This is a genomic window from Streptomyces sp. NPDC054765, assembly GCF_053612065.1.
In genome coordinates this window covers 1-56,374 of sequence record NZ_JBSHBP010000047.1, presented here as the reverse complement: position 1 = coordinate 56,374, position 56,374 = coordinate 1, and the positions used below count along the sequence as shown (strand labels likewise).

Below are 56,374 nucleotides of genomic sequence, written 5' to 3'. Positions count from 1 at the left end.
ACCCAGTTGCTCAAATCATCGATTACTTACGGTCCGTGCCGGGTTGGTGGCAGATCAAGTATCGAATACTGAGCAACTTTTGATCGGAAGGAAACGCAATCTGCCTGGTTGGAGGGCGTGTTGTGCTTAACCGGCAGCAAGGGGACTGAGGGGGTGGCGGAGGGGGTAGGCAGAGGGGATGGCCCACCGTCCCGTATGGCGATCAGGCCTGGTCAGCGGCGTCGGCGCTGGAGTGCGGCGGCGGCCGCGGCGCCGCCTGCGAGGGCGCCCACGCCCGCCGCCGCGGGGATGCCGATCCTGGCGGCCTTGCGTCCGGTCCGGTAGTCGCGCAGCCGCCATCCCTGCTCCCGGGCGTGCTTGCGCAGCCGGCTGTCAGGGTTGATCGCATAGGGGTGCCCGACGAGCGAGAGCATCGGGATGTCGTTGGCGGAGTCGCTGTAGGCGGCGCAGTGCGACAGGTCCAGGCCCTCGGCGGACGCCAGGGCGCGGACCGCCTCGGCCTTGGCCGGGCCGTGCAGCGGTTCGCCGACCAGCTTTCCCGTGTAGATGCCGCCGACGGACTCGGCGACGGTGCCCAGCGCGCCGGTCAGCCCGAGCCGGCGGGCGATGATCGTCGCGGTCTCGACGGGGGCCGCGGTCACCAGCCAGACCTTCTGACCTGCGTCGAGATGGGCCTGAGCGAGTGCGCGGGTACCCGGCCAGACCCGCTCGGCCATGTACTCGTCGTAGATCTCCTCGCCGATGGACATCAATTCGGCGACGCGGTGGCCCTGGACGATGGACAACGCGCTGTTGCGGACGTCCGCCATGTGCTCGGGGTTCTCCGAGCCGGCCAGCCGGAAGTAGATCTGCTGCCAGGCGAAGCGGGCCAGGTCGCGCTTGTGGAAGAAGTGCCGCTTGTACAGGCCGCGGCCGAAGTGGAACAGCGCGGCGCCCTGCATGACGGTGTTGTCCAGGTCGAAGAAGGCGGCGGCGGCCTTGTCCCCGACGACCGGGAAATCGGGCTCCGCCGGGGTCTCGGTCTCCTCGGCGGGCGGCGTTTCCCTGGAGGACTTCCGGGCGGCCTCGGCCGCGGCCTCGCCGGCCAGCACGCTGCGGGCCGTGGCGGGTCGTCTGCGGCGGGGGAGCCAGCCCAGGGAGAAGAGTGCCCCGGAGGGACTCCGGCGGGGGCGGTGTGCGGGCGACGGGCGGGCCATGGCGCTAGCGTAGCCAGTTTGTTCGGTGCAGCCGGTTACGGGCGCGTGTCAGGAAGGCCTGGCGAGGCGGACGGTTGCGTTACGGCCATCCGTGGAGCCGTCCGCGAGGGGTGCCCGCACGGCCTCGCGGAACGGGTGGGGCTCAGGCGCCCAGGGCCGTACGCAGCCGCTTCGGGTCGACACGCCAGAAGTCGTGCTGGGCGCCGTCGACGAGGATGACCGGAATCTGCTCCCAGTACTTGCGGTGCAGTTCGGCGTCCTCGGTGATGTCTTTCCGCTCCCAGGACGCGCCGGTCTCCGTGCAGACTTTCTCGATCACGGCCTGGGCATCGTCGCAGAGGTGGCAGCCCGGCTTGCCGACGAGGGTGACCATCCGGTCGGCGGGGTTCTTGCGGGGGCTGCGGCTGAACGAGCTGAACAAGGGGGCCATGGAGTCATTGTGCCGGGTCGGGGTGGTGGGGGGAGGGCGTGCCGTGGCGGCCCCGGCCCCGGCACCGGCCCCTGGCTCCCGGCCTCTGGGGGCTCCCGGCCTCTGGCTCCCGGCCCCCTGGCTCCCCGCCCCGGCCATCACGGGCCGGTGGCCCCCCGGCCCGTGATGCCGGGCCTGGAACTGATGTGCGCCCTCCGGTGGCCGGGTCGATTACCATCGGTGGGCGATTTGTAGGTTTCCGGGGGTATAGCGGTGAGGAGTGAGGGCCCGTGCTCCCGTCGATGCTGCCGCGTTTCACAGGTGGCGCGAGTGAACGGCGTGACGTGGGAGTTGGTTCCGCGAAGGCCCGTAAAAGCCGCGTGACCCCCATCACTTTGGCCGGACAAACCGGACACCATCTTTGTGCACGCGTTCACAAAGACATAGCCTGCAGAAGACAGGGCGGTCGGGTTCCATACGGTCGCCCGCAGCCCCGCTCTACCCGCAGGAGCACCGTGGCAACTGGCCGAACTCACCGACCGGCGACCCGAAGCCGAGGCATTCCCGAGGCCACCGTCGCCCGTCTCCCGCTGTATCTGCGTGCCCTGACCGCGCTCTCCGAGCGCTCGGTCCCCACGGTCTCCTCCGAGGAGCTCGCGGCCGCGGCGGGGGTCAATTCCGCGAAGCTGCGCAAGGACTTCTCCTACCTCGGCTCCTACGGGACCCGTGGCGTCGGCTACGACGTGGAGTATCTCGTCTACCAGATCTCGCGTGAGCTGGGGCTGACCCAGGACTGGCCGGTTGTGATCGTCGGTATCGGTAACCTCGGCGCCGCGCTCGCCAACTACGGGGGCTTCGCCTCGCGCGGTTTCCGTGTTGCCGCGCTGATCGACGCCGACCCGGCCATGGCCGGCAAGCCCGTCGCGGGCATCGGGGTCCAGCACACGGACGAGCTGGAGCACATCATCGAGAGCAACGGCGTCTCGATCGGCGTCATCGCCACGCCGGCCGGGGCCGCCCAGCAGGTCTGCGACCGTCTGGTCGCGGCCGGTGTCACCTCGATCCTCAACTTCGCGCCGACCGTGCTGACCGTCCCCGACGGGGTGGACGTGCGGAAGGTCGACCTGTCGATAGAACTGCAGATCCTCGCCTTCCACGAGCAGCGCAAGGCGGGCGAGGAGGGCGGGCCCGACGGCGACGCGCCGGCTCCGGCCGCCCGTGCCGCCGCTGCCGTGGCGGGCGACCGTAAGGGACCTGACGGGGACATGCCCGCCGTGATGCCGGCATGACCCTCCTGGTCGTCGGACTGAGCCACCGCAGCGCGCCGGTGAGCGTGCTGGAGCGGGCCGCGCTCGCCCCCGAGGCACGCGGCAAGCTGCTGCAGGACGCGGTGTCGGCCGAACCGGTCACCGAGTCCGCGGTGCTGTCCACCTGCAACCGCATCGAGCTGTACGCCGACGTGGACAAGTTCCACGCCGGTGTCGCCGAGCTCTCCACCCTCCTGGCCCGCCACAGCGGCGCCGGCCTGGAGGAGCTGACCCCTTATCTCTATGTCCACTACGAGGACCGCGCCGTCCACCACCTCTTCTCGGTGGCCTGCGGCCTGGACTCGATGGTCGTCGGCGAGGGCCAGATCCTCGGGCAGATCAAGGACGCGCTGGCCGTCGCCCAGGAGCTGCACACCGCGGGACGGCTGCTGAACGACCTGTTCCAGCAGGCGCTGCGGGTCGGCAAGCGGGCCCACAGCGAGACCGGCATCGACAAGGCCGGCCAGTCGCTGGTCACCTTCGGACTGGAGCAGCTCGCGGCCGGGCAGGACGTCGCGGCCTGGGCACACGGCAAGCGGGCGCTGGTCATCGGCGCCGGATCGATGTCGTCGCTGGCCGCCACCACCCTCGTACGGGCCGGTGTCGGCGAACTGGCCGTCGCCAACCGCACCGTCGAGCGCGCCGAGCGGCTGGTGCAGATCCTCACCGAGCCGGGCGGGCCCGGTGCCGCGAACGGGCTCACCGCCCGCGCAGCCGCCATGACCTCCGTCCCGGACGAGCTGGCGCTCGCCGACATCGTGGTGTCCTGTACCGGCGCGACCGGTCTGGTCCTGGCCGGCGAGATGGTCGCGGCCGCGCGCGAGGGGAACGCGGCGCCGCTGGCGCTGCTCGACCTCGCGATGCCGCGGGACATAGATGCCGCGGCCCACCGGGTCGAGGGCGCGCATCTCGTCGACATCGAGTCGCTGGCCGACGCGTCCGCCGACGCGCCGATGGCGGCCGACGTGGACAAGGTGCGCGGCATCGTCTCCGACGAGGTGGCCGCGTTCGGCGCGGCCCAGCGGGCCGCGCACATCACCCCCACCGTGGTCGCGCTGCGCACCATGGCCGCGGATGTCGTCGCCGGCGAGATCACCCGGCTCGACGGCCGTCTTCCCGACCTGGACGACAAGCAGCGCGCCGAGATCACCCAGACCGTGCGCCGTGTCGTCGACAAGCTCCTGCACGCGCCCACCGTCCGGGTCAAGCAGCTCGCCAGCGAGCCGGGCGGCGCCGGGTACGCGGACGCCCTGCGGGAACTTTTCGACCTCGACCCCCAGACGGTTGCCGCCGTCAGCCGGGCCGACACGCGCGCCGACAGGCACGATGCACGGGAGCGGGCATGACCGACAGCACTACGAGAGCACTGCGGCTGGGCACGCGGCGCAGCAAGCTCGCCATGGCCCAGTCCGGACAGATCGCCGAGGCGGTCCGCGAGCTGACGGGCCGCCCCGTCGAGCTGGTGGAGATCACCACCTACGGCGACACCTCCCGTGAGCACCTCGCGCAGATCGGCGGCACCGGCGTCTTCGTCTCCGCGCTGCGCGACGCGCTGCTCACCGGGGAGATCGACTTCGCCGTCCACTCCCTCAAGGACCTGCCCACCACGCAGCCCGAGACCCTCACCCTGGCCGCGATCCCCGTACGGGAAGACCCCCGTGACGCGCTGATCGCCCGGGACGGGCTCACCTTTGAACAGCTGCCGGACGGCGCCCGGGTGGGGACCGGATCCCCCAGGAGGATGGCGCAGCTCAACGCCTGGGCCAGGGCGCTGGGCCGGCGTGTGGAGACCGTGCCGATACGCGGGAACATCGATACCCGCATCGGTTTCGTCGAGAAGGGTGAACTGGATGCGGTCGTACTGGCCGCCGCCGGGCTCACCCGTATCGGCCGGATCGACGAGGCGACGCAGCTGCTGTCGCCCGACGTGATTTTGCCCGCCCCCGGCCAGGGGGCACTGGCGATCGAGTGCGCTGCGGTCAACGTGGACCTCATCGCCCGGCTCGCCGAGCTCGACGACCCGGACACCCGGGCCGCCGTGACCGCCGAGCGTTCCCTGCTCGCCGCCCTGGAGGCCGGCTGTTCCGCACCCGTCGGAGCACTGGCCGACCTTTCCCCAAACTCTCGACTTCGTGCGAGCAGGGGAGGCCCCAAGGCTGACGAGCAGGCTGTCACCGAATTGCATCTGCGTGGTGTCGTCGGCACGACCGACGGCAGCACGCTGGTGCAACTGTCCACCACCGGGCACGTACCCGCCTCTCCCGACGACGTGTCGACCCCGCTGAACCTGGGTCGTGAACTCGCCGCCGAGATGCTCGCAAAGGGTGCGGCCGGTCTTATGGGGGAGCGAGCACTTTGAACCCCACCGCCCCAAACCACTCCGCCTCCGGTCAGGTCACCTTCCTGGGTGCCGGGCCGGGAGACCCGGGTCTGCTGACGCTGCGTGCCGTGGAGGCGCTGGCCTCCGCGGACGTACTGATCGCCGACCCGCAGGTGCTCGACGTCGTGCGCGTGCATGCCCGCGCACAGGTGGACACACCACTGCAGGCATCAGCTGACGAGGCGTCAATCCCCGCCGACATCCCCACCCTTAGGGACACCGCCAATCTTGTCATGGCGGCCGCCCGTGCGGGCAAGCGGGTCGTACGTGCCGTCACCGGTGACCCCGGGCTCGACGGCTATGTCGCCGAGGAGATGCTGGCGTGCGCCGCCGAGGGCATCGTCTTCGAGGTGGTGCCCGGTATCGCCGCGGCCGTCGGCGTGCCCGCGTACGCCGGTGTCCCGCTGCGGGACGCCCAGGGCACCGACGTGCGCTTCATCGACGCCCGCAGCGCCGACGCGCGCTGCTGGTCCGAGGTAGGTGCCAGTGACGCCACCGCCGTCGTCTCCACCACCCTCGACTCGGTGGCCGCGGCCGCCGGTGAGCTGGTGTCCGGGGGCCGCAAGCCGGACACCCCGATGACCGTCACCGTCGCCGGTACCACCACGCGCCAGCGCACCTGGACCGCCACCCTCGGGTCGGTCGCCCAGGTGCTCAAGGCCGCCAAGGTGCTGCCGTCGGCGGACGGCGGCCAGCCGGTCATAGCCGTGGTCGGTGAGCACAGCGCCGCGGCCCGGCGCGACCGCCTGTCGTGGTTCGAGTCCAAGCCGCTCTTCGGGTGGCGGGTGCTCGTGCCGCGTACCAAGGAGCAGGCCGCCTCGCTCTCCGACCAGCTCGTCTCGTACGGCGCGGTGTCGCACGAGGTCCCGACGATCGCCGTCGAGCCGCCGCGCACCCCGCAGCAGATGGAGCGCGCGGTCAAGGGCCTGGTCACCGGCCGCTACGAATGGATCGCCTTCACCTCGGTCAATGCCGTCAAGGCCGTCCGGGAGAAGTTCGAGGAGTACGGCCTCGATGCCCGCGCGTTCGCCGGGATCAAGGTCGCCGCGGTCGGCGAACAGACCGCCAAGGCGCTGGTCGCCTTCGGTGTGAAGCCCGACCTGGTGCCGAGCGGGGAGCAGTCGGCCGCCGGTCTGCTGGAGGACTGGCCGCCCTACGACGCGGTCTTCGACCCGATCGACCGCGTCTTCCTGCCGCGCGCCGACATCGCCACCGAGACCCTGGTCGCCGGGCTGATCGAGCTGGGCTGGGAGGTCGACGACGTCACCGCCTACCGGACGGTGCGCGCCTCGCCGCCGCCGGCCGAGACGCGGGAAGCGATCAAGGGCGGTGGCTTCGACGCGGTGCTGTTCACGTCGTCGAGCACCGTGCGGAACCTGGTCGGTATCGCCGGCAAGCCGCACAACGTGACGGTGATCGCCTGTATCGGTCCGGCCACCGCCAAGACCGCCGAGGAGCACGGGCTGCGGGTGGACGTCATGTCGCCCGAGCCGTCGGTGCACAAGCTGGCCGAAGCGCTCGCGGACTTCGGGGCGGCGCGGCGCGATGCCGCGCTGGAGGCCGGGGACCCGGTCACCCGGCCCAGCGAGCGGCGGCCCGGGTCGCGGAGGCGGGCTCGTAGCTGAGCGAGTTCGGTAGCTCGTACGGAATATAGGAAGGGCGCCCCTGTGCGGGCGCCCTTTCGCTTGCCCGCTGTCTTGCTTTGCCTGGTCCCCCGCTGGTCGACCAGCGGCCTGTACGCGACCGAATTCATCAAGCCCCGGCGGCCTTGGGGGTCTTGGGGGCCTGGGTGTCTTGGAGGTCTGGGTGTCTTGGAGGTCTGGGAAGACCCCGGATTCCGGGAGGGTGCGGCGGTGTGCCCCCACGCGGGCTGCCCTGGATATGACGGATAGCGACCCCAGTTGACGCAGCGTCAGGTGCGTCCGGGGGTGGTGCGACCGGCTTCGTAACGGCTCCGTGACCGTTCCGATTTTCTGCCTGCATCCCTGACTGCCCCGGCATAGCATGCCTCTGCCGACGCAGGGGCCACTTTGCTCCATCTCGGCCCAACTCCCCCTCGAAACACGTAAGGAAACGCTTGTCTCCCCACATATCAACCCGTTCTCGCGGCCTGCGGCGTACCTCGGCGGTGTCCGTCCTCGTCGGCACCGTCGCCGCGATCATGGCCAGCGTCTCCCCGGCGAGTGCGAAGCCCGTCACGGATGCCGAGCCGACCACGCCTCAGGTCTCCTGCACGTCCGACAAGGCCGGCCTTGCGACCCAGCTCAGCAAGGACCTCAAGGCCGTGGTGGAAGACCCCGCACTCAAGGGGCGGGTCTCCGTTGCCTTGTATGACCGCACCACGGGAACCCGGTGCGCATTCCAAGCGGACCAGCAGTACGACTCGGCGAGCGCCATCAAGGTCACCGTTTTGGGCACGCTCCTGCGCCAGGCCCAGGACGAGAACCGGGACCTGACCGCGACCGAGCGCACGCTCGCCAGCGACATGATCACGAAGTCGGACAACAACGCGACCACCACCTTGTGGAAGCAGCTCGGTGTTGACCGCGTCTCGGCCTTCCTGCGCCTCGCAGGTATGGACCACACCACCCCCGACCCGGACGGCTACTGGGGGCTGTCGCAGATCAACGCCGCCGACCAGATCAAGCTGATGGAGCTGCTCACCTCGGCAAACTCCGTTCTCAGCGACGATCACCGTGCCTACGCGCTGGACCTGATGAACCAGGTGATCCCCGCTCAGCGCTGGGGCGTCCCCGCCGGCGCACCGAGCGGAGCGACCGTGCATGTCAAGAACGGCTGGCTGCAGCGGACCGGCGGCGGATGGCGGGTGCACAGTATCGGCGCGTTCACCGGACAGGGGCATGACTACGGCCTCGCCGTCCTGAGCGCCGACAACACCGACATGCCTGCCAGCGTCGGGGTGATAGAGAACATCGCCCGGAAGGTCCACGCGGACCTCAACGGAACCACCCTCGACGCGCCTCAGCCCCAGCTCCAGCGCCAGAGCCGCCTGGCCCTGACCAACACCTCCGACGGTTCCCTGGTTCCCGACGGCAACCGGTAGCCCACCTTGCCGCCCGGCTCAGGCCGGGCGTCGGAACCTGTCAATCCCCATGTACCGGACGGCCGTTGGGCCTTGGTGCGAAGCACCTGCCCCTCACCCGAACCGTCGGGTGAGGGGCACGTCCGATGGGCGCGTCAGCGTCCGGAGGCGTACGGCAGGAAGCCGGCCCAGGTGGTGGGGGTGAAGGTGAGGCGGGGGCCGTCGGGGTTCTTGGAGTCGCGGATGAGGATGGTGTCGGGGGTGGCGGCGACCTCAATGCACTGGGCTCCTTCGTCGGTGCTGTAGCTGCTCTTCGTCCAGTTCGGTTCGCGCTCGGTCCCGGAGGAAGGCTTGAGGGTCATGTCTCTTCCCGCGCTTTCTCGATAAAGGCCAGTGACTCACGTGGTGTGAGAGCTTGCGCCCGGATGTTGCCATAACGCATGTCGAGCATCTGTACCTGTGGGGGTTCGGAGATCACTCGGCTGAGGTGCTGGACCTCGGCGAGTCCCACCGCATCGCCCCCCTTCAGCCGGAGCAGGCTGAACGAACCGCTGAGGCCCGGGTTCACTTCCCGTCCCAGCGGGAGCACTTGGAGGTCCACGTTCCGGAACTGGCCGACCTCCAGCAACCGTTCGAGCTGCCTGCGCATCACCAGTCTGCCTCCGATGGGGCGGCGCAGCGTCGACTCGCACTGAACAAAGCTGAAGATGGGCGGAGTCGCTGAGCTGTCCAGGATCTCCTGGCGGGCCATGCGGGCCGCCACCCGCTCCTCGATTTCGCGTGGCGGGAAGAACGGGCGGCGGTTGCCGATGAGTGCTTGTGCGTACTCCTCAGTCTGCAGCAGGCCGTTGAGGACGGAGTTTTCGTAGCGGCACAGCTCGACCGCCGCTGCCTCCAGCTTCTTCAGGTCCCGTACCTTCTTCGGGTAGCGGACGAGTGCCACGTCCTCCTTCAGCGTGGCGAGCCGGCCACCGGCTCCCAGTACCTCGTCCGCCTGGTCCAGGTACTCCGGCCGGGGAACCCGACGTCCGCGCTCCACCGAGGACACCGACTCCTCGCCGTACCCGATCGCCGTCCCGAACTCGGCCTGGGTGAGCCCGGCCGACTCGCGCCACAGCTTGAGCTGTCGCCCGACGAGTTTCATCACGGCCCCGGCTTCCTCGTCCTCCGGGCCCGTGTCCCATTCGCTCATGCCCACAGTCCTCCGCCTCGCTGATCCTGTTCAACGCCCGTTTTCCGTGACTGCTACCCCGCACGGCCCGGACAGAGCCGGACCCCACCCGGACAGTCGCCGCCCGCACGGTCTCCGGTACTTCTCAGGCTAGTTACGCGCGACCACTCTGTGTGACGTGAATCAGGGAATCACCCGAATCAGCAGTTCCGTTACCGGTCTCGTGGCGGACCCCGCCCCGGCGCTCCGGTTCTCCGTACCGCTCTCCGCCACTCGCCGCGGGGCCCGGCTGGCGCGGCTTCTGGCCACCGAGCAACTGTGCTCGTGGGGGCTGCCGTTCGCCCCGGCGAGGTTGATCGTTGCGGAGCTGGCGGCGAATGCCGTGCTGCACGGCCGGGTCCCCGGGCGGTGCTTCCGCCTCGGCCTTGCCGTCACCCCGCCCGCCACGCTCCGTATCGAAGTGACCGACACTCGCGGTGACCGGCTGCCCGTCCGTCCGTCGGGCACCGGCGGGCCCCTGGCCGAGTCCGGGCACGGGCTGCTGCTCGTGGGGGAGCTGGCGGACCGCTGGGGCGTGGAGGAGGGGCCGGTGCCGCGCAAGACCGTCTGGGCGGAGCTGGATTTCGTTCCGCCCGCTGAGTGCTGAGTGCTGAGTGCTGAGTGCTGAGTGCTGAACCGGAGCCCGGAAAGGCGGGACCCGGTGGGCCGGGCGGCGGTGTGGCGGGCGGCCCAAGACAAAGAACCCCGTGAGAGAACCTTCCAAACCCACCAAACCCCGCGTACGTCACCCGTGGGGGTGAATCAGCGCAACTCGGCTGGCGTGCGGGCGACTTGGGTGGGCAGGCTCGGGGCTGACCACCGCAGACATGCGACGGCCCCCGCCGGGACTGCAATCCCAGTGCGAGGGCCTGACCACCAGAGGAAGACGTACCTTCCCGATGGCTGAGCAGAAGCCTAGCGCCGCTGTGCGCCCGTATCCCCGTGTTCGGCGAAGTGCTGCCCACTACGGGGTGACCCATATCCGGCGGTACCAGCCGGACCGGTACACGATCATCGGCAATCACCTCGCCCAGCACCGCGAACTGTCCCTGACCGCGATCGGCGTGGGCACCCACATCCTGTCGCTGCCCGAGGGCGCCTCCGTCGATATCCGTACCCTCACCGCCCGCTTTCCCGAGGGGCGCGACCGGATCGCCTTCGCCCTGCGGGAGTTGGAGGCCCACGGCTATGTCCGGCGGGTACGGGAACGTACCGCCGACGGTCGCGTGATCACCCGTACCTACGCGCACAATGCTCCCGGTGCCACCGAGGGCCCTGCCGAGGCGCCTGCCGCCGCGACCCCGGAGCAGGGGGAGAAGGTCCCGGCGCCACCTGTCCCGGCAGCGCCGCCTGTTCTGGCAGCGCCATCCGCCCCGGCAGCGCCACAGGTACCGCCCGCTGTCGCGAAAGCTTCTCCCGCCACGGAAGCTCCCCCCTGCGAGCACCACAGCGAGCACCACACCACGGCCGTCGCCCTCCTCGCGGCCCTGCGTCGCACCGACGACCGGCTCACCCTGCCCCAGCGGGACGTACGCCGTCTCGCCTCCGCCGTTGTCGCATGGTTCGAGAACGGTGCCACCGCCGCGGCCGTCCACCGCACCCTGATCGCGGACCTCCCGTGCGACCTGAAGAACCCGGCCGGGCTGCTCGCGCACCGTCTCCGGGAGTTGCTGCCGCCGCCCCTTCCGGCGGGCGACGAAGACCCGCCGGTACCCGGCACGGCCGACCGTCGCCGGCACCGGCCGGACCCGTTCCAGACCTGCGACGGCTGCGACCGCGCGTTCCGTGCCCGGCAGCCGGGGCGGTGCCGCGACTGCCGGTCCGGGCCGGCAAAAGCCGGTGACGCCGTCGCGGCCTAGGGACTGTCCCACATCTGACGACCCCACCTAGCTAGGTCGGTATCCCTGCTGCGTTCGCATGCGACTCATGCACTCGGGCAGATAAGTGTGAACCGGGTCATTTTGGCGGGATTGAGCGGCGGCCCCTCATCTGCGGAACAGTCGACCCTTAAGGCCAGGTCCAGGTGCCCGCCGTGCCGTAAACGCGGACACAGCCCCTGACAACTGCCCAGCAATCAGCACAAGCACCGTTGAGTACGAGAACGACCAGTCAGAGAGTGACTACGATTTTCCCCCGGGCATGGCCGGTCTCGCTCAATCGGTGTGCTGCGGCGGCGTTCTCCAGGGTGAAGACGCCCGCGAGCGGCACGGTGAAGCGGCCCTCCTCGGCGAGGGCTGCGGCCGTGGTGAGCCCGTCGAGCGCCTGCGGGTCTGCGCCGGGGCCCGCCGAACGGGTCAGATGAACCCCGCACTCAGCGGCGTTCATGTCGGCGAGGGTCACTACCCGGTCCGCGCTGCCGGCGAGGTCCACCAGGTCAGGCAGTGAACCTGACCCGACGCAGTCCAGGACGAGGTCCACTCCGTCGGGTGCCAGGATACCGACCCGCTCGCGCAACCCGGGACCGTAGGTCGTCGGTTCCGCCCCGAGACCGGCGAGAAAGTCATGGTTGTGCGGGCCGGCGGTGCCGATGACCGTCGCGCCGCGGGCCACCGCAAGCTGGACGGCGAGCGTGCCCACCCCGCCGGCCGCGCCCTCGATCAGCAGGGTGTTGCCCGCCTCGACCTTCAACAGATCGAGAGCACGCGCGGCGGTCTCCACGTTCGCGGCAACGCCGCCGGCCTGCTCCCAGCTCAGGGCGTGCGGCTTCAGGGCCCAGGCGGACAACACGGCGTACTCGGCGTTGGCGCCGCCGAGCTGCCCGAGCTCGGCGAGAGAAACGATGCCAAAGACCGCGTCGCCCGGCCGGACATCATCGACCCCCGCGCCGACCTCGTCGACGACCCCCGCGGCGTCCACGCCGAGTACGTGCGGCAGGCGCACCGGCATCATGTCGCGGAACTGACCCGAGCGCAGGCCGCAGTCGGAGGGAGCGACGCCGGAGGCGCGTACGGCCACTCGGATCTGCCCTGGTCCCGCGTGCGGTTCCGGAACGTCAGCGACCTCGAGCACGCTCGCGGGACCGTACTCGGAAAACGTCAGTGCCCTCATGGGACCCGAGGCTACAGAAGCATGCCGCCCGTTCGGCATCGTGCCCGGTGCTCCACCGCCCAGGACAATCGACAGCGCGTCCGTCGTCTCTGCCTTACGCCGCGTATACGCGCCATGGCTAGACTTTGATCATGACAATCCCCCTGTCCGCGCTGGATCTTGTCATCGCGGAGACGGACAGCACCGCCGCCGAGTCGCTCGACGCGACCAGCCGAACCGTGCTTCGACTGGACGAGCTCAACTATCAGCGAGTCTGGTTCGCCGAGCATCATGGAACCGAACTGTCCGCGAGCGTCGTACCGGCGGTCCTGATGGCGCACTTCGCGGCCCTGACCAGTCGTATCCGGCTCGGATCCGGTGGTGTCCTCGCGCCCCACCACGCGCCCCTGGCAATCGCGGAGCAGTTCGCCACCCTGGCGACGCTGCATCCGGACCGCATCGACATGGGCATCGGCCGCGGACCGGGTACGTTCGACCAGTCGATCGTGCGGGCGTTGCGCCGGGGTGGCGAGCCGACCACGGACGCGGAGTACGCCGAAGACGTGGCCGCTATTCTGCGCTACCTCTCCGGCGAAGGCGGCGTGCAGCTGATAGCCGGCTGGCAACCGGACGCGGGAGGCGCCCGCCCGTGGCTGCTGGCGTCCAGCCTGGGCAGTGCGGAGCTGGCGGCTCGGCTGGGACTGCCGATCGCGCTGGCGCACCACATCCGGCCGGACCAGAGCGCCGCCACGGCGGAGCGCTACCGGGAACGGTTCACGCCGTCTCGGTGGGCGGACCGGCCCTACGTGATGGCCGCGGTCGAAACGATCGTCGCGGACACGGACGAGGAGGCTGCACGCCTGGCGCGCCCGACCGACGTCGCGAGGGCCACGCCAACCTCGGCGGCGCTGCTCTCCCCGGACGAAGCAGCCCAGCGGAAGATCCCGGAGGAGGTGCGCGCCACTGTGGAGGCCATCGGCGCGGCGCAGGCGCGCGGCTCGGTGGAGACGGTGCGACGCCGCTTCGCGGAGATCGTGGAGCAGACCGGCGCGGACGAGCTGATGCTCTACGCCTCCGTGCACGACGCCGACGCACGGATCCGCTGCTACGAACTGGCTGCCAAAGCCGCCGAGTAAGAGCCGCTTCTCTCCCGCCGTCCCCACGACTCAAAGCTATGGGTGCTCTCCAGCGTGGCGACCAGGCCCTTCCACTCCGTGTTGGAGGGGAACGGGGCCGTGGGGATGCCGACGGTGGGAACCCTGGTGAGCTCGGGCGGGTCCCTCACCCGCGTCTTGCTCCACTGCAACTGCCCTCCCGTGAATGCCGTTCATCCAGCAACGCTCCTTCCCGCGTGGACGTACCGTCTCCTTTATGAGCACCAGCGGGGCGGACCAGCAAGAACAGCCACAAGCACATCACCGCGGGCACGTCCTGCTGATAGCCGGGGATCAGGCAGTGCACCGCCGGCGGACCCAGATCCTCCCGAGCCAGAACCTGGCCGCCCTGACCGTCGTGCCCACCCCCGTGCTGCTGGGCAGCAACCTCCCGACCGACGCCACCCACCTGGACGGTGTACGCGACCAGAACAGCGTCCTGCAGCGGCTGCGGGTCGCCGCCGCGACACCCGGACCGCTGCTGATCTATCTGTCCGGCCGACTGACCACCGACCGCAAGGCGCGCCGGCTCCACCTCGCGCTGCCCGGCACCACCGCGACGACCGTCCGCTACACCTCCCTGCCCTGGGAGTGGCTGCGCACCGAGCTGCGGCCACGCCCGCCCGGCAGCTCAACACTCCTGGTCGACCTCGCCGCCGACAAGGGGGCATGGGAGCAGCTGCAGGCGGACCTCGCCGACGTCACCGCCGGATTCGCGCTGTACGGCGTGATCAGCCCGCCCGGATTCCCCGGTACCAGCGGAGTCAGCGACTACACCCGAGCGCTGATCGAGGCACTGCGCAGCACCCGCGACCGGCCCCCCCACGCCCAGCTGCACGCCCAGGCCGTGGCCGGCGCGAGAGTCCCTCCCGGCACCCTGGTCCTGCCCACCGCACCGGCAATTTCCCCTGCCCCCGCAGCGCCGGAACGCCAGGCCGCACCAGGGGTGATGGCTCCCGCGCAGGAACGGCAGGAGGCCGGCATCCCGGCGGCGCCGCAACCCCTCCCCGACCCCACGGCTGTCTTCCCACACCCCGCTGCGAAAGCACCTCTACAGGCCACGGCGCCGCCCCTGCACATGTCTCCCCAGCGGCTCGGCCAACCGCCGGTTCCGGCGCTTTATCCGCCACCAGGTCCCGTCCAGTTGCCACCGACCGCAGCGATTCCCCCACAGGCCCCGGCAGCGCCCATGCCGGCCCGGGACGAGCGGGAGCGAGGGGTGCTGACCACTCAACAGTCGCCGCCCCCAGTCCCGCCGGCGCCCGTCGCGCAGCAGCCCGCACCAGCGCCACCCGTGGAGCAACAGCCGGCGCCGGTCCTGGTGCAGCCCATGCAGCTGGACCCCAGGCCGATCATCTGGCAGGCGGCCCAGGACGGTCGGCACAACGAGGCCGCCGAGATGGCCGCCGCATGGGAGCAGCAGACCCTGCAGCAGTACGGCCCCGACTCTCCCCAGGCCATCCTCTGGGCAGAGATCCGAGCAGACCTCGCCCGCATCGCGGAGAAGTGGACGGTCGCCACACAACTGTGGGTGGCAGCCGCCAGGGCCCGACTCGCCCACCAGGCACCGGATGCTCCGGAGGTGCTCAACGCCGCCCGGGGCGCCCACTACTGCTGGCAGCAGATCGAAGACCCTGCCGAAGCCCGCAGCTGCGGACCCGAGCTGATCGCGCTTCTACGGCAGCTGCCGGACCTTGACCACCGCCACCTCCCGGCCGCCCGGCAACGAATGGAGTACCTGCAGCATGCGCCGACCGGCCGCCGCCGCTGACGTGCGCAAATTCGCCGGCCACAGGAACGATGCTCAGGTCCAGGTGGCGATTCCACGGCGCCCCGGGCCTCGCGCTCTGCCCGGGGCGCCGACTGCTCACCGAAGGAGACCGGGGGATGTCGCAACTGCCGGGGAGGATCCAGCCCATCTATGCGGCCCTCATCATGCGTGCCGCAGGCCTCGAACCGCTGGAGCCCTACCGCGGCTATGACCAGCCCTGGGCATGCCGCTGCACACAATGCGGGAAGCTGGTGCGCCCCAGATTCCGGCAGATCCGTGACGGGGCAGGCGGCTGCCGCTCCTGCGGACTCAGGGCCCGCCACGCCCGCCGCCGCGCCCGGACCGTCGACACGAGGCACTGACTTGTCGCCGGTCGGCGACCATCATCGAGCCGCTGACCAGGGGCAATCGCCCCCATCAGCCAGGCACTTATCAAGAGGGCCGTTGATGGAGTGCTACATCGAGGTCCGCACCGGCTACTGATCTCACCGCCGCCCGCAGGCCTGCCGCTCGACAGCCACATCTGGCGCAGGCCGGCCGCTGCTCGGTGCGTCGTTGCCACTCGGCACGCCAGGTGTCGCGGGTGCGCGGCTCACCTCCGCCTGCGCGGAGAAGACCGGTCGCCGCAAGGCGGCCTTTCGTCATTTCGGAGTGCTCTCCGCGGGAGCGGAGGCGAGTGTGGACGACACCGCGATGACCGCGGCCGGCCAGGGCAACGTCCTCGCCTCCCGTCTCATCCACCGGGCCCACGCCGAACCCGGCTGGTACCTCTACGCACCGACGTGCGCGCTCGTCGAAGCCGACCGCGCCCGGCCCGGTACCGCCGAGCACCTCGCTGCCCTGCCCGGCATCACCGTCCTGGATTTGGACCTGCCCGCGGCCCTGGCCGTGGCGCAGCAGGAGACATGGGCGGCAGCCCACAGCCAGTACGCGGCCCAGCCCACCCCGGACCGCCCTGACGGGGCGATCGTCGCCACCACCGCCCCGAAGCGTTGGGACGGCGAGCCGGTCCGGGTCCTGGACCTCAACGCTTGACCCTTGTCCCGACGCTGCTCTGCCATGACCCAACTTCCCCAGCAGTCACAGTCTTCACGCTACGAGGGGAGGGAGGCTCAGCCCGCAGCAGAGGCGGAGAACGCTGTCCACGCTAGGAAGCTCGTGCGTCGTGCTTCTCGCGGTGGGCGAGGACTTGGTCCATGTGAGTCTGCGCCCACTGTCTGAGTCCGCGTGTCAGGTGGTGAAGCGAGAGGCCGAGGTCAGTCAGCTCGTAGGTGACGGTGACGGGCACCGTGGGTGTCACGGTGCGGATGAGCAAGCCGTCGCGTTCGAGGGCTCGTAGGGTCTGGGTCAGCATCTTCTGGCTGACGCCGGCCAGTAGCCGGGCGAGCTCGGAGAAACGCATCGCCTTCGGGGCGTGCGATGCGCCGGGCGGTTCGGACGCGTCACCGCCCAGTGCGCACAGGATCAGGACGACCCACTTGTCTGAGATCCGGTCGAGGAGCTGACGGCTGGGGCACACCGCCAGGAAAGCGTTGTACTCCGCCTTCTTGTCGGACTTCGTCGTCGTCACTGATCTGCCTCTCTCCCTCTGGGTTAGTTACGCACTTCAGAGTGCCTACTTCCCGATCGGAAGTTTGTCTCCAATGCTGGTGCAAGGGGGCCGGAGACACCACCCCTGGCAAGGGGACACCACCCCTGGCATTACCCCTGGCAAGGGGACACCACCCCTGGCATTGAGTGAAAGGCAGCACGATGAACACGCCCTCCACACCTCTTCCCGGCGGAATCTGGAAGCTGGGTGACTCGACCGTCACCCGTTTCGGCTATGGCGCGATGCAGCTCGCCGGACCGTGGGTCATGGGGCCGCCCGCCGATCACGACGGCGCCCTGGCCGTCCTGCGCGAGGCAGTCAGCCTCGGGATCGCCCACATTGACACCAGCGACGCCTACGGACCGCGCCTCACGAATGAGCTGATCCGCGAAGCGCTGCACCCCTACCCGGAGTCGCTGTTCATCGCCACCAAGGTGGGCGCGGCCCGCGACGCGCAGGGCGGCTGGCCCACGGCCCGGCGCCCCGAAGACCTGCGCAAGCAGGTCCACGAAAACCTCGAATCCCTCGGCGTCGAGGCCCTTGACCTGGTCAACATGCGCATGGGCGACGCTCAGGGCCCCCAGCCCGGCTCGATCGCCGAAGCATTCGAAACGCTCGTCGACCTCCAGCGAGAGGGCCTGATCCGCCACCTCGGCGTCAGCAACGTCACCGCGGAGCAGGTTGCCGAGGCACGCGGCATCGCCCCGATCGTGTGCGTACAGAACATGTACAACTTCGTTCACCGTCACGACGACGACCTCGTGGACCACCTCGCCGCCGACGGCATCGCCTACGTGCCGTTCTTCCCTCTGGGAGGCTTCACGCCGCTACAGTCCGAGGCCCTCTCGCAGGTCGCGAGCCGGCTGGGGGCGACGCCGATGTCGGTCGCGCTGGCCTGGCTGATGCAACGCTCGCCGAACATCCTGCTCATCCCCGGTACCTCGTCCACCGCCCACCTGCGCGAGAACATCGCAGGCGCCGGGCTCTTGCTCTCCGGCGAGGACGTGGCCGAACTGGACAGCATCGGCCACGGCCACTGAACAACACACAGGCCGTCGACCGCACCAGGCAGTGGCCTGTCCGGCAGTGGCCTGTCCGCGCTCGCCGGCGTCGGTCGAGGACACAGGGAACGGGCCAAGGAACGGCCCAGGGGACGGGCCAAGGAACGGGTCAAGGAACGGCCCGGCGCTCGGCTACTTCAGCGAGTTGACGGCCACGGAGGTCGCCTCCGCGATCAGCTTGTTGTCCGGTTTCGCGTCCTTCTCGGTGCGGTTCGTGAGGATCGCTACGACCAGGGGCGCGGCGTGCGGCCGCCAGACCACGGCGATGTCGTCCCGGCCGCCGTAGTTGCTGCCCATTCCGGTCTTGTCGCCGACCGTCCAGCCCTTGGGCACGCCGGCCCTGATCAGCTCGCCGCCCGTGGTGTTGGTCCGCAGCCACTTGGTGAGCTGAGCGCGTTCCCCCTTGCCGAGGACATCCCCGAGCACGAAGGTGCGCAGGTCCTTGGCGAAGGCCTGCGGGGTGGTCGTGTCGCGCGTCGAGCCCGGATCCCATGTGCTCAGGTCCGGCTCGTAGCGCTCCATGTGCGTGACGTTGTCGCCGATGTTCTTGAGCGCGGCGTTCAGGGCCTTGGGGCCGCCGAGTTCCTTGAGGAGCAGGTTGGCCGCGGTGTTGTCGCTGTAGCGGACGGCGGCGTCGCACAGTTCGCGCAGGGTCATCCCCGACGTGACGTGCTTCTCGGTCACGGGAGAGTTGGCGACCAGGTCCTTCTTGCTGTACTTGATCACCTTGTCCATCCCGCTCAGGGAGCGCTTGCGCAGCACGGCGCCGGCCGCGAAGGCCTTGAACGTGGAGTTGTGGGCGAACCGTTCGCCGTCGCGGTAGGCCACCACGTGTCCGGTGCCGGTGTCGACGGCGTAGACGCCGAGGCGGGCGTCGTGGGTGCGCTCCAGCTTCTGCAAGGCGTGAACGTAGGGCTTCTTCGCCGCGGAAGCAGACGCGGACGCGGACGCGGACGCGGACGAAGCGGCGAGGGAACTGCCCTCGCCGCAGGCGGTGAGCGGAATGAGGGTGAGGGCGACGAGCGCACTGAGAGCACAGCGCTGGGCACGGGTGTGCTGCATGATCTGAACCTCCGGTCCTGCCCCGGCGCGCACAGCACGGGGAACGGGCGGCCGGGCTCCCTCCGGGATCCGGCCGTGGCGGGCAGGGTCACCTTCGCCGTCCGGCAGCTATGCGGTCCAATACGCTTGTGTGGGTTTCCATGCTGATTCGGCATGGTGGGTGCGGGCATGCCGTGGGGCGGGGAGGGGTGCGCCGATGGATCTGGTGGGGGCGTGTCGTGCGTTCGTCAGCGTGAGTGAGTACGGCAGTTTCACCGTCGGAGCGGCTGCGGCCCGGATGTCCCAGTCGGTGGCGAGCCGCCGCGTCGCGGCCCTGGAGGAGCGCTTCGGGGAGCGGCTGTTCGAGCGCACCTCACGGCAGGCCGTCCTCACCCCGTTCGGCCGGGACATGCTGCCCGCGGCCCGTCAACTGCTCCTGAGCGCCGATGTGCTGGAGCACGAGGCGGCAGCCGCCAAGCGCAAACCGTGGCGGCTCGCCGTGCCCGACGTGTGCTCCGGCGCCGGCCTGGCACGCCTCGTCGCCGGCGCACGGCGGCAGGGCATGACGCTCGACCTGCGCGTCGCGGCGCCCGCACGGCGAACGGAGCTGATCCGCTCCCAGCAGGTGCGGGCGGCGCTGCTCGCGGTCGCGCCGGACCAGGCGACCTGGTCGGTGCCACTGGGGCTGGCCGCCGCCGAGGACCCCGGGGTGAAGCGCATCTACCTCGACACGTTGCGCCGTGGCCGGACCACCACCGGCCCGGCCCGTCGCATCTGGGTTCAGCCGGAGGACGACGTGGCGCACATCCGCGACCCGCTGACGCGCCTGCGCGATGCCGTCGGCCTGCAGCCCGCACAGCTCGCCGAGGCGGCCGACCTCACGGCGGCCGTGGCCGAAGTCCTGTGCACCGGGGACCTGTTGCTGTGTTCCCCCGCACAGGCCCGCGCGTTCGCCCTGAGCTGGCGGCCCATCGGCGAGGCCGCCTTCGTCCGCGGGTACGCCCTGGCCGCCACCGCGCCCGGCGATCCCCAGCTCATCCGGACGCGCCTGGGCGAGGCGATCGCCGACTGTCTCGGCGTATCCGGACCCTCGCACGCCGGCCACGCGGAGGTCGCGTGAACACCGAAGCACTGTTGCGCGACATGCGCCGCCACCTCGACGACGGTGGCCTGCGCGGCTGTCTGCTCGTGCGGGATCTGCACACCGGGCAGGAAGTCGGGATCGAGCCGGACGTCGAGCTGCCCACCGCCTCCCTGGTCAAGGTCCCCCTCGCCCTCGCGACGATCGAACGCATCCGCAGGGGCGAACTCGACGGAGCCACCGCGCTCGACGTGCAGCCGGGGCGCATCACCACCCCCGGGCCCACCGGCCTGAGCCGATTCCGCCATCCCGCCCGGATCGCCGTCGACGACCTGCTCTATCTGAGCACCTGCGTCAGCGACAGCACCGCCGCTGACGTGCTGTTCGGCCTCACTCCGCCGGCCCGGGTCACCGCCTTGCTGAACGAGTTCGGGCTGCGCGGCATCACCGTCCGGCACACCTTGCAGGAGCTGGCCGACACCCCCGAGGAACGCCTCGATGCCACCCAGGCCCACCTTGCCCACGCCCTCGCCATCAGCGCGGGCGCACACGGACACCGGGTGCCGCAGCTGGACGTCACCCGCGCCAACAGCGGCAGCGCACGCGCCTACGTCGAACTGCTCCAGGCCCTGTGGACACCGTCGTCGGTCCCCCCGGAAACCGCCGAACGGGTCCGCGGTCTCATGGCCCACAACGTGATGCGGCACCGGCTGACGCCGGACTTCAGCTCCGACGCCACCACCTGGTCCGCCAAGACCGGCACCCTCCTCAACCTCCGCCACGAGATCGGAGTGGTCGAGCACACCGATGGCCAGGCGTTCGCCGTCGCCGTCCTCACCGAGTCGCTCGTGCCCGCCAGCAAGCAGCCCGGCGCCGATGCCCTGATGGGACAGGTCGCCCGCACACTCCGTGATCACCTGCGGCAGTTGTGACGGATCCGCGGCCCGGCCGGCCGACGTTGCGTCCGGATCCGCGGCCCGGCCGGCCGACGTTGCGTCGGCAAAGGCGGGTACGGGGCGGGCGTAGCGTGGGTGGTATGACGAAGTACGGAAGCTTCCCGGGGGCGCGGCCGCGGCGGCTGCGCACCACCCCCGCCATGCGGCGGATGGTCGCGGAGAACCGCCTGCATCCGGCCGACCTCATCCTTCCCGCGTTCGTGCGCGAAGGGGTCTGCGAGCCGGTGCCGATCGGCGCGATGCCGGGCGTGGTGCAGCACACCCGCGACACCCTGCGCAAGGCCGCCGTCGAAGCGGTCGAGGCGGGTGTCGCCGGGATCATGCTGTTCGGGGTGCCGGAGGACGCGAAGAAGGACGCGGCCGGTACGGCGGGCACCGACCCCGACGGCATTCTCCAGCTCGCCATCCGGGACGTCCGGGCCGAGGTCGGCGACGACCTGGTGATCATGTCGGACCTGTGCCTGGACGAGTACACCGATCACGGTCACTGCGGCGTCCTGGACGCCGACGGGCGGGTCGACAACGACGCCACGCTGGAGCGCTACGCCGAGATGGCGCAGGTGCAGGCCGATGCGGGCGTCCACGTGGTCGGCCCCAGCGGCATGATGGACGGCCAGGTCGGCGTCATCCGGGACGCCCTGGACCAGACGGGGCACGAGGACGTGTCGGTCCTCGCGTACACCGTGAAGTACTCGTCGGCGTTCTACGGGCCGTTCCGCGAGGCGGTGGGCTCGTCGCTCAAGGGTGACCGCAAGACCTACCAGCAGGACCCGGCCAACCTCCGTGAGTCGATGCGCGAGCTGGCGCTCGACCTGGCGGAGGGTGCCGACATGGTGATGGTCAAGCCGGCGCTGCCGTACCTCGACGTGCTGGCGAAGGTCGCGGACGCGGTGGACGTGCCCGTCGCCGCGTACCAGATCTCCGGTGAGTACGCGATGATCGAGGCGGCCGCCGAGAAGGGCTGGATCGACCGCGACAAGGCGATCCTGGAGGCGCTGACCGGTATCAAGCGGGCCGGTGCCGACATGATCCTCACGTATTGGGCGACGGAGGTCGCGCGGGGGCTGTGAGGCGCCCGGACCCTCGTGCCGTGGCGCCCCTGCCCCTCGTGTCGTTGCCAGAGGCTCCCGTCCTCCCGTCCCTGGTTCCGGGGCGGGAGCTTCGTCGTGCGTACCACGTTTTGTCCGGCGCACGCGGGGCACGGACCGATTGTCAAGGAAGACCCCGACCGACCGAGGAGCGGGTAACCATGACTGCCAAGCGCAAGATGCAGGCCAAGGGCGCGCAGGTGATCGGCGCCATGAAGGAAGTCGTCGGCCGGGCCACGCACAACCGCAAGCTGGCGGCCGAGGGCAAGGCCGAGAAGCACGCCGGGCACGGGCTGGACGCGGCCGAGAAGACCAAGGACGCGGTACGCAGGCCGTGGCAGCACTGACGGCGCCGCCTGCGGCCTGAATCCCGCGGCCTGAACCCATGGTGAGACCTGAGCGGCCCCGTACAACTCCTGTGGAGTACGGGGCCGTTGTGGCAGGAGGGTAAGCGACGGCAGGGCGCGCGGGCGGCCGGACGACGCGCCGGGCTCAGAGCCGCTCGGGCGTACGGATGCCGAGCAGCGCCATGCCCTGGTGGAGGGTGCGGGCGGTCAGGTCGCAGAGGAACAGCCGGCCCGCGACCTGGTCCGCGCCGCCCTCGGCCTTCAGGACCGGGCACTGGTCGTAGAAGGTGGTGAACAGCGAGGCGAGGCCGTAGAGGTACGCGGCGAGCTTGTGCGGCTCGTACGACGCGGCGGCCTCGGCGAGGGTCTCGCCGAACTGGTCGAGGTGCAGGCCGAGCGCCCGCTCCGCCGGGGCGAGCGGCAGCTCCGGGTGCGGTGCGGGGGCCGCGTCACCGGCCTTGCGGAAGATCGACCGGATACGGGCGTAGGCGTACTGGAGGTACACCGAGGTGTCGCCGTTCAGCGACACCATCTGCTCCAGGTCGAACTTGTAGTCCCGGGCGGCCGACGTCGACAGGTCCGCGTACTTCACGGCGCCGATGCCGACCTGCGCGCCGTTGCCGGTGATCTCCTCCTCGGTCAGGCCGATCGGCGCGCCCTTCTCCCGCACCACCGCGGTCGCCCGGTCGATCGCCTCGTCCAGCAGGTCCACCAGCCGCACCGTCTCGCCCTCACGGGTCTTGAACGGCTTGCCGTCCTTGCCCAGGACCGTGCCGAAGGCCAGCTGGACGGCCTGTGTCTTGTCGTTCAGCCAGCCGGCCCGGCGGGCGGTCTCGAAGACCATCTTGAAGTGCAGGGACTGCCGGGCGTCGACGACGTAGAGGAGGGTGTCGGCGCCCAGGTTCTGCACCCGGTCGCGGATCGCGGAGAGGTCGGTGGCGGCGTAGCCGTAGCCGCCGTTGGACTTCTTGACGATCAGCGGGACGGGGTTGCCGTCCGGGCCCTTGACGTCGTCGAAGAACACGCAGAGGGCGCCCTCGGAGCGCACCGCGACCCCGGACTCCTCCAGCAGCCGGCAGGTCTCCTCCAGCATGGCGTTGTAGCCGGACTCGCCGACGATGTCGGGGTCGTGGATGTCCATGTCCAGCTTGTCGAAGACCGAGTAGAAGTAGATCTTCGACTCGTCGACGAACCGCTGCCACAGGGCCCGCGTCTGCTCGTCGCCGGCCTGGAGGTCGACGACCCGGTGGCGGGCCCGCTCCTTGAACTCCTCGTCGGAGTCGAAGAGCGCACGCGAGGCCTTGTACAGCCGGTTGAGGTTCGACATGGCCTCCTCGCCGGAGACGTCGGTGTCCTCGCCGCCCTGGTGGTCCAGCTCGTGCGGGTGCTCGATGAGGTACTGGATGAGCATGCCGAACTGGGTGCCCCAGTCGCCGATGTGGTGCCGGCGGATCACCTTCTCGCCGGTGAACTCCAGGATCTCGACCATCGCCGCGCCGATCACCGCCGACCGCAGATGGCCGACGTGCATCTCCTTCGCCACATTCGGCTGGGCGTAGTCGATGACGGTCGTCCCGGCGCCGTCGGAGTACGGCACGCCCAGGCGGTCGTCGGCGGCGCGCTCGGCGAGGGTCTTGATGATCGCCTCGTCGGCGATGGTGATGTTGAGGAAGCCGGGGCCGGAGACCTCGATCTCCTTGATCACCGCACCGCTCTCACCGGCAGGACGGTGCTCGTCGGGCATGAGGGCGGCGACGACCTGCGTGGCCAGCTCCCGCGGATTGCCCTTGAGCTTCTTGGCCAGCGCCAGCATGCCGTTGGCCTGGAAGTCGGCCCGGTCGCTTCGGCGCAGCAGCGGGTCGGCGGCGCCGGCCTCCGGCAGGGCTGCCGAGAGGGCGTCCGCGACGCGCTGGTGAACCGAGGCTGCGAGGGAAGTGACCGAGGCCATGGAGAAGAGCTCTCTTCCAGAGGGGGGTGTCGTCGGAGTGGAAAGGGTTTGCCAGTGAGTATCCCACGGCAGTACCACTGATTTTTCGTCTGGGACAATGGGCCCGTCAGGCATTTGTGCGTCGCACGCGCAAGACGGCGCAATCAGGAAGCACCAGGAAGAGGAAGGGCCGATCGTGGCTCAGCAGAGCACCGAGACCGACTGGGTCTCCAGGTTTGCGGACGAGGTCATTGCCGAGGCGGAGCGCCGCGCCCCGGGCAAAGTGACATCAGGTGCTTCCGCACCGGTGGTCGTCTGCGCCTCGGGCCTGAGCCCGTCCGGCCCGATCCACCTCGGCAACCTCCGCGAGGTCATGACCCCGCACCTGGTCGCGGACGAGATCCGCCGCCGCGGGTACGAGGTCCGTCACCTCATCTCCTGGGACGACTACGACCGCTACCGCAAGGTCCCGAACGGCGTGCCGGGCGTCGACGGCTCCTGGGCCGAGCACATCGGCAAGCCGCTGACCTCGGTGCCGGCCCCGGCCGGCTCGGCGTACCCGAACTGGGCGGAGCACTTCAAGGCCGCCATGAGCGAGGCGCTGGCCGAGCTGGGCGTCGAGTACGACGGCATCAGCCAGACCGAGCAGTACACCTCGGGCGTCTACCGCGCGCAGGTGCTGCACGCGATGAAGCACCGCGCGGACATCGACGCGATCCTCGCCCAGTACCGCACGAAGAAGGCCCCGGCCAAGAAGTCGCAGAAGCCCGTCGACGAAGCCGAGCTGGAGGCCGCCGAGGGCTCCGGCGCGGCGGCCGAGGACGACGGCAGCGGCGGCTCGGCCGGCTACTTCCCGTACAAGCCCTACTGCGGGCAGTGCGAGAAGGACCTCACCACGGTCAGCTCGTACGACGACGAGACCACCGAGCTGGTCTACACCTGCACGGCGTGCGGCTTCGGCGAGACGGTCCGGCTGAGCGAGTTCAACCGCGGCAAGCTGGTCTGGAAGGTCGACTGGCCGATGCGGTGGGCCTACGAGGGCGTGATCTTCGAGCCGTCCGGAGTCGACCACTCCTCGCCGGGCTCGTCCTTCGTCGTCGGCGGCCAGATCGTCCGCCAGATCTTCGACGGCGACCAGCCCATCGGCCCCATGTACGCCTTCGTCGGCATCAGCGGCATGGCCAAGATGTCGTCGTCGCGCGGCGGGGTGCCGACCCCGGGCGACGCGCTGAAGATCATGGAGGCGCCGCTGCTGCGCTGGCTGTACGCGCGCCGCAGGCCCAACCAGTCCTTCAAGATCGCCTTCGACCAGGAGATCCAGCGGCTCTACGACGAGTGGGACAAGCTGGAGTCGAAGGTCGCGGACGGCACCGCGCTGCCGGCCGACGCCGCCGCGTACTCCCGCGCGGCCCGCACCGCCGCCGGCGAGCTGCCCCGTACGCCGCGTCCGCTGCCGTACCGCACGCTCGCCTCGGTCGCGGACATCACCGCCGGCCATGACGAGCAGACGCTCCGGATCCTGAGTGAGCTGGACCCGGACAACCCGGTCACCTCGCTGGACGAGACCCGCCCGCGGCTCGGCAAGGCCGAGTACTGGATCAACACCCAGGTCCCGGCCGACCAGCGCACCATCGTCCGTGCCGAGCCCGACGAGGAGCTGCTCGCCACCCTCGACGAGCCGTCCCGTGGCTCGCTGCGGCTGCTGCTCGACGGTCTGGACGAGCACTGGTCGCTGGACGGGCTGACCACCCTGGTCTACGGCGTGCCGAAGATCCAGGCGGGCCTGGAGCCGGACGCCAAGCCGACCCCGGAGCTGAAGGTCGCCCAGCGCGCCTTCTTCGCCCTGCTCTACCGGCTGCTGGTGGGCCGGGACACCGGGCCGCGGCTGCCCACCCTGCTGCTGGCCGTCGGCGCCGACCGGGTGCGCAAGCTGCTCGGGGGATGAGCTGCTCGGGGGATGAGCTGCCCGGCGGTCGGGTGCCCGGCGATGAGCTGCCCGGCGGTGGGGTGTTGTTGGCGACTCGTCGTTGGTGACCCGTTTGCTGGTGATCCGTTGCCGGTGACCGTGAGGCGTTGCCGCTGAGTCGTGGACACCGTGACGGGTCCGCGACTCGGGGGCGAGAAGGGCGATCGGCCCCGGGGAGGAGGACTCCCGGGGCCGGACGCTGCACCGCAGACGGGCCCGGGGGCGGCTCAGGGGACGCCCCGTTGCCGTACGGCACCCGCCGTGCGGCACCCGTCGTGCGTGCTACGCGGTGTGCGTGCTACGCGATGTGCTCGTCCATCAGCTCCGCGTTGAGGCGGTCGCTGAACTCGTCCATGTAGCGGTTCAGGTCCCGCGACCGCAGGCGGATTCCGTACTGCGCCGCCAGGTTCGACGCGAACGTGCCCGGTGTCGGCATGCCTTCGCCCTCTATCGAGCGCCGGAACACCTGGTACAGATCCTCATCGGTCGGTGCCGTGGGCGCGGCCGGTGCCGGGGCGGGCTGCGGGTCCGCCTCCGGGTCCGCCTCCGGGGTGCCCTTACCGAGCGGACGCGTCCCACCTGCACCGTTCGGCACCGGGACCGGTGGCTCGGGCTGCGGGGCGCGCGGGGCAGGGACCGGGACCTGGTCCTGCGCCGGCATCTGCTGGTGCCCGTCGTACGAGACCGGGTGCTCGTCGTACGAGGGCCGATGCTCGTACGACGAGGGCTGATGCTCCTGTTCCGGGACGTACGCCGGGTCGTAGCCACCCTGATACGTCACCTGCTGCGGCGCCGCGAACCACTGGCTCGGCAGCTCCTGGGCCGGTTCCTGGGCGTGCGGTGGCTCCTGGGGCTGAGGCTCCGGAGCGGGCGGCACGGGCTGCGGCGGCAGCAGTTGCGGTTCGATGCCCGCCGCGGCAAGTCCCGCGGAGGCGGTCTTGGCCAGCGGCACCCCGTACCGGGCGAGCCGCAGTGGCATCAGGGACTCCACGGGAGCCTTACGACGCCAGGCCCGGCCGAATCGCGAGCGCAGGCGTGCCTGGTACACGAGCCGTTCCTGCTCCAGCTTGATCACCGCGTCGTACGACCGCAGCTCCCACAGCTTCATCCGCCGCCACAACAGGAACGTCGGGACGGGTGACAGCAGCCAGCGGGTGAGGCGCACACCCTCCATGTGCTTGTCCGCCGTGATGTCGGCGATCCGCCCGACGGCGTGCCGGGCGGCCTCGACGGTGACGACGAACAGCACCGGGATGACGGCATGCATGCCCATGCCCAGGGGATCGGACGCGGCCGCGGCGTTGAACGCCACCGTCGCGACCGTCAGCAGCCAGGCCGTCTGCCGCAACAGCGGGAAGGGCATGCGGATCCAGGTCAGCAGCAGATCCAGGGCGAGCAGGACGCAGATGCCCGCGTCGATGCCGATGGGGAAGAAGTAGGCGAAGTCGCCGAAGCCCTTCTTGACGGCCAGTGCACGTACGGCTGCGTAGGAGCCGGCGAAGCCGATGCCGGCGATGACCACCGCGCCGGCGATGACCACTCCGATGAGTATCCGGTGTGTGCGTGTCAGCTTCAGTGGCGCGGCCACCCGAGCACCCCTCCCGATCAGTCTGTTGCGAGCGACAGCCTGGCACATGCGTACGGGCGGGCATGTGCCGGTACGGACGAAGCCAGGTCGTGGGGAGGGCAGGTCGTGGGGAGGGCAGGGGAGCAACACCGCGACTTCACGCGGGTGAAGCGGCGAGAGGGCCCGCACCGTACATCGCGTACATCGGTGCGGGCCCTGTGCGGCTGAGGCGGCCGGGGGCCGGAGGCGGTCCGGGTGGCGTCGGTGCGGTCAGCCGTTGGCCTTGGTGACGGAGGTGACCGCTTCCTTGGCGGCGGCCTGGACCTGCTTGAGCAGGTCGGCAGTCTTGGGGGCGTCCGCGCCGGCCAGGCCCGCGCCGTTGTAGTTGATCGTCATGACGACGTTGGAGGTGCGGGCGACGACGGTGGTGTTCTTGAAGTTGGTGCCGTCCCGCTTCACGTCGTATGTGATCGCGGTGGCCTCGTCGCCGGTGCCGGAGGTCTGGACGGCCGTCAGCTTCTGGGCGCCCTTGGTGGCCTTCGCCTCGGAGATCTGCTTGGTGTAGAAGTCTGTGGCGCGCTTGTCGCCGCTGCCGACGCCCGGGTCGGAGTCGTAGCGCTGGTAGCCGATGTCCAGCCAGCGCCACTGGGTGCCGTCGACGCCCTTCTCGTCGGAGCTGGTCCACGAGCAGGTGCCGTGCGAGGCGTCGTCGGTGGACTTGCCCTGGTCCCCGGAGGCGTCCTTCACCTTGGGCAGCATCTTGTTGATGGTGTCCTTGGAGAACGCCGCACACGAGTTCGGCAGCTTCTTGAACTTGGCGGGCGCGACGGTCGGCGAGGGCTTGCTCGCGCTGCTGGAGGCGGCGGAGGGGGCGTCACCGGAGCTGTCGCTGTTCGAGCCGGAGCAGCCGGCGACGAGCAGCACCGGTACTGCTGCGCAGGTGAGAAGGCTGGCGAGTCGCTTGGCTGAACGGTGCATGGTTCCTTCGCTGTTCGTCGTCATCGGGCCGGCACGGCCGTGGCGTGGTCCGTGGGGCCTTCCCCGCCTCGCGTACGGGGCAGGGTCAGGGCGTGTCCTGGGCCCTGTCTTCACGGCACGGTACGCGGCGCAGCGAGGAGTGTGACCGGATCATGTCGATGAGCACAGTGCTCAAATCGGATGTTTTACGGTCCTGCCCGTCGCTTCGGTCAATTCGCCTGATCCGGACTATTCGCTGAGGCTGTCCGACAGCTCGCCGGCCAGCGAACGGGCCTTGTCCTGCAGTTCCTGGCTGTCCGGCAGCATCGATTTGTCCGTGGACCACTGGTCGTAGGTGAGCGTCACGATGACGTTCGACGTGCGAAAGACCACAGTGACATCGCGGTGCACCCCGGAGTCCGCTGTGACCAATTTGTCATTGAGGAAGGCCGCGTCCCCGAGGCCGACCAGGACGCGCGGGGCGGTCGAGCCGCCCGGGTCCGCACTCGGGCCGGACGTCTGTGAGGGGCTCCCCGACGGTGCCCGTGAGGGGCTCCCGGACGGTGTCCGTGAGGGGCTCCCGGACGGCGCCTTTCCCGTGCCGTCCGCCTGGCTCTTGTCCGTCGAGCCGTTCACGACGGCTCCTGCGCCCTTGTCCTTGCCCTTCGAGGCGGACGGGGACGGGGACGGGGCGGCGGGCGTGGGAGAACCGGCGCCGCCGGACGGTATCTGTGCGGCCAGCTCCTTCTTGCTGTAGATCCCCTGCGCCTTGTCGTCATCGCTGACGGCGGCGTCGTACGAGACCACGCGCTGGATGTCCAGGCTCAGATGGCGGGTGCCCGCGGTGGTCTCGCGGGTCCAGTGGCAGCCGACGCGGCGGTCGGTGTCATAGGTGATGTCGGCCTGGCCGCCGTAGACCTTCTTGGCCTCGGCGCCCGACAGGGGCTGGCCGTCGCCGGGGAGCATGCCGCGGATGGCGCTGCGCGAGGGCAGCCCGCAGGCCTCCGGGAGGGTCTGGTAGCGGCCCGGTTCGGCGGCCTGGCTCGACGTGGCGGCGTCGCCGCTCTTGGCGTCGGCGGCGTTGCCGTCGGGGCTGGAGCCGCCGGTGCAGCCGGTGAGACCGGCGGCCAGTGCCGCGGCCACCACCAGTGCGGCACCCGGTACGAACGGTTTCCGTGGCATCGTTCGCGGCTCCTTCCCTTACGAAATGCGGTTGCCGCCGGTCGGCGGCCGATGGACACAATGTGTATCGCACGTCTTGCCGTAAACGCCGGTTCGCCGTCCAAGATCGGATAAATTGTCCGGCATTTGCGTTTTTCATAAATTCGGGGGAATGGGGAAGTTATGTCGTACGTCGAGGTGCCCGGTGCCCAGGTGCCGATCCGGATGTGGACGGACCCGGCGACGGTCGAGGGCGTCGCGATGCAGCAGCTGCGCAATGTCGCCACCCTGCCGTGGATCAAGGGCCTGGCCGTGATGCCGGATGTGCACTACGGCAAGGGCGCCACGGTCGGCTCGGTGATCGCCATGCGCGGCGCGGTCTGCCCGGCGGCGGTCGGCGTCGACATCGGCTGCGGGATGAGCGCGGTGAAGACCTCGCTCACCGCCGATGACCTGCCCGGCGATCTCTCCCGGCTCCGCTCGAAGATCGAGCAGGCGATTCCGGTGGGGCGGGGGATGCACGAGGACGCGGTCGACCCCGGACGGCTGCATGGCTACCCGACGGCCGGGTGGGGGGAGTTCTGGTCGCGGTTCGACGGGGTGGCCGACGCGGTCAAGTTCCGTCAGGAACGCGCGACGAAGCAGATGGGTTCGCTGGGCAGCGGCAACCACTTCATCGAGTTCTGCCTCGACGACAGCGGCGCGGTCTGGCTGATGCTGCACTCCGGCTCCCGGAACATCGGCAAGGAGCTGGCCGAGTTCCACATGGGGCAGGCGCAGAAGCTGCCGCACAACCAGGGCCTGGTCGACCGCGATCTCGCCGTCTTCATCGCGGACACCCCGCAGATGGCGGCCTACCGCAACGACCTGTTCTGGGCGCAGGAGTACGCCCAGCACAACCGGGCCGTGATGATGGCGCTCTTCCAGGACGTCGTCCGCAAGGAGTTCAAGAAGGCCAGGCCGGTGTTCGAGCCGGTGATCTCCTGCCACCACAACTATGTGGCGGAGGAGCGGTACGACGGCATGGATCTGCTGGTGACCCGTAAGGGCGCGATCCGGGCGGGAAGTGGCGAGTACGGCATCATCCCGGGCTCGATGGGCACCGGCTCGTACATCGTCAGGGGGCTGGGCAATGCCGCGTCCTTCAACTCGGCCTCGCACGGCGCCGGCCGCAAGATGAGCCGGAACGCCGCGAAGAAGCGGTTCTCCACCCGGGATCTGGAGGATCAGACGCGGGGCGTGGAGTGTCGTAAGGACTCCGGTGTGGTGGACGAGATCCCGGGTGCCTACAAGCCGATCGAGAAGGTCATCGATCAGCAGCGGGATCTGGTCGAGGTCGTCGCCAAGCTCAAGCAGGTGGTGTGTGTGAAGGGCTGAGCTCCAGCACTTCACCTGATCCACAGGAACCGGGTCCGGCCGGCGGGCGTTGTTCTTTACGCACCCGGTAGGGGAGGGAGCCGACAACGCATGGGATACCGAGAGACATACGCGAACAGATATCTCTTACGTATCGTCGCTGCCGCCGGAGCGCTGGTCGTCCTGTCAGGTTGCGCACACGGAGGTTCCGGGGGATCCGGATCCGTACGGCCGACGTCATCCTCCGGCTCCTCCCCAACGGCGGGTGAGGCGGTGGGTGGCGTGGAGTCCGGCGGGGCGCTGGGAGGTACGTCAGGCGAAGATCCGTCCGGGGGCGGTGTGCAGGGGGATGACCCCACCGACGGCGACACCAGCCATGCCGGACCCAGCTACGGCGGGGACCCGGTGCCGCCGGTCAAGGTACCGCCCAAGGGGCATGGCAGACCACCGGCGGGCGGCGGCGTGGATCCGGGCGGCGGCTCCGAGGGTGGCACGTCCTCCGAGGGCGGCGAAGGCAAACCGGGCGACGAGACCTGCCCGCCCTCCGACGGCTCGCCGTCCCCGTCCGCGTCGTCCGGCGCAACGGGCTCGCCGTCCCCGTCCCCGTCCGCGTCGTCCGATGCAACGGGCTCGGCATCCCCGGAGGACACCCCTTCGCCGAGCGAGACCTGTCCGTCCCCGTCCGGCACATGAGCGGCAATCCGGCCCCCCCGCCCTCCGCGCCACCCGCAGGGTCTTCCGCACCGGCCGGTGCGGAACGTACGGCGGCCGGCCTCCTCGGCATCGTCGTTGCCCAGGCATCCTTCCTCGTGGCCGTCATGTACTTCCTGGGTGCGGTCTATATGACGGCCTACTACAGCTACTTCCGCCTGGACGCCTTCAGCCTCGGCCTCGGCTTCGCGGAGATGGCGATCCAGAGCCTGAATCTCGTCAACGCCTCGACGGCGATCGTCTGCGTCCTCGCCGTCCTGATAGCCCGTCGCCTGGCTGCGGCCCCCATCCCCACCACGCAACCGGACACCGACGAGGACGGCCAGGAACGCCTCATCCGGACACTGGAGAGCGCCCTGCGAGCCGTGGCACGGGCACACCCCTACATTGTCGGATCCGGCCTTGCCCTCCTGCTCCTTTGGCCCTGGCTCGGTGCCTTCAGATGGACGGCCCCACTCCTGCTGGGGGTTGGCGTACTTCTCGGCCAGAGCCCATGGGCCCAAAGCCGGGCCGGTGACGGGGACGCCGCAGCCCCGTCTGCCACCGCCCCGGCCACGATGTGGAGCCGGGCGGTACCGGTCTTCATGGCCGGTTTGCTGGTGATGTGGGGGCTCAGCCTGGCCACCGGCATGCTGGGCGAGCAGGAGGCCCGGCAGACCGCCGCCAACCTCGTACGCCACCCCGCCGTCGTCCTCCTGAGCACCGACCGCCTCAGCCTGGCCGGGCCCGGCCTGGAGGTGAAGGACCTGGGGGCCAAGGCCCACTACCGGTACCGTTACACCGGCCTCCGCCGCCTCATCGAACGCAACGGCCGCTACTACCTCCTCCCCGTCGGTTGGACCTACCGAACCGGCCCCACCTACGTCATCCAGGACGGCGGCGACCTCCGCGTAGAACTCTTCCCCGGCACTCAAGAGGAGTGTGGCGCCCGGTGCACGGAGGGGTAGGGGCAGGCCCTGGCGTCAAACTCCCGCTTTTCACGCCCGCTCACGGTGTTGCATCCCGGGGCCGAGTTCGTCTGCCGGGGCGCGATCCGGGCGGGAAGTGGCGAGTACGGGATCATCCCGGGCTCGATGGGCACCGGCTCGTACCTCGTCAGGGGGCTGGGCAATGCCGCGTCCTTCAACTCCGCCTCGCACGGCGCCGGAGCGTGGTTCGGCCTGGTGCGGCCCGGTGGGGTGCGCCCTGGCGTGGTCTGGCACGGTGCGGCCCGGTGGGGTGCGCGCCGGGCCGCACCACGCCGGGTGCGGGGGGTGCCGTGGGCGGTATGGGTACCAGCGGCCTTGGAGTCCGCGGCCTTGGAGTCCGCGGCCCCGCGGGCGTCTCAAGTGGTGCGGTGGACCTTGGAGTTGGAGGCCTGGGCGCGGGGGCGGACCACCAGGAGGTCGATATTGACGTGGGCGGGGCGGGTGATCGCCCAGGTGATGGTGTCGGCGACGTCCTCGGCGCTGAGCGGCTGGTCAACGCCCTCGTAGACCTTCGCGGCCTTGGCGGTGTCGCCACGGAAGCGGGTGGCGGCGAACTCGTCGGTCTTGACCATGCCCGGGGCGACCTCGATGACGCGCACCGGCTCACCGCACAGCTCCAGACGGAGCGTTTCGGCGATGACATGCGCACCGTGTTTGGCGGCGACATAACCGCCGCCGCCCTCGTAGGTGCCATGGCCCGCGGTGGAGGAGAGCACGACGACGGTGCCTTCGCCGGAGGCGGTGAGCGAGGGCAGCAGCGCCTGGGTCATATGGAGCACGCCCAGCACATTGACCTCGTACATGGCGCGCCAGTCGGCGGGATCGCCGGTGGCGACCGGTTCCGCGCCGTAGGCACCGCCGGCGTTGTTGACCAGGACGTCCACAGACGGGTAGCGGTCGAGAGCGGCGGCAAAGGCGTCGACGGCGGCGCGGTCGGTGACGTCGAGTGCGTAGGCCTCGGTGTTCGGCAGCTCGGCGGCGAGGGCCTCGATGCGGTCCTTGCGGCGGGCGGTGAGCACCACGTGATAGCCGGCCGCGGCCAGCGCTCGCGCGGTGGCGGCGCCGATGCCGCTGCTCGCTCCGGTGACGACGGCGGTACGGGCCTCGGCGGTCATGGCACTCTCCTCGGGGCGATGGGGTCCCCTGCACCTGAAGGGCTTGGGGGAGGTGGTCCAGCGGCCAGGATATGCAGGCGAAGTCAGCGGCCTCGGGGGGCGTACATGATCACGGCCATTCCGGCCAGACAGATCAGTGCGCCGGTCACATCCCAGCGATCGGGGCGGTAGCCGTCGGCGATCGCGCCCCACGCCAGCGATCCGGCGACGAAGACACCGCCGTACGCGGCGAGAATGCGGCCGAATTCGGCGTCCGGCTGGAGGGTGGCGACCCAGCCGTACACCCCGAGCGCGATCACTCCGGCGCCGATCCAGACCCAGCCTTTGTGTTCCCGGACGCCCTGCCAGACCAGCCAGGCGCCGCCGATTTCGAAGAGCGCGGCGAGTACGAAGAGGGCAGCGGAGCGGGCGAACAGCATGCAGAGAGCGTACGGAAACAGAAACCGGCTCCGGCGTCGGGCGGGCGGCGACCGGGGGCGAGCGTCAGCGGGGGACTGCCAGCGGCGAGCACGGGGTGCGGAGCGTGGAGCGGGCGGAGCTGGGGCTTGTCGACCACTGGCGGCGCTGTCTCAACGACCCTGGGACGTCTCTGCGGCATGTGCGGGAGGGGCGAGGGCGGCGGGCCGGGCGGTGCCTATGGAGCCGCCGTCCCCGGGCGCGGCGCCGGTCCAGTGGAAGAGGGCGGACCGTAGCGCGGTGGCCCGCTCGGCGGGGGCGGTGGCGTCGGTGGCCCAGGCGATATAGCCGTCGGGGCGTACGAGAAGGGCCGTGCGGCGGCCGCTTCGCCAGCAGGCGTGCACGACACGGTCGCCGACGGGGCGATCGGACTCCGCCCTGCTTGTCGGTGCTTGGGGGACGCCGGGCTCGTCGGCGGGGGTGAGCAGCACGAACCTGCCCTGGCGGAGGAGTTCGTAGAGGCGGCTGCCGTCGGCCAGACGGATGTCGGGGGCGCGCCGGCCGGCGAGGGGGTGGGCGCCGGGACCGGCGGCATAGGCGATGTCGAGGCCGGAGATGGTGCGGATCGCGCGGCGGGACAGCGGCCCCAGATGGTTGACGAGCCGGGCGGCGAGCGTACGGACGGTGCGTCCGGGAGGGGTGCGCAGCAGGGCGATCCGGATGAGGGCACCGCTGCTGCGCAGCACCTGCTCGCCCACCGGATGGCGCTCGGTCTGGTAGCTGTCCAGCAGGCTGCCGGGGGAGTGGCCCCGGAGTACCGCGGCCAGTTTCCAGCTGAGGTTGGCGGCGTCCTGGAGGCCGGTGTTCATGCCCTGGCCGCCGGCGGGGGAGTGCACATGCGCGGCGTCGCCGGCGAGGAAGACGCGGCCCACGCGGTACTCGGGGACCTGGCGCTCGTCGCTGTGGAAGCGGGAGACCCAGCGGGCGTCATACATGCCGTAATCACTGCCGAGGGCGAGCCGGGTGAACTCGCGGACCTCGTCGAGATCGGCGGGCGCGTCGTCATCGGCCTGGCGGCGGCGGTTCCAGCCGATGACCCGGTACCAGCCGTCGCCGAACGAGCCGATCAGGGCGAAGGCGTCGTCGGTGGCGTTGACGGTGAAGGGGGACTCGGGCTCCCGGGCCAGCCGGACATCGGCCAGCACCAGGGAGCGGATCACGGACCGGCCCGGGAACGGCAGGCCGATGGCCTCGCGGATGGTGCTGCGGACGCCGTCGGTGCCGACGGTATAGGCGGCGCGGATGCTGCGGATGCCCTCGGCGTCACGGAAGCGCACCGTCACGCCGTCGGCGTCCTGATCGAGGCCGAGCACCTCGGAGTCGTGCCGGAAGACCACCCCGGCCCGGCGGGCCCGCCGCTCCAGCAGCCGCTCGACCTCGAACTGCGGGGTGATCAGCACGAAGGGGAAGCGGGAGCGGAGCTGGGTCGCATCGAAGGTGGCGTCCCCGAAGAGGCGGAGGGCGGGCAGCTGATGGCCGCCGTCGACCAGCTCATCGGCGAGGCCGCGGGCGTCCAGCTGCTCCAGGGTGCGGGCATGGACGGCCAGGGCGCGGGTGAGGTTGCTGATCGCGGCGGGGCGGCGCTCCAGGAGCGTGACGCTCAGCCCTGCCTCGGCGAGGTCTCCGGCGAGCAGCAGGCCGGTGGGGCCGGCGCCCACGACGATCACGTCCGCATCGCGGGTCGCACGCGCTTCCTCGGCCTCGGGGCAGCTGCCTGCGGTCTTGCGGTTCAGGGCGTCCATGGCTTCCGCCTCCTGTGCCTATTCCTACGCCTATGCCTATGTGTGTGCCTATGCCTGTGCTGTCGGTGCCTGTGCCTGTGCCTGTGCCTGTGCCCGTGCCCGTGCCCGTGCCCGCGCTGTCTGTGCCCGTGCCAACGCATGTTGGTCAACGCTTGTTGGCAAGCGTAGGGCGGTCGAGTCTGGCGTGTCAACAGCCGTTGGCCTACAGTTGTTGACATGGCTGAACATGCTCCCTCCGCGGCCGATTCCGCGGCCGATTCCACGCCCGCTGCGGCCGATGCCGTGTCCGTCGCGGCGTCCGAGGTCCCCGCCGGCGGCGCGCCCGACGGGCCGGCGGACCCCGTCCGCCCCAGGCGCTCCGCCGTCACCCGCGCCGCGATCCTCGCCGCCGCCCGGGACCGCTTCGCCGCGGACGGCTACGAGCGCGCCACCATCCGCGCCATCGCCAGGGACGCGGACATCGACCCGTCGATGGTGATGCGCTACTACGGCAACAAGGCCGGGCTCTTCGCGGCCGCCTCCGAGATCGAGGTGCATGCCCCGGATCTCGCCCACGTACCGCGCGACGAGGCCGGTGCCCGGCTCGTACGCCACTTCCTGGAGCGCTGGGAATGCGACGAGACGCTGACCGGCATGATGCGCGTCGGCGTCACCAATGAGGCGGGCGCCCAGCGGATGCGCGGTGTGTTCGCCGAACAGATCAAGCCGGTCCTGGCCGCGGTCTGCCCGGTGCCCGACGAGGCGCCGACCCGCGCCGCACTGATCGCCTCCCAGATACTCGGCATGGCGCTGTGCCGCTATGTCCTGCACATCCCGCCGGCCGTGGACCTCAGCCACGACGAGGTCATCGCCTGGCTGGCCCCCACCGTCCAGCGCTATCTGACGGCCGAACGGCCCTGACGGCTCCAGGCCCTGACGGCTCCAGGCCCTGACGGCTCCGGGCCCTGTCGACTCCCGGCGCTGACAACCCCTGGGGCTGACAACCCCTGGGGCTGACAACCCCCGGGGCTGACAACCCCCGGGGCTGGCAACTCCCGGCCCTGACCGTTCCCGGCGAGGGCGGACTCGGCCGCGGGTATGCGGTCGGCGGGACCCCGACCGTGGCGGAGACATCGCGGATCAGACCCTTGGCGGCGGCCGCTGACGGGCCGTCCGCCGACGGCCGCACATGGCCTGATGGGCAGCGCGCCGCGCCGCCCCCGGCCCTAGGCTGGACCACCACCACCACCAGCAGCAGCAGTCGGCCGGCGTGCAGGAGGCAGCCCGCAGATGGACGACGAGTGCAGGTCCCGCGAGCGGCTCCCCGAGGCGCTGGCCGACTTCTACGGGCTGGCGCCGCTGCCCCGTGAGGGCGGGCGGTTCCGGCGTACCTGGGCGGGCCCCGAGCGCCCCGACGGGCGGCCTGAGGGCTCGGCGATCGTGATGCTGCTCACCGACGGGCCGGGTGACTTCTCCGCCCTGCACCGGCTGCCCACCGACGAGATCTGGCACTTCTACCGGGGCGATCCGCTCACCCTCTTCCTGCTCCCGGAAGGCGGCGGCCCCGGCGGATGCCTGTTCCCGGAAGGCGGTGGCCCCGGCGGCCTCCCGGGGGACGGCGGCGGCACGGCCCGTACCGTCACCCTCGGGCCGGACGTCCTGGGCGGGCAGCACGTCCAGTTCACGGTGCCGGCCGGTACGTGGATGGCCGCCGAGGTCGCGGCCGGCGGTTCCTGGACTCTCTTCGGCTGCACGATGGCGCCCGGTTTCACCTTCGAGGACTACGAGCACGGGGACGCCGCCGAACTGGCCGCGCGCTACCCCCGGGAGGCGGCGCGGATCACCGCGCTGTGCCGGCCGTGACCGGGACCGGGACCGCGTCCGACGGCACCGGCCGCCCCCGGCTGCCCGACCTCGGCGGACAGGTCGCCCTCGTCACCGGCGCCGCCGGCGGCATCGGCCGCGGTATCGCGCTGCGGTTCGCCGCCGCGGGGGCGGCCGTCGTGGTGCATCACCGTACGGGCGCGGAGGCGGCGCGGGCCCTGGCCGAGCGGATCGAGGCGGACGGCGGGAGCGCGCTGGCGCTGTCCGCCGATCTGTCCGTCGAGGCGGAGTGCCACCGTCTGGTGCGCGAGGCGGCCGGCTGGCGCGGCCGGCTGACCGCGCTGGTGAACAACGCGGGGGTGCAGCCGACGCAGGAGCTGGCGGCGATGTCGCTCGCCGACTGGCGGGCGGTGGCGGATCCGAATGTGCACAGCGTCTTTGCCTGCACCCAGGCCGCCGCGGCCGTGATGCGGGCGCACGGCGGCGGGTCGGTGACCCATATCGCCTCGATCGAGGCGGACCGTCCGGCGCCGCGGCATGCCCACTACTGCGCGTCCAAGGCCGCGGTGGTGATGCATGCGCGCGCGGCGGCGCTGGAGTACGGGGCGTACGGCATCCGCGTCAACAGTGTCTCGCCGGGCCTGATCGACCGTCCCGGCCTGGCGGAGGACTGGCCGGAGGGGGTGCGACGCTGGCAAACCGCGGCGCCCGCCGGGCGGTTGGGCACGCCGGAGGACGTGGGCGATGCCTGTGTCTTTCTCGCCTCGCCGATGGCGTCCTGGATCACCGGGCACGATCTGGTCGTGGACGGCGGTGTCTCGGCCAGCCCGACGTGGTGACCGGCGCGGCCCGCCCGACGTGGTGACCGGCGCGGCCCGCCCGACGTGGTGACCGGCGCGGCCCGCCCCCTGCCGGGAGCGGACCGGCGGCCCCGTGGCGCGCCGGGCCCGGGGCCGCCGTGCCCGTGCTGAACCGTTACGGCCACACCAGGCAGTACGCCTGGTGCCCCGCCTCGTGCAGCCGGTGGCTGAAGTCCTGCCATTCGTGCAGCAGCTGGTAGACGGTGAAGGCGTCGCGCGGGCCCCCGCGGTCGGGGACGGTGGACCAGATGAAGGCGGCCGCGCCGACCGACTCCTCACCGACGCCGCGCAGCGGGTCGACCACGGTCATGGGGAGCTTGACGACGGCGTAGTCGGGGTGGAGGACGACGAGTTCGAGCGGCGGAACCTTATGGAGGGGTATGCCCTCGATACCGGTGAGGACCATGGCGGCCATCGTCTCCGGCTTGATCTTGCTGAACATGCCGCCCATGCCGAGCTCGTCACCGCCGAGCTCCTCGGGGCGCATGGAGACCGGGACCCGGGCCGCGGTCGCGCCGTTCGGTGCGCCGAAGTACCTGTACGTCACCCCCATGCGGCCGCCTCTGATGTCCCCGCCCCTGATCTCGCTGCCCCTGGTGTCCCCGCCGGTGATGTCCCCGCCCGTGGTTTCCTCGCGCCGGTGGCGGCCGCGCTGGGCGCGCTCGGGACCCCGGTCATTGGTTCCCTCGCCCAGTTCGCCACCGCGATGCATATCTCCACCCGACCACTCGCAGCCCCAGCCGCGCAACCCGATCATCGTCTCAGAGACCTCCCCCGTCACCGGCGCGTGAAACGCCCGGCCACACGCCCCCGTGCGCCTCTGAGACCATTGCTTGCGTGACTTACTCGTACGTCGGCCCAGTTTCGCAGACGAGTGGGGGCTGACGCCCGGTCGAAAGCGAGAGGAATCAAAAAAGGAGCGAGGGTGAACCGAGCGGCGCCCGCGGGCGTATCGCGAGGCAGATTCCCGCGCCACTGGTCAGCCGGGCCGCGCCCGCGCGCCGCCCACCCGCCGTTTATGCAGGTCAGGATCACAGTGTCTTTTCCGTATGAAGCCCCTGTTTCGCAGTCGCTGTTCGACCGTGCGTCCGCCGTGACGCCGGGCGGCGTCAATTCCCCGGTGCGGGCCTTCCGGGCCGTGGGCGGTACGCCCCGGTTCATGGTGTCCGGCACCGGTCCGTACCTCACCGACGCCGATGGCCGTGAATATGTCGACCTCGTGTGCTCATGGGGGCCGATGATCCTCGGCCACTCGCACCCCGAGGTGATCGCCGCGGTCCAGGAGGCGGTCGCCCGCGGTACGTCCTTCGGCACGCCCGGCGAGGGCGAGGTCGAGCTGGCCGAGGAGATCGTGGCCCGGATCGAGCCGGTCGAGCAGGTGCGGCTGGTCTCCAGCGGCACCGAGGCGACGATGTCGGCGATCCGGCTGGCGCGCGGCTTCACCGGACGGCCCAAGGTGATCAAGTTCGCGGGCTGCTACCACGGGCATGTGGACGCACTGCTGGCCGCGGCCGGCTCGGGCGTGGCGACCTTCGGACTGCCCGACACGCCGGGGGTGACGGGCGCGCAGGCCGGCGACACGATCGTGCTGCCGTACAACGACATCGAGGCGGTGCGGGCCGCGTTCACCGCGCACCCGGGCGAGATCGCCTGTGTGATCACGGAGGCGTCGCCGGGCAACATGGGCGTGGTCCCGCCGCTGCCGGGCTTCAACCAGGGTCTGAAGGATCTGTGCGCCGGCAACGGAGCGCTCTACATCTCCGACGAGGTGATGACCGGCTTCCGCGTCAGCAAGGCCGGTTGGTACGGCATTGATGAGGTACGTCCGGATCTGATGACCTTCGGGAAGGTCATGGGGGGCGGCTTCCCGGCCGCGGCCTTCGGCGGCCGCGCGGACGTCATGGCGCATCTCGCCCCGGCCGGCCCGGTCTACCAGGCGGGCACCCTGTCCGGGAACCCGATCGCCACCGCCGCGGGCGTCGCGCAGCTGCGGCTGTTGGACGATGCCGCGTACGGGACGGTCGACGCGGTCTCGGCGGAGGTGCGGGGGCTGGTCACCGCCGCGCTGGCGAAGGAGGGCGTGGCGCACCGGCTCCAGGTCGCGGGGAACATGTTCTCGGTCTTCTTCACCGAGGCCGAGGTGACCGACTACGACGCCGCCAAGGCGCAGGAGTCGTTCCGCTTCACCGCCTTCTTCCACTCGATGCTGTCGCAGGGCGTCTACCTCCCGCCGTCCGCCTTCGAGTCGTGGTTCGTCTCGACCGCGCACGACACGGCGGCCGTCGAGCGGATCGCCGCCGCACTGCCGGCCGCCGCGCGGGCCGCGGCCGCGGCGACGGCCTGAGGACGGCTCCGGCGTACGGGCCGGCGACCACCGGCAGACGACTGAATGAATGGGTGACATGAGCAGCGAAGACATCACCGTCGTGCATCTGATGCGGCACGGCGAGGTGCACAACCCCGACGGCGTGCTCTACGGGCGCCGGCCCGGCTACCACCTCTCCGACCTGGGGCGGAAGATGGCCGACCGGGTGGCGGAGCACCTCACGGGGCGGGACATCACACATGTCGTCGCCTCGCCGCTGGAGCGTGCCCAGGAGACCGCGGCCCCGGTCGCCGGTGCGCACGGTCTGGAGCCGGCCACCGACGAGCGGCTGATCGAGGCGGCCAACGTCTTCGAAGGGAAGACCTTCGGGGTCGGCGACGGTGCGCTGAAGAAGCCGGGGAACTGGAAGTACCTGACGAATCCGTTCCGGCCCTCCTGGGGCGAGCCGTACCTCGAACAGGTCGTACGCATGATGGCGGCGCTGGGCGCGGCGCGGGACGCGGCGCGCGGGCACGAGGCGGTGGCGGTCAGCCACCAGCTGCCGATCTGGATCGTGCGCAGCTTCGCGGAGCGGCGGCGGCTGTGGCACGACCCGCGGAAGCGGCAGTGCACGCTGGCCTCGCTGACGTCGTTCACGTTCCACGGCGACAAGATCATTTCGGTGGGGTACAGCGAGCCCGCGCGCGACCTGGTTCCCTCCCATCTTCTGGCGGGCGCCAAACCCGTCAAGGGAAAGGCCAAGGCTTTCGGGGCCTGACGGTGCATCACTTGGCGGAATGTCAAGTCCAGGCAAAATGAAATATCTGAGCGAATAACTCGGAACCCCCGCGCTCGACATGCCCTCTTCTCCATTGTCCGTTTATATGGATATTGAGTTCGGCGAGCACGGATGGGGACGAGGGTATGCGCGCGATCAGTCGGCGAAACCTGCTGGGCATGGGAGTTGGGGCGGCTGCTGCGCTGGGCGTTGCCGGCTGTTCGTCGTCGGACTCGGGCGCCGGAGCGGACAAGACGCGTGTGAAGAACTCGGTGCAGGCTCGCCCCAAGCTCATCGGTGACGGCTCGACGGCGAATTACGGCGCGCAGCCCCATCAGCCGAAAGCACCCGAACGGCTGGAACCCGGACAGACCCCGCCGCAGTTCGTCATCTTCTCCTGGGACGGTGCGGGAGAGGTCGGCAACGGCCTCTTCCCCCGTTTCCTCAAGCTCGCCAAGGACCATGGCGCGGCCATGACCTTCTTCCTGTCCGGGCTCTATCTCCTGCCGGAATCCCAAAAGCATCTCTACGAGCCGCCGAACAACCGGCGCGGCGCCTCCGCCATCGGCTACCTCAGCGACGACCACATCAAGGAAACGCTGAAGAACGTGCGCGAGGCCTGGCTCGACGGCCATGAGATCGGCACCCACTTCAACGGGCACTTCTGCACCGGCTCGGGCACCGTCAAGCACTGGTCCCCGCAGGACTGGCAGTCCGAGATCGACCAGGCAATGGACTTTGTCACGAAATGGCGCACGAACACCGGCTTCACCGGTCTGGAGCCGCTGCCCTTCGACTACCGCAAGGAATTGGTCGGCAGCCGTACGCCATGTCTCCTGGGACAGGAAAACCTGCTGCCCACCGCCAAGCAACTCGGCTGGCGCTACGACGCCAGCTCGCCCGGCGGTCTGCAGATGTGGCCGAAGAAAAAGATGGGCCTCTGGGACTACCCGCTCCAGCAGATTCCCTTCCCCGGGCACTCTTTCGAGGTGCTCTCGATGGACTACAACATCCTCGCCAATCAGTCCAAGAACTCGACGAAGGCCCCGCCGGTGAACTACCCGGGCTGGCGGCAGCAGGCCGCCGACGCCTATATTTCCGGATTCCGCCGCGCCTACGAGACCAACCGCGCGCCCTTCTTCATCGGCAACCACTTCGAGGAGTGGAACGGCGGTATCTATATGGACGCCGTCGAGGCGGCGCTCAAGCACATTGCCAATGAGCAGAACCGGGATGTCCGTCTGGTGTCGTTCCGGCAGTTCACCGACTGGATCGACGCACAGGACCCCGAGGTGCTGCGCAAGCTTCAGCAGCTCCCCGTCGGGCAGCAGCCCGCGGGCGGCTGGAAGTCGTATCTCTCGGCGGCCTGACATGCCCGGGTGAGCGGGGGCGGGTCCGGCGAGGGGGGCGCGGAAGATCCGGAAATGGCCCATGCGAAACTTTTCACATGAGTGCTTGCCGCGCCCCACGCCGCCTCACGAGCCGCCGCCGGATCACCCTGCTCGCCGCAGGGGCGGCGGTCGCGTCGCTGACGCTGAGCGCCTGCGGCGACGGCACCTCCGGCGGCTCGTCCCAGACCCGCTTCGTCCAGGGCAAGAACGGTGTCGACACCGTCAAGAAGGACGAGCGGCAGCCGGCGCCCGATCTTTCCGGTGAGACCATCACCGGCAAGAAACTGGACGTCGCCGACTACAAGGGCAAGGTCGTCATCCTCAACGTCTGGGGATCATGGTGCGGCCCCTGCATCGCCGAGGCGCCGAACTTCACCAAGGTCGCGAACGAGACCCAGGGCAAGGGCGTCCAGTTCATCGGGATCAACACCCGCGACTCCGAGAAGTCGCAGGCCACCAGCTTCGAGGAAGAGCACAAGGTGCCCTACCCGAGCCTGTTCGACCCGACCGGCCGGCTGATGCTGCGCTTCCCCAGGGGGAGCCTCAACCCGCAGTCGATCCCCTCCACGATCGCCATCGACCGGCACGGCAAGATCGCCGCCCGCTCGATCGGCCCGCTCGCCGAGGACGACCTGCGCAAGATGGTCGACCCGCTGATCGCCGAGAAGTGATCACGTGATCGCGCTCGCCGCCGCCGCGGAAAACCAGACCGTCCTGTCCGGCACCCTGCTCGCCGCCGTCCCCATCGCGCTCTTCGCCGGACTCGTCTCGTTCTTCTCGCCCTGCGTCCTGCCACTGGTGCCGGGCTACATGTCGTACGTGACCGGCGTCACGGGCACCGACCTCGGCGAGGCCCGGCGCGGCCGGATGCTGGCCGGCGCCGCGCTCTTCGTCCTCGGCTTCACCGCCGTCTTCGTCTCCGGCGGCGCGCTCTTCGGGTTCTTCGGCCAGACCCTGCAGGAGTACAAGGACATCGTCTCGCGGGTCCTCGGCGTGCTGATGATCCTGCTCGGGCTGGCGTTCGCCGGCATCCTCAAGCGCTTCGGGCAGCGCGAGCTGCGCTTCCACATGAAGCCCGCCATGGGGCTGGCCGGCGCGCCGCTGCTCGGTGTGCTCTTCGGCGTCGGCTGGACGCCGTGCCTGGGTCCCACCTTCGCCGCCGTCAGCGCCCTCGCCTACTCCGGCGCCAGCGCCGGACGCGGCGCCCTGCTCACCGTGGCGTACTGCCTGGGCCTGGGCCTGCCGTTCATCGCCGTCGCGCTGGCCTTCCGCCGGGCGCTCGGCGCGTTCGGCTGGGTCAAACGGCACTATCTGTGGGTGATGCGGATCGGCGGCGGGATGATGGTCGCGCTCGGCATCCTCCTCGTCACCGGCATCTGGGACACCCTGATGTCCGAGCTCCAGAGCTGGACGCAAAGCTCCACCGTTGGGATCTGAATTGATGTCCACCAAGACCGACACCCCCCGCGAGCCGGACTCCGCGGCCGACGCGGGCCATGATCTCGGCGCGGCCGGATCCCAGCTCTCGACCGCGCCGACGGAAGACATCACTTTCCCCTCACTCGGCCCCCTCGGCTGGGTGCGGTGGTTCTGGCGGCAGCTGACCTCGATGCGGGTGGCGCTGCTGCTGCTCTTCCTGCTGTCGATCGGTGCGATCCCCGGCTCGCTGATCCCGCAGACCAGCGTCGACCCGACCAAGGTCGACCAGTTCAAGGCCGACCACGCCACCCTTGCGGGCATCTACGACAAGCTCGGGATGTTCCACGTCTACAGCTCGGTGTGGTTCTCGGCGATCTATCTGCTGCTGTTCATCTCGCTGATCGGCTGCATCGTGCCGCGCAGCTGGCAGTTCACCGGACAGCTCCGCGACCGCCCGCCGGCCGCCCCGCGCCGGCTGACCCGGCTGCCCGCGTACACCACCTGGCGCACGGATGCGGCACCCGAGGACGTCCTCGGCGCGGCCCAGCGGCTGCTGAAGAAGCGGCACTTCCGCGCCCACCGGTCCGGCACCGCGGTCGCCGCCGAGAAGGGCTATCTGCGCGAGGTCGGCAACCTCGTCTTCCATGTCGCGCTCATCTTGATGCTGGTGGCGTTCGCCGTCGGCGGCCTGTGGAAGTCCGAGGGCAACAAACTGGTCACCGAGGGCGACGGCTTCGCCAACAGCCTCACGCAGTACGACGAGTTCAAGTCGGGCCCGTTCTACGACACCGACGACATGGCGCCGTTCGGCTTCAAGCTCGACCGCTTCGACGCGACGTACGAGCGGACCGGGCCCCAGCGGGGCACCCCGCGCACCTACCGGGCGCAGATCTCCTACTACCTGGGCGCGGACGGCAAGCAGCACAGGACCGCCATCGAGGTGAACAAGCCCCTCGACATCGCGGGCAACCGGGTCTACCTGCTCTCGCACGGCTACTCGCCCGTCGTCACCGTCAAGGACGGCCGCGGCAAGACCGTCTTCCACGGCGCGACGGCCTTCCTGCCCGCCGACCCGAAGAACCTCACCTCCACCGGTGTGGTGAAGGTGCCCGGCGCACAGACCAAGGACGGCAAGCGCAACCAGCTCGGCTTCCAGGCGATGTTCGTCCCGACGTTCGGCGGCCGCGGCACCGGCACGATGTTCTCGCAGTTCCCGGCGCTGGACTTCCCCGTGCTCTCGGTGAACGCCTACCACGGTGATCTGGGCCTGGACTCCGGCCTGCCGCAGAGCGTCTACAAGCTGGACACCAAGCGCCTCAAGAAGTACGAGGACGGCAAGGGCGGCATCCTCAAGAAGATGCTGCTGCCCAAGGACCGCGTGGACCAGCACGCGGGCTCCAAGAACACGGCGGCCGTACGCGCCGCGGAAGCACAGACCACGATGCAGCTGCCGAACGGTGAGGGCTCGATCACCTTCGACGGCGTCAAGAGCTGGGCCAGCTTCAAGGTCTCCCACCAGCCCGGCAACGGCCTCGCGCTGACCGGCGCGGTCGCCGCCCTGCTGGGCCTGGCCGGATCGCTGTTCATCCAGCGCCGCCGGGTGTGGGTCCGGGCGGAGCGGGCCGAGGAGAACGGTGTCGGCTTCACCGTCGTCGAGATGGCCGGTCTCGGCCGCAACGAGTCGGCCCGGCTGCCGGAGGAACTCGCCGCTCTCGCGCTGGCGCTGGAGTCCGACGCCCCGCTCGCCCCGGCCGCCGAACCCGGCCCGGCCGCCGAACCCGGCCGAGCTGCCGAAGCCGCCCCGGCCGGCGAACCCGTACCGGAATCCGACGCCCGGCCCGAGCCGGCCCCGGATGCCGGCCCCGCCCCCGAAAACCCCGCGGAGCCCACTGACTCTGACGGACCTGCTGACCCCTCCGAAGGAGCGCGCGCGTGAACATCGCGGCCGCAGCCAACGAGACACTGGCGCACAACAGCAACCTGCTGGTCTATTCCGCGATGGCGGTCTACACGCTCGCCTTCCTCGCGCACCTGGCCGAGTGGGTGTTCGGCAGCCGCAGCAAGGTCGGCCGCTCCGCCGCCGCCCTGACCGGCCGGGCCGAGGCGCCCGCGCCGCTCTCCGTACAGACGGACCGCAAGGGCGGGGGAACGGCCGTACTGGAACGTCCCAAGGTCATCACCAGGTCCGTCACGGGCCGCCGCGATGTCCCCGACGGTCCGGGCGCCGCGGGCAACACCGAGAAGGGCGACCTCTACGGGCGGATCGCCATCTCGCTGACCGTCCTGGCCTGGGCGCTGCACGTGGGCGGTGTCCTCACCCGCGCCCTGTCCGTCCAGCGTGCCCCCTGGGGCAACATGTACGAGTTCTCCACGACCTTCGCCGCGGTCGCGGTGGGCCTCTACCTGCTGCTGCTCACGCTCAAGAAGAACGTCCGCTGGATCGGGCTGCCCCTGGTCACCACCGTCCTGCTCGACCTCGGGCTGGCCGTCTCGGTGCTCTACACCGCCAGTGACCAGCTGGTGCCCGCACTGCACTCGTACTGGCTGTGGATCCACGTCAGCTGCGCGATCATCTCCGGCGCGGCGCTCTACCTCGGCGCCGTCTCCACGCTGCTCTTCCTCTTCCGCGACGCCTACGAGGCCAAGCTCGCCGACCCGGCCGGCAAGCAGCCCGGCGCCTTCGCCTCGTCCGTGCTGGAGCGGCTGCCCTCGGCCGCCTCGCTGGACAAGTTCGCCTACCGCGTCAACGCCACCGTCTTCCCGCTGTGGACGTTCACCATCATCGCGGGCGCCATCTGGGCCGAGGCCGCCTGGGGCCGCTACTGGGGCTGGGACCCCAAGGAGGTCTGGGCCTTCATCACCTGGGTCGCCTACGCCTGCTACCTGCACGCCCGCGCCACCGCCGGCTGGAAGGGCCGCAAGGCCGCCTACCTGGGCCTGATCGGGTTCGCCTGCTACCTGTTCAACTACTACGGCGTGAACATCTTCGTGACGGGCCTGCACTCCTACGCGGGAGTCTGATCCGCACACCCCGCGGTGCCGTACGGGAAGCCTCCTCGCGAGGCCGCCCCGTACGGCACCGTCGTTTTGCGGGGGAGCACCGCCCGCCCCGAGAGCCGGGGCGAGCCCCGACGGCCCGTGCGGAAACGCTCCGGCGCCGCCGGCACCCGGCGGGGTGCCCTGCACCGACCCTCGGGGGTGTCCTGCCCTTCGCCCCTCGGGGTGTCGTGCGCTGACCCTGCGGGGTGTCCTGCCCTTGCCCCGGCGGGGTGTCCTGCCCTAACGCCGCCTGCGCCGGCCGTGTTCCTGTCGCGGCGGCTGCTGTCCGGCACCCGGCAGCGTCGGCTTCGGCAGATGCGCCACCTCCCACTGCGCCTCGACCAGCTGCTCGGCGGTGTCACGGGGCAGCCGTGGCGGCCGGTGCGCCGCATGCCGGAAGCCGAACGCGGAGGTCAGATCGCCGAACGCGGAACGCCGCCAGTCGCTGATGTTCGGTTCCTCCACCCCCGTCCAGCGCTCCAGGAACTGCAGTACGGAGGTGTGGTCGAAGGCGTCTCCGGCGGCCCAGCCGCCCACCGTCCACGGTGAGACGATCAGACACGGCACCCGGAAACCGCCGCCGATCGGCAGGCCCCCGACGAACTCGTCCTTCGTCCCCGCGGGCGGCACCGGCGGCGGCACATGGTCGAAGAGGCCGTCGTTCTCGTCGTAATTGAGGATGAAGACGGTCTTGGCCCATACCTTCGGGTTGGACGCGATCGCCTCGATCTTCTGCGCGACGTAGTCGGCGCCGGCGGCCGGCAGATAGTCCGGGTGCTCGGACTGGTGGCTGGTGGGGATCACCCAGGAGACGGCCGGCAGCCGGTCATTGCGGGCGTCGTCCTCGAAGGTGCCGGCCGGCTGCGGCAGCATCCCGCGCTCGTAGAGCGGCTCGCCCGGCTTGGCGTCCCGGAACGTCTGGAACTGCTCCAGCAGATTGCAGCCGTAATCGTCCTCCTCCTGGTACACCCGCCAGCTGATGCCGGCCGCCTCCAGCCGCTCGGCATACGTCGTCCACCGGTACGGCTTGGGCGCGGTGTTGTTGAGCACCGGACCGCCCCGGGTGCCGCCCGGGTCGAGGGTCCCGGTCATCCAGTACAGCCGGTTGGGCCAGGTCGGCCCGAAGACCGAGCAGAAGTAGTTGTCGCACAGCGTGAACGCCTCGGCGAGGGCGAACTGGAACGGGATGTCCGCCCGCGTGTGATAGCCCATCACATACGGCCCGTTGACGCCGTCGGCCTTGCGGTGCGCGGGCAGCCAGCGGTCCATTTTCCCGCCGTTCCACGCCTCGTGCTGCACGGACCAGGCATGGCTGGTGGAGGGGATGGCCTGGGCACTGGTGGTGTGCGTGTTGAGACGGAACGGCAGCAGATAGCCGTCCGGGTTCTGCGCGTCCGACTGGTGGAAAACCGACCGGCCGTCCGGCAGCGTCAGCGCATCCGGGTCGGCGAAGCCACGGACGCCGCGCAGGGTGCCGAAGTAGTGGTCGAACGAGCGGTTCTCCTGCATCAGCATCACGACGTGCTCGATGTCGTGCAGCGAGCCGTGACGTGCGGGTCCGGCCGCGACGGCCTTTTGGACGCTGGGCGGCAGCAGCGACAGCGCGGCGGCGCCGCCGACCGCGCCGGCCGCCGAGCCGAGGAGTCTGCGTCGGGTCATGTCGGGCATATCTGCCACTCTCCCTGAGTCGCGTGAGCCCTCAGTGGGCCGACATGACTGTGTCGGTGCCCGAGTTTCCCGGGCAGGGGGAGGTTGCTGAACGATGCATCAATTGGCTGTGAACGGCCGTGACTTGGCCGGAGACCGCTACGTCCCGTACGACACACGAAGCAGTGCGTGGCGGACCCCGCGATGGCCGGATTTACGCGTTTGCGAAGGTGCGTCAGGACACGCGGCCAAGGCCCGGAGTTCCCTCGGGTGCAGGGCAGACACGCCCCTCGGACAGCCGCGCGGCGGCCGCCGCCGCCGTCTCCCCGACACACACCCGCAACGCCCGGTCGAACCCGCCCCGGTTCCGTCTGCCGTCACCTCCCGTGGGTACGGTCGCCTTGATGGCTGTTGCCGGTCGCTGCCTGGCTCGGTGGTCTGCGCTACCGGGTTGGCGGTGTTGAGGGAGTGGATACGGGCATGCCGTCTGAAGCTGAGCGGAGCACAGGAATGGGGTTCACGTCGGGCGCCGCTACGCAGGTGCTGGCCGCGGCGTGTCGGCGGGCGGGGCTCGACGGTGACGGAGCGCGCCTGATCCGCTTGGGGGAGAACGCGCTGTTCCGGCTGGCTTCCCACCCTGTCGTGGTGCGGATCGCCCGTTCGACGGAATACCTGGACTCGGCCCGGGGCGAGGTTCAGGTGTCGCGCTGGTTGTCGCGTGAGGGCTTCCCCGTGACGCGTGTGGTCGATGACCTGGAGCAACCGTTGGCCGTCGACGGTCATCCGGTGACGTTCTGGCACTCGATCGAGGAGGGGGCCCGCAAGGCGACATACGGAGAGCTGGGCGCGGTCCTTCGGGATCTGCACTCGCTCAGCCTGCCGGACACGCTGAACCTGCCTGCGTACCCCGTTCTGGACCGGACCGACCGACGTATCAATGCGGCGGTCGACATACCGGAGGATGACCGCGCGTTCCTGCGGAAGCGCGCGTGTGAGTTGCGGGACCGTGTGGCGGACCTTCGGTTCGAGTCCGAGAAAGGACCCGTACACGGGGACGCTCATGTGCAGAACCTGATGGTGGACCGGAACGATCAGGTGATCCTGATCGATCTGGAGCGGTTCAGCTTCGACCACCCCGAGTGGGATCTGATGGTCACCGCCACCGAGCATCACAGCCTGGGATGGCAGACCAAGGAACAGTACGGCGCCTTCGTCGGCGCCTACGGGCGGGATCTCCGAACGTGGTCGGGCTTCTCCACCCTCCGCGCAGTGCAGGAATTCAACATGACGACATGGCTCATGCAGAACGTGTCCGAGAGCGACGAGACGGCTGCGGAGTACGCCCGTCGGATCTCCTCGCTCCGGAACGAGGACGCACCGCGCGACTGGACCCCGGGGTGACCTCGGCTACTCGTCGTCCAGCCGGTCCATGGCATCCCGTACCTGTCCGCTGAACTGCTGAACGGCAGGGTGTGTCCCGTACGCGGACACCTCGCGTTGGAAGTCGCCCACGTACCGCTGGAACCGAGCGGACTCCAGAGCGTCACCGGCATCGACGGCGAGACCGGCGGTCGTCACCGCAGCGGCAAGGTCGCCGTTCAGTAGCTGGCTCTGCGCGAGCACCATGCGGCAGAACCCGAGCGTACGGGCGTATTTCGGGTCGGTGAGTTCGACAGCGCGTTCGGCGAAGCGGACGGCTTCGGCGCGCTGTCCGAGATCGCGGAAGCAGTGGCAGAACTCCCCGATCAGCTCGGCTTCATCCATGTACGAGAGCCATTCGGGATCGTCTGCGCTGTCGGCACGCTCGAAGAACCTCTCGGCCTCGCTCATCGCGCGGGCAGCACCCTTGTGGTCCTGCGCTGTCGACAGGGCGCGCGCCTCATGGGCGGAGAACAGCGCCATCGCGCGGGGCGTGGAGGCGGCCTTGCCACCTTCCACCGACGCGCGGGCCAGTGTCAGAGCCCGGGGCACCTGGCCCAGGTAGTTGGCCTGGTGGCTCATATTGGCCAGGATGCGTGCGCCCATCATGCGGTCGCCCGCCACCTGGGTGAGCCGCAGCGTCGAGAGCATGTAGCGGTCGGCAAGGGCATGGTTTCCGCTGTCGTAGCCGGTCCAGGCGAGAAGCTGTGACATCTCCGATGCGGCCTGGAACAACGCCTCACCGACCTTGGCGCTGTAGCTGGCTCCCAGCAGAGGCAGTACGTCCTCCCGGAAGTAGTGCCGGAACGCCTTGTGCGCGTGTCCGCCGCCGAACTGGAAGTCCAGCTGCATGAAGAACCCCGCAGCGGTCCGGATCGCGGCGAGGTCACGCATGCCGACCCGGCGGGCGGCGGGAACATCGGTCGGCACACCTTCCGGGCGGGAGACAAGCCACGAGAGGGCGGCGGAGTGCACATCGACGTCCGGGAGCTGCGGCTCGTCCGACGGCCCGTCTTCCGGACGCTGGTGCGTAAGGCCGTGCAGAGCGCTCAGGGTCTCGGCCAGCGAGCCGGCGTAGCCCATGCCGACCGTGGGAGTGGGGGCCGACGCGGTACCGGGAAACCCCAGATCTTGCGGCGTGACCCTCCGCCGCAACTTGTCGCTCAGCGCCTCGGCGACGAACACGGCTGTCTGCCGCTGGATACCGCTCCCGTCCAGCCATCGCTGAACGGCCACGTGCGTCGTCCCGAGGTGTTCGCCGTGACGCTGCGCGACCTCACGGACCCGTTTGGCCAGTCCCTTGTTCGAGGCTCCGGCCTCCGCCATGGCTGCGGCCAACTTGCGGTTCGGGTCTTTGCTCACGTTCTGCGTACACCCCCCGGGCGTCACGTCAAGTGTTCATCGTGTCACACCAGATGCGGCCGAGGGGGTTCATCGCGAACCCCCTTGAGCGATATCGCGAACCCCTCGTGTGCACCTGAACCCCCATATGAACACTGCCTCTTGGCCAAAGACGGTCGTTGACTGTCGAGACAGGACCCCGGCGGTGCGTGACGGCACCCCGGGGCATGGCCACCCTGATGGAAGCAGGTCGACATGCGGAACCATATCGGCAGGTTTTTCGAGTTGCTGCTGAAAGCCTTACTGCCCGCTCCGGGGCACCATCGCATGGCGGGGACGAGCCCAGTGGTGGGCTGCGTGGACACGCCGACGATGATCCTCAGCGTGCCGCGGGGGGCTGACCTGTACGTCTGGGGTCCGATCCGCGGTGAGGACGTCCGGCTCGTCCGCCCGTACGTCATCGCCCACGAGCAGCAGATGCATCGACGGGCGGAGTCTGGCCGCTGCGCCGACTTGATGTGCGCCCCGGAGCGGATGGCGGTGACATGGTGAACACCAAACCGCGTCTCCTCCCGTGGCCGGGCCCGGCTGGTCAGCCGTCGTACCTGGTGACCGACGACAGCAACAGCTACCTCTCCGAACTCGCCGACGAGATGGAAGAGGTCCAGCTCAAGACGGGCGGGGAGCTGCTCGACCACGCGGCCCGAATGTTCGGTGCCCCGGAGACCGACCCTGCGGCATTCCGATTCCTGAGCGCCCGACTGTGCGAGGCGCTGCGGGACGCGCGCAGGGTGGCGCGGAGCAGGGGCGCACGCCTCCCCGAATCCGGTGACGACAATGCCGAGCCGGACAAGCGGCCGCCCTCTGGCAACGGGACAACCGGATGAGCCGGACCGTGAGTGAGGCACAGGGATGGGAGATCACACCGGTGGCGGGCAGGGCCGTGAGCCGTGACCCGGACGGACGGATAGCGCTGACGCTCCAGATCACCCGCCATGGCGATCCGGTCGCTTGCGCCCCGCTGTCGCGTTGTCGAAGGAGGGCCGCTTCCCCGATGGGGGGTGTCGGTGGGCGTCCTTGGTTACAGCCCGCAGGAGCCGCGGTCGAGGTGGAAGTATCGGGCGTTGGCCCAGCGGCACAGCCGGATACCGACGGTGACGCCGACGATGGTGATCAGGGCGGGCAGGTATCCGCCGGCGACCTGGATGATCGGGATCGCCGGGCACCCGCCTGAGATCGCCCAGCCGGCACCGAACAGCACTGCGCCGGGGATCACGCCGGCGTGGATGCGCCCCGGGGTGCGGCGGACCCGCAGCAGAGCGAAGGCGCACACGATGATCACGACGGCGCCGGCGAAGGAGAGCAGCATGCGCAAGTCTTGGAAGGTGAACATGCGGTTCAGCTCGGTGTAGTCGCCGAAGCCGATGTTGGAGACGGTATAGCCGAGAGCGAGGCCAGTGATGATGGTGGCCAGCAGAATCGCGCCCCGAGTACGCATCAGGTCACACCTTCCACAGCAGGAACGACACCGCGACGGCGGTACCGAAGAACACGGCGGTCGCGACGAGGCTGACCGGGCGTAGACGGCCGCAGCCGTTGAGTCCGTGGCCGGAGCTGCACCCACCGGCCAGCCGGGTGCCGAAGCCGACCATCACGCCTCCGACGAACAGCAGGATGATCATGATGGTCGGATCTGCGGTGACCACGTTCCGGAATCCCGGGCCCATGTCGAAGCGGAGGTGGAACCGTCCGGAGGTGACCGCGGCGATCAATCCGCCGAAGAAAATCGATATCAGCAGGGCAGCTTGGGTGACCAGCGGGGCCGGGCCCGGGGTCGTCACCGAGGTGTCCTCACTCACCGTTGGTTCGACGTCCGTTTCGAGCGGTTGTGACGTCCCGTACGGAACCGGCGGTACGGCGGGCGCGGCGGGGCTGGTGCCGAAGTGCTCCGCTGTAGCTGCGGCGAGAGCGTCAGCGAGAGCACGCTCGTCGGTGAACTCCGCGTCCATCCGCTCAAGGCGGCGCTCCCTGCGCCAGTGCAACACGCGATCCCACGCGGATGACACCCCGAAAGACCGATCCGTGGTGAGGGCGTAGTTGATGGTGATCAGAGCGAGCCCGGAAGCGCCGGCCCACCAGGGCCAGTAATTACTCATGCGGGGCCTCCCATCCATTTGGTGAATCGGGCCCACCAGCCGCGCTTCGAGCTGGGTGCTCGCCGCGAGCGTCGCGATGAGTGGTCTGGAGACCGGGGGATCTGTGCGGATGACGATGGTGGGTAATGCGAGACCGGTATCGGCGGAGATGCCACGTGGAACGGAGCCATGGTCTCCGGTGCCGCGGTCACAGGTTCTGACGGCTCCGGTGGCCGGGCCGGTGCCGACTGCGACCAGGACGCGCTCTCCGGTGACCACGGATTGTGCTGTGGAGGCCGGGCCCCCTGCTGGGGTTGCCGCTCTGGGTTTGCGGCGCGGGCCTGCTGGGGTTTCCGCTTTGGGTTTGCGGCGCCGGACCGGTCCGTTTCGACGGCAGCATTTTCGAGGTGTCGCGCAACGGCTCCGTTGGGCAGCAGGCTGATCGGCACGCGCTCGCCGGTGAGCGACACCTGGTAGCGGGCACAGCCGAGCCACTGATCCTGGCTGTCGCAGTAGTAGTCGCGCCAGCCTTGCAAGCTCGCCCTAAGCAGCGGGAAAAGGGGGCATGCTGCGGTGTGTGAGCAACCCACGTTGCTCCCTTCTGGGCGGCGCACACCACCCGTTCGGTGAGGACGGTTGCCGTTTCGAGTTACGTGCCTTCGCCGCGCCAGGTTCGGCCATCTCAAAGCGACGCAGTGACGGTCTGTCACAATACGGAGCCGTGCCTCCAGTTCATCGATGGGGCGTGATGGAACCACTGTTTCGGTGCCCGAGCAACCTCAGAGAGTATTCGGATCGCGACCGCTTGACATCGATGAGTGAGCTGTGCCGCGCCATGCCTACGTCGCTCATGTCTGGATATTCACGGCCGAAAGTGAGATCGCTTGGAGCGTGATGCGACTTCACAGTCGACCCTCCTGATGGCGGGAGTCGGTTATTCGTGGAGGCGGTGTACATCTGGGCATTGGTTGTGGCGAGAATGTGTTTTCGGTTGTGACAAAACTGTTGATGTTGCTGTTCGCCATTTGGGACGTTAATGGAGGGGAACCATGTGCCAACGCGCTGTCTGCGGGTCATGCCGGAAGGTCACCTATGAGGGCTGCGGGAAACACGTGGAGCATGTGCTCGCCGACGTTCCCGCACTTCAGCGGTGCATGTGTGAGTCGGCGAAGCGCAAGCGTGCACGTGCAGCGGAGTCGGTGACTCGAACGGGGCCGGTGCCGGTCCGACCGGGCGGGTCGGTGCGACGGGCACAGGTTCCTCGACACCCGGACAGTTCACGGGGCCGATCGACGGGTGGCTGGTGGGCCCGGCTCGTCTCTTGGATGAAAAGCCCGGCATGAAGTAACCGGCATGAAGTACCGGCATGAAGTACCGGCATGAAGTAAGCCGAAGGAGAGCAACTGCGCTGTGGCCCCGAGACGGGCCGGGGAGGGCGCTTCTACGTCAGGTTGGCGGAACAGGTCCGGGACGACTGGTCACGACGGTGGTGATTGCGGTAGCTGGTGCCGCGACAGGCAACGTTCGCCCCGTCGCGACGTTGCCTGCCGAGGCACTAGGGCCTGTGTGTGGTTGTGATCAACCTTCGGGTTCCGTCCCCGCATGGGGACGGAACCCGGTAGGAAGCTGGGTGTGACGCGCAGGCAACT

51 protein-coding genes and 1 pseudogene are annotated in these 56,374 nt (G+C 70.0%); 33 read left to right on the top strand and 19 right to left on the bottom strand.

Annotation, left to right across the window (positions count from 1 at the left end; genetic code table 11):
• Positions 1-212: 212 nt before the first annotated feature.
• Both ACWGJY_RS26405 and ACWGJY_RS26400 read right to left on the bottom strand, forming a co-directional pair.
• Positions 213-1,196, bottom strand: coding sequence for an HAD family hydrolase (locus ACWGJY_RS26405; RefSeq protein ID WP_453263329.1), 984 nt, complete (start codon positions 1,194-1,196; stop codon positions 213-215).
• Positions 1,197-1,338: 142 nt separating this feature from the next.
• Entirely contained in the window at positions 1,339-1,626 is a 288-nt protein-coding gene (locus ACWGJY_RS26400; protein WP_453263328.1) for a glutaredoxin family protein, read from the bottom strand.
• Between the two features lie 494 nt (positions 1,627-2,120).
• Between ACWGJY_RS26400 and ACWGJY_RS26395 the strand changes: the two genes are divergently transcribed.
• From ACWGJY_RS26395 to ACWGJY_RS26375, 5 genes are all read left to right on the top strand, one after another.
• Positions 2,121-2,894 (top strand): redox-sensing transcriptional repressor Rex, encoded by a 774-nt coding sequence (locus ACWGJY_RS26395; RefSeq protein WP_453263327.1) that lies wholly within the window; start codon positions 2,121-2,123, stop codon positions 2,892-2,894.
• Positions 2,891-4,258, top strand: coding sequence for a glutamyl-tRNA reductase (locus ACWGJY_RS26390; protein ID WP_453263326.1), 1,368 nt, complete (start codon positions 2,891-2,893; stop codon positions 4,256-4,258). The genes ACWGJY_RS26395 and ACWGJY_RS26390 overlap by 4 nt, the downstream gene beginning before the upstream one ends.
• Positions 4,255-5,271: a hydroxymethylbilane synthase gene (gene hemC / locus ACWGJY_RS26385; protein ID WP_453263325.1), complete on the top strand. Its 1,017-nt coding sequence runs from the start codon at positions 4,255-4,257 to the stop codon at positions 5,269-5,271. The genes ACWGJY_RS26390 and hemC overlap by 4 nt, the downstream gene beginning before the upstream one ends.
• Positions 5,268-6,917: a uroporphyrinogen-III synthase gene (locus ACWGJY_RS26380; protein WP_453263324.1), complete on the top strand. Its 1,650-nt coding sequence runs from the start codon at positions 5,268-5,270 to the stop codon at positions 6,915-6,917. The genes hemC and ACWGJY_RS26380 overlap by 4 nt, the downstream gene beginning before the upstream one ends.
• A gap of 503 nt (positions 6,918-7,420) precedes the next feature.
• Positions 7,421-8,356 carry a serine hydrolase gene (locus tag ACWGJY_RS26375; protein ID WP_453263323.1) on the top strand — a complete coding sequence of 312 codons (936 nt, stop codon included), beginning with the start codon at positions 7,421-7,423 and terminating at the stop codon, positions 8,354-8,356.
• 134 nt (positions 8,357-8,490) lie between these two features.
• Here the strand turns inward: ACWGJY_RS26375 and ACWGJY_RS26370 are convergent, their stop codons facing one another.
• Both ACWGJY_RS26370 and ACWGJY_RS26365 read right to left on the bottom strand, forming a co-directional pair.
• A complete protein-coding gene (locus ACWGJY_RS26370) occupies positions 8,491-8,697 on the bottom strand; it encodes a DUF397 domain-containing protein (RefSeq protein WP_453263322.1) in 207 nt (68 codons plus the stop codon).
• Entirely contained in the window at positions 8,694-9,527 is an 834-nt protein-coding gene (locus tag ACWGJY_RS26365; protein WP_453263321.1) for a helix-turn-helix domain-containing protein, read from the bottom strand. Before ACWGJY_RS26365 ends, ACWGJY_RS26370 begins: the two co-directional genes overlap by 4 nt.
• 157 nt (positions 9,528-9,684) lie before the next feature.
• On the opposite strand from ACWGJY_RS26365, the gene ACWGJY_RS26360 reads away from it, so the two are divergent.
• Both ACWGJY_RS26360 and ACWGJY_RS26355 read left to right on the top strand, forming a co-directional pair.
• Positions 9,685-10,152, top strand: coding sequence for an ATP-binding protein (locus ACWGJY_RS26360; protein WP_453263320.1), 468 nt, complete (start codon positions 9,685-9,687; stop codon positions 10,150-10,152).
• Positions 10,153-10,516: 364 nt separating this feature from the next.
• Positions 10,517-11,404 (top strand): helix-turn-helix domain-containing protein, encoded by an 888-nt coding sequence (locus tag ACWGJY_RS26355; RefSeq protein WP_453263319.1) that lies wholly within the window; start codon positions 10,517-10,519, stop codon positions 11,402-11,404.
• A gap of 250 nt (positions 11,405-11,654) precedes the next feature.
• Here the strand turns inward: ACWGJY_RS26355 and ACWGJY_RS26350 are convergent, their stop codons facing one another.
• Positions 11,655-12,593 carry an NADP-dependent oxidoreductase gene (locus ACWGJY_RS26350; RefSeq protein ID WP_453263318.1) on the bottom strand — a complete coding sequence of 313 codons (939 nt, stop codon included), beginning with the start codon at positions 12,591-12,593 and terminating at the stop codon, positions 11,655-11,657.
• Between the two features lie 131 nt (positions 12,594-12,724).
• Here ACWGJY_RS26350 and ACWGJY_RS26345 point away from each other — a divergent pair, with 131 nt between their 5' ends.
• From ACWGJY_RS26345 to ACWGJY_RS26330, 4 genes are all read left to right on the top strand, one after another.
• A complete protein-coding gene (locus tag ACWGJY_RS26345; RefSeq protein WP_453263317.1) occupies positions 12,725-13,708 on the top strand; it encodes an MsnO8 family LLM class oxidoreductase in 984 nt (327 codons plus the stop codon).
• Positions 13,709-13,943: 235 nt separating this feature from the next.
• Entirely contained in the window at positions 13,944-15,497 is a 1,554-nt protein-coding gene (locus tag ACWGJY_RS26340; protein ID WP_453263316.1) for a hypothetical protein, read from the top strand.
• A gap of 116 nt (positions 15,498-15,613) precedes the next feature.
• Positions 15,614-15,859: a hypothetical protein gene (locus ACWGJY_RS26335; RefSeq protein WP_453263315.1), complete on the top strand. Its 246-nt coding sequence runs from the start codon at positions 15,614-15,616 to the stop codon at positions 15,857-15,859.
• A gap of 331 nt (positions 15,860-16,190) precedes the next feature.
• Positions 16,191-16,532 carry a hypothetical protein gene (locus ACWGJY_RS26330; protein WP_453263339.1) on the top strand — a complete coding sequence of 114 codons (342 nt, stop codon included), beginning with the start codon at positions 16,191-16,193 and terminating at the stop codon, positions 16,530-16,532.
• Between the two features lie 112 nt (positions 16,533-16,644).
• Here ACWGJY_RS26330 and ACWGJY_RS26325 read toward each other — a convergent pair whose 3' ends face one another.
• Complete coding sequence (locus ACWGJY_RS26325) at positions 16,645-17,067, bottom strand: winged helix-turn-helix transcriptional regulator (RefSeq protein ID WP_453263314.1); 423 nt, start codon at positions 17,065-17,067, stop codon at positions 16,645-16,647.
• Between the two features lie 182 nt (positions 17,068-17,249).
• On the opposite strand from ACWGJY_RS26325, the gene ACWGJY_RS26320 reads away from it, so the two are divergent.
• Entirely contained in the window at positions 17,250-18,128 is an 879-nt protein-coding gene (locus ACWGJY_RS26320) for an aldo/keto reductase family oxidoreductase (RefSeq protein WP_453263313.1), read from the top strand.
• Positions 18,129-18,281: 153 nt separating this feature from the next.
• Here ACWGJY_RS26320 and bla read toward each other — a convergent pair whose 3' ends face one another.
• Positions 18,282-19,211, bottom strand: a complete 930-nt coding sequence (bla, locus tag ACWGJY_RS26315; protein ID WP_453263312.1) for a class A beta-lactamase — start codon at positions 19,209-19,211, stop codon at positions 18,282-18,284.
• A gap of 196 nt (positions 19,212-19,407) precedes the next feature.
• Between bla and ACWGJY_RS26310 the strand changes: the two genes are divergently transcribed.
• The 4 genes from ACWGJY_RS26310 to ACWGJY_RS26295 all read left to right on the top strand — a co-directional run bounded on the left by ACWGJY_RS26310 (position 19,408) and on the right by ACWGJY_RS26295 (position 22,662).
• Positions 19,408-20,310 (top strand): LysR family transcriptional regulator, encoded by a 903-nt coding sequence (locus ACWGJY_RS26310; protein ID WP_453263311.1) that lies wholly within the window; start codon positions 19,408-19,410, stop codon positions 20,308-20,310.
• Positions 20,307-21,203 (top strand): serine hydrolase, encoded by an 897-nt coding sequence (locus tag ACWGJY_RS26305; protein ID WP_453263310.1) that lies wholly within the window; start codon positions 20,307-20,309, stop codon positions 21,201-21,203. The genes ACWGJY_RS26310 and ACWGJY_RS26305 overlap by 4 nt, the downstream gene beginning before the upstream one ends.
• Positions 21,204-21,307: 104 nt before the next feature.
• On the top strand, positions 21,308-22,297 hold the full coding sequence (gene hemB / locus ACWGJY_RS26300) for a porphobilinogen synthase (RefSeq protein WP_453263309.1): 990 nt from the start codon (positions 21,308-21,310) through the stop codon (positions 22,295-22,297).
• 179 nt (positions 22,298-22,476) lie between these two features.
• Positions 22,477-22,662: a CsbD family protein gene (locus ACWGJY_RS26295; RefSeq protein ID WP_453263308.1), complete on the top strand. Its 186-nt coding sequence runs from the start codon at positions 22,477-22,479 to the stop codon at positions 22,660-22,662.
• A gap of 145 nt (positions 22,663-22,807) precedes the next feature.
• On the opposite strand, the gene argS is transcribed toward ACWGJY_RS26295, so the two are convergent.
• Entirely contained in the window at positions 22,808-24,610 is a 1,803-nt protein-coding gene (argS, locus tag ACWGJY_RS26290) for an arginine--tRNA ligase (protein WP_453263307.1), read from the bottom strand.
• A gap of 175 nt (positions 24,611-24,785) precedes the next feature.
• Here argS and lysS point away from each other — a divergent pair, with 175 nt between their 5' ends.
• Entirely contained in the window at positions 24,786-26,534 is a 1,749-nt protein-coding gene (lysS, locus tag ACWGJY_RS26285; RefSeq protein WP_453263306.1) for a lysine--tRNA ligase, read from the top strand.
• 319 nt (positions 26,535-26,853) lie between these two features.
• Here lysS and ACWGJY_RS26280 read toward each other — a convergent pair whose 3' ends face one another.
• The 3 genes from ACWGJY_RS26280 to ACWGJY_RS26270 form a co-directional block, all read right to left on the bottom strand.
• Complete coding sequence (locus ACWGJY_RS26280; protein WP_453263305.1) at positions 26,854-28,143, bottom strand: DUF2637 domain-containing protein; 1,290 nt, start codon at positions 28,141-28,143, stop codon at positions 26,854-26,856.
• A gap of 249 nt (positions 28,144-28,392) precedes the next feature.
• Positions 28,393-29,100, bottom strand: coding sequence for a DUF3558 domain-containing protein (locus tag ACWGJY_RS26275; RefSeq protein WP_453263304.1), 708 nt, complete (start codon positions 29,098-29,100; stop codon positions 28,393-28,395).
• 228 nt (positions 29,101-29,328) lie between these two features.
• Positions 29,329-30,261, bottom strand: a complete 933-nt coding sequence (locus ACWGJY_RS26270) for a hypothetical protein (protein ID WP_453263303.1) — start codon at positions 30,259-30,261, stop codon at positions 29,329-29,331.
• Positions 30,262-30,423: 162 nt separating this feature from the next.
• Between ACWGJY_RS26270 and ACWGJY_RS26265 the strand changes: the two genes are divergently transcribed.
• The 3 genes and pseudogenes from ACWGJY_RS26265 to ACWGJY_RS26255 form a co-directional block, all read left to right on the top strand.
• Positions 30,424-31,617: an RtcB family protein gene (locus tag ACWGJY_RS26265; protein ID WP_453263302.1), complete on the top strand. Its 1,194-nt coding sequence runs from the start codon at positions 30,424-30,426 to the stop codon at positions 31,615-31,617.
• Positions 31,618-32,285: 668 nt separating this feature from the next.
• On the top strand, positions 32,286-33,254 hold the full coding sequence (locus ACWGJY_RS26260) for a hypothetical protein (RefSeq protein ID WP_453263301.1): 969 nt from the start codon (positions 32,286-32,288) through the stop codon (positions 33,252-33,254).
• A 75-nt stretch (positions 33,255-33,329) separates the two neighbouring features.
• Positions 33,330-33,455, top strand: a pseudogene (locus ACWGJY_RS26255) (RtcB family protein); the annotation flags it as partial.
• Between the two features lie 176 nt (positions 33,456-33,631).
• Here the strand turns inward: ACWGJY_RS26255 and ACWGJY_RS26250 are convergent.
• The 3 genes from ACWGJY_RS26250 to ACWGJY_RS26240 form a co-directional block, all read right to left on the bottom strand.
• On the bottom strand, positions 33,632-34,390 hold the full coding sequence (locus ACWGJY_RS26250) for an SDR family NAD(P)-dependent oxidoreductase (protein WP_453263300.1): 759 nt from the start codon (positions 34,388-34,390) through the stop codon (positions 33,632-33,634).
• An 83-nt stretch (positions 34,391-34,473) separates the two neighbouring features.
• Positions 34,474-34,809 (bottom strand): YnfA family protein, encoded by a 336-nt coding sequence (locus ACWGJY_RS26245; RefSeq protein WP_453263299.1) that lies wholly within the window; start codon positions 34,807-34,809, stop codon positions 34,474-34,476.
• A gap of 150 nt (positions 34,810-34,959) precedes the next feature.
• Positions 34,960-36,588: an FAD-dependent oxidoreductase gene (locus tag ACWGJY_RS26240; protein ID WP_453263298.1), complete on the bottom strand. Its 1,629-nt coding sequence runs from the start codon at positions 36,586-36,588 to the stop codon at positions 34,960-34,962.
• A gap of 216 nt (positions 36,589-36,804) precedes the next feature.
• Between ACWGJY_RS26240 and ACWGJY_RS26235 the strand changes: the two genes are divergently transcribed.
• The 3 genes from ACWGJY_RS26235 to ACWGJY_RS26225 all read left to right on the top strand — a co-directional run bounded on the left by ACWGJY_RS26235 (position 36,805) and on the right by ACWGJY_RS26225 (position 39,230).
• The gene (locus ACWGJY_RS26235; RefSeq protein WP_453263297.1) at positions 36,805-37,488 is read left to right on the top strand and encodes a TetR/AcrR family transcriptional regulator; all 684 of its coding nucleotides are present in this window, start codon (positions 36,805-36,807) and stop codon (positions 37,486-37,488) included.
• Between the two features lie 369 nt (positions 37,489-37,857).
• Complete coding sequence (locus tag ACWGJY_RS26230) at positions 37,858-38,430, top strand: cupin domain-containing protein (RefSeq protein WP_453263296.1); 573 nt, start codon at positions 37,858-37,860, stop codon at positions 38,428-38,430.
• A complete protein-coding gene (locus ACWGJY_RS26225) occupies positions 38,427-39,230 on the top strand; it encodes an SDR family NAD(P)-dependent oxidoreductase (RefSeq protein WP_453263295.1) in 804 nt (267 codons plus the stop codon). Before ACWGJY_RS26230 ends, ACWGJY_RS26225 begins: the two co-directional genes overlap by 4 nt.
• Positions 39,231-39,366: 136 nt before the next feature.
• Here ACWGJY_RS26225 and ACWGJY_RS26220 read toward each other — a convergent pair whose 3' ends face one another.
• Entirely contained in the window at positions 39,367-39,963 is a 597-nt protein-coding gene (locus ACWGJY_RS26220) for a hypothetical protein (RefSeq protein ID WP_453263338.1), read from the bottom strand.
• Positions 39,964-40,269: 306 nt separating this feature from the next.
• Between ACWGJY_RS26220 and hemL the strand changes: the two genes are divergently transcribed.
• The 7 genes from hemL (at position 40,270) to ccsB (ending at position 48,165) form a co-directional block, all read left to right on the top strand.
• Positions 40,270-41,595 (top strand): glutamate-1-semialdehyde 2,1-aminomutase, encoded by a 1,326-nt coding sequence (gene hemL / locus ACWGJY_RS26215; RefSeq protein WP_453263294.1) that lies wholly within the window; start codon positions 40,270-40,272, stop codon positions 41,593-41,595.
• 58 nt (positions 41,596-41,653) lie between these two features.
• Positions 41,654-42,334: a histidine phosphatase family protein gene (locus ACWGJY_RS26210; RefSeq protein WP_453263293.1), complete on the top strand. Its 681-nt coding sequence runs from the start codon at positions 41,654-41,656 to the stop codon at positions 42,332-42,334.
• 146 nt (positions 42,335-42,480) lie between these two features.
• Complete coding sequence (locus tag ACWGJY_RS26205; protein WP_453263292.1) at positions 42,481-43,704, top strand: hypothetical protein; 1,224 nt, start codon at positions 42,481-42,483, stop codon at positions 43,702-43,704.
• A 77-nt stretch (positions 43,705-43,781) separates the two neighbouring features.
• Positions 43,782-44,396: a redoxin domain-containing protein gene (locus ACWGJY_RS26200; RefSeq protein ID WP_453263291.1), complete on the top strand. Its 615-nt coding sequence runs from the start codon at positions 43,782-43,784 to the stop codon at positions 44,394-44,396.
• A gap of 4 nt (positions 44,397-44,400) precedes the next feature.
• Positions 44,401-45,162 carry a cytochrome c biogenesis CcdA family protein gene (locus ACWGJY_RS26195; protein ID WP_453263290.1) on the top strand — a complete coding sequence of 254 codons (762 nt, stop codon included), beginning with the start codon at positions 44,401-44,403 and terminating at the stop codon, positions 45,160-45,162.
• A 4-nt stretch (positions 45,163-45,166) separates the two neighbouring features.
• A complete protein-coding gene (resB, locus tag ACWGJY_RS26190) occupies positions 45,167-47,080 on the top strand; it encodes a cytochrome c biogenesis protein ResB (RefSeq protein WP_453263289.1) in 1,914 nt (637 codons plus the stop codon).
• Complete coding sequence (ccsB, locus tag ACWGJY_RS26185; protein ID WP_453263288.1) at positions 47,077-48,165, top strand: c-type cytochrome biogenesis protein CcsB; 1,089 nt, start codon at positions 47,077-47,079, stop codon at positions 48,163-48,165. The genes resB and ccsB overlap by 4 nt, the downstream gene beginning before the upstream one ends.
• 258 nt (positions 48,166-48,423) lie before the next feature.
• Here ccsB and ACWGJY_RS26180 read toward each other — a convergent pair whose 3' ends face one another.
• Positions 48,424-49,851, bottom strand: a complete 1,428-nt coding sequence (locus tag ACWGJY_RS26180; protein WP_453263287.1) for an alkaline phosphatase family protein — start codon at positions 49,849-49,851, stop codon at positions 48,424-48,426.
• Between the two features lie 459 nt (positions 49,852-50,310).
• Here ACWGJY_RS26180 and ACWGJY_RS26175 point away from each other — a divergent pair, with 459 nt between their 5' ends.
• A complete protein-coding gene (locus tag ACWGJY_RS26175) occupies positions 50,311-51,231 on the top strand; it encodes a phosphotransferase enzyme family protein (protein WP_453263337.1) in 921 nt (306 codons plus the stop codon).
• A gap of 6 nt (positions 51,232-51,237) precedes the next feature.
• On the opposite strand, the gene ACWGJY_RS26170 is transcribed toward ACWGJY_RS26175, so the two are convergent.
• Positions 51,238-52,611: a sporulation protein gene (locus tag ACWGJY_RS26170; RefSeq protein ID WP_453263286.1), complete on the bottom strand. Its 1,374-nt coding sequence runs from the start codon at positions 52,609-52,611 to the stop codon at positions 51,238-51,240.
• Positions 52,612-52,947: 336 nt separating this feature from the next.
• On the opposite strand from ACWGJY_RS26170, the gene ACWGJY_RS26165 reads away from it, so the two are divergent.
• Positions 52,948-53,142 carry a hypothetical protein gene (locus ACWGJY_RS26165; RefSeq protein WP_453263285.1) on the top strand — a complete coding sequence of 65 codons (195 nt, stop codon included), beginning with the start codon at positions 52,948-52,950 and terminating at the stop codon, positions 53,140-53,142.
• Positions 53,136-53,477, top strand: a complete 342-nt coding sequence (locus ACWGJY_RS26160) for a hypothetical protein (protein WP_453263284.1) — start codon at positions 53,136-53,138, stop codon at positions 53,475-53,477. Before ACWGJY_RS26165 ends, ACWGJY_RS26160 begins: the two co-directional genes overlap by 7 nt.
• 194 nt (positions 53,478-53,671) lie before the next feature.
• Here the strand turns inward: ACWGJY_RS26160 and ACWGJY_RS26155 are convergent, their stop codons facing one another.
• Both ACWGJY_RS26155 and ACWGJY_RS26150 read right to left on the bottom strand, forming a co-directional pair.
• Positions 53,672-54,088 carry a YeeE/YedE thiosulfate transporter family protein gene (locus ACWGJY_RS26155; protein WP_453263283.1) on the bottom strand — a complete coding sequence of 139 codons (417 nt, stop codon included), beginning with the start codon at positions 54,086-54,088 and terminating at the stop codon, positions 53,672-53,674.
• A 4-nt stretch (positions 54,089-54,092) separates the two neighbouring features.
• The gene (locus tag ACWGJY_RS26150; protein WP_453263282.1) at positions 54,093-54,746 is read right to left on the bottom strand and encodes a YeeE/YedE family protein; all 654 of its coding nucleotides are present in this window, start codon (positions 54,744-54,746) and stop codon (positions 54,093-54,095) included.
• Positions 54,747-56,374: the final 1,628 nt, after the last annotated feature.

Bases quoted from the DNA above. Each gene is read 5' to 3' on its own strand.
- ACWGJY_RS26405 (WP_453263329.1), bottom strand. From the start codon at position 1,196: ATGGCCCGCCCGTCGCCCGCACACCGCCCCCGCCGGAGTCCCTCCGGG.
- ACWGJY_RS26400 (WP_453263328.1), bottom strand. From the start codon at position 1,626: ATGGCCCCCTTGTTCAGCTCGTTCAGCCGCAGCCCCCGCAAGAACCCC.
- ACWGJY_RS26390 (WP_453263326.1), top strand. From the start codon at position 2,891: ATGACCCTCCTGGTCGTCGGACTGAGCCACCGCAGCGCGCCGGTGAGC.
- hemC (WP_453263325.1), top strand. From the start codon at position 4,255: ATGACCGACAGCACTACGAGAGCACTGCGGCTGGGCACGCGGCGCAGC.
- ACWGJY_RS26370 (WP_453263322.1), bottom strand. From the start codon at position 8,697: ATGACCCTCAAGCCTTCCTCCGGGACCGAGCGCGAACCGAACTGGACG.
- ACWGJY_RS26365 (WP_453263321.1), bottom strand. From the start codon at position 9,527: ATGAGCGAATGGGACACGGGCCCGGAGGACGAGGAAGCCGGGGCCGTG.
- ACWGJY_RS26350 (WP_453263318.1), bottom strand. From the start codon at position 12,593: ATGAGGGCACTGACGTTTTCCGAGTACGGTCCCGCGAGCGTGCTCGAG.
- ACWGJY_RS26345 (WP_453263317.1), top strand. From the start codon at position 12,725: ATGACAATCCCCCTGTCCGCGCTGGATCTTGTCATCGCGGAGACGGAC.
- ACWGJY_RS26340 (WP_453263316.1), top strand. From the start codon at position 13,944: ATGAGCACCAGCGGGGCGGACCAGCAAGAACAGCCACAAGCACATCAC.
- ACWGJY_RS26335 (WP_453263315.1), top strand. From the start codon at position 15,614: ATGTCGCAACTGCCGGGGAGGATCCAGCCCATCTATGCGGCCCTCATC.
- ACWGJY_RS26330 (WP_453263339.1), top strand. From the start codon at position 16,191: ATGACCGCGGCCGGCCAGGGCAACGTCCTCGCCTCCCGTCTCATCCAC.
- ACWGJY_RS26320 (WP_453263313.1), top strand. From the start codon at position 17,250: ATGAACACGCCCTCCACACCTCTTCCCGGCGGAATCTGGAAGCTGGGT.
- bla (WP_453263312.1), bottom strand. From the start codon at position 19,211: ATGCAGCACACCCGTGCCCAGCGCTGTGCTCTCAGTGCGCTCGTCGCC.
- ACWGJY_RS26310 (WP_453263311.1), top strand. From the start codon at position 19,408: ATGGATCTGGTGGGGGCGTGTCGTGCGTTCGTCAGCGTGAGTGAGTAC.
- hemB (WP_453263309.1), top strand. From the start codon at position 21,308: ATGACGAAGTACGGAAGCTTCCCGGGGGCGCGGCCGCGGCGGCTGCGC.
- ACWGJY_RS26295 (WP_453263308.1), top strand. From the start codon at position 22,477: ATGACTGCCAAGCGCAAGATGCAGGCCAAGGGCGCGCAGGTGATCGGC.
- argS (WP_453263307.1), bottom strand. From the start codon at position 24,610: ATGGCCTCGGTCACTTCCCTCGCAGCCTCGGTTCACCAGCGCGTCGCG.
- ACWGJY_RS26275 (WP_453263304.1), bottom strand. From the start codon at position 29,100: ATGCACCGTTCAGCCAAGCGACTCGCCAGCCTTCTCACCTGCGCAGCA.
- ACWGJY_RS26270 (WP_453263303.1), bottom strand. From the start codon at position 30,261: ATGCCACGGAAACCGTTCGTACCGGGTGCCGCACTGGTGGTGGCCGCG.
- ACWGJY_RS26265 (WP_453263302.1), top strand. From the start codon at position 30,424: ATGTCGTACGTCGAGGTGCCCGGTGCCCAGGTGCCGATCCGGATGTGG.
- ACWGJY_RS26260 (WP_453263301.1), top strand. From the start codon at position 32,286: ATGAGCGGCAATCCGGCCCCCCCGCCCTCCGCGCCACCCGCAGGGTCT.
- ACWGJY_RS26250 (WP_453263300.1), bottom strand. From the start codon at position 34,390: ATGACCGCCGAGGCCCGTACCGCCGTCGTCACCGGAGCGAGCAGCGGC.
- ACWGJY_RS26245 (WP_453263299.1), bottom strand. From the start codon at position 34,809: ATGCTGTTCGCCCGCTCCGCTGCCCTCTTCGTACTCGCCGCGCTCTTC.
- ACWGJY_RS26240 (WP_453263298.1), bottom strand. From the start codon at position 36,588: ATGGACGCCCTGAACCGCAAGACCGCAGGCAGCTGCCCCGAGGCCGAG.
- ACWGJY_RS26235 (WP_453263297.1), top strand. From the start codon at position 36,805: ATGGCTGAACATGCTCCCTCCGCGGCCGATTCCGCGGCCGATTCCACG.
- ACWGJY_RS26230 (WP_453263296.1), top strand. From the start codon at position 37,858: ATGGACGACGAGTGCAGGTCCCGCGAGCGGCTCCCCGAGGCGCTGGCC.
- ACWGJY_RS26220 (WP_453263338.1), bottom strand. From the start codon at position 39,963: ATGCATCGCGGTGGCGAACTGGGCGAGGGAACCAATGACCGGGGTCCC.
- hemL (WP_453263294.1), top strand. From the start codon at position 40,270: ATGCAGGTCAGGATCACAGTGTCTTTTCCGTATGAAGCCCCTGTTTCG.
- ACWGJY_RS26210 (WP_453263293.1), top strand. From the start codon at position 41,654: ATGAGCAGCGAAGACATCACCGTCGTGCATCTGATGCGGCACGGCGAG.
- ACWGJY_RS26205 (WP_453263292.1), top strand. From the start codon at position 42,481: ATGCGCGCGATCAGTCGGCGAAACCTGCTGGGCATGGGAGTTGGGGCG.
- ACWGJY_RS26200 (WP_453263291.1), top strand. From the start codon at position 43,782: ATGAGTGCTTGCCGCGCCCCACGCCGCCTCACGAGCCGCCGCCGGATC.
- resB (WP_453263289.1), top strand. From the start codon at position 45,167: ATGTCCACCAAGACCGACACCCCCCGCGAGCCGGACTCCGCGGCCGAC.
- ACWGJY_RS26180 (WP_453263287.1), bottom strand. From the start codon at position 49,851: ATGCCCGACATGACCCGACGCAGACTCCTCGGCTCGGCGGCCGGCGCG.
- ACWGJY_RS26175 (WP_453263337.1), top strand. From the start codon at position 50,311: ATGCCGTCTGAAGCTGAGCGGAGCACAGGAATGGGGTTCACGTCGGGC.
- ACWGJY_RS26160 (WP_453263284.1), top strand. From the start codon at position 53,136: ATGGTGAACACCAAACCGCGTCTCCTCCCGTGGCCGGGCCCGGCTGGT.
- ACWGJY_RS26155 (WP_453263283.1), bottom strand. From the start codon at position 54,088: ATGCGTACTCGGGGCGCGATTCTGCTGGCCACCATCATCACTGGCCTC.
- ACWGJY_RS26150 (WP_453263282.1), bottom strand. From the start codon at position 54,746: ATGAGTAATTACTGGCCCTGGTGGGCCGGCGCTTCCGGGCTCGCTCTG.